This window comes from Mesorhizobium sp. M7A.F.Ca.MR.245.00.0.0 (assembly GCF_003997415.1).
Classification (GTDB): domain Bacteria; phylum Pseudomonadota; class Alphaproteobacteria; order Rhizobiales; family Rhizobiaceae; genus Mesorhizobium.
The window spans coordinates 1-48,217 of record NZ_RZTE01000047.1; the positions used below are offsets into that span (position 1 = coordinate 1).

The window sequence follows — 48,217 nt, forward strand, 5'->3', positions numbered from 1 at the left end:
CCCTTGAGGGGGAGATGGCCGGCAGGCCAGAGGGGGGTGCAGCGCCACACGCTGGTCATCAGCTTGCCCTCTGCAGCCCCTTGAAAAGGAATGTCCGGCCCGACCGGTAGTCATAGTCCGGGTTCTCCCAGGCGATCATCTTGCCGGGGTTGAGCAGGCCTTGCGGATCGGTTTCGCGCTTGAAGGCAAGCTGTACCGCGTCGGTCTGCTTCATGCCGCCCTCTTCCAGCGTGTAGCGATGCGGATTGAAGATCGGGCAGCCATTCGCCTCATGCAGACGCACGATCTCGTCGAGCCGCGCCTCGGTGGTGAACTTGACCAGCGGCAGGCCGAAGCAGGTGATGTTGCCGTCCAGCCGCACGAATTCCAGATGCGAGAACACCTCGCCCCGAAACATCGCATCCATCTTCTCGACCAGCGCCAGCTGGTTGGGAAAGGGGTAGAGCGACTGCAGATAGGTGATCGAAGGGTCGACGCGCAGCGCTCTCAGCGTGGTGTGGTTCCAGGCCAATTCATAGGCCGGCGGCAGGCCCTTTTTCTCGTCCGGCGTTGCGGTTGCGGCATTGTAGATCACCTCGCCACCGGCACGGCCGGTGAAGGCCAGGAAAGCGTCCAGCCCGTGCCGCGCCACCATGACGACGCAAATGCTTTGCCCTTCCCGGAGGAATTTCTGGTGCCGCTTGAAATAGAGCTGCGGCACGGGTGCGGCTATCGGCGTGATCAGCTTGGTCAGGATACCGTCCTGACATGCCAGCGCATTGCCATAGCGGGCGACATCCATGAAAGCGTCGAAGCCGACGATGACATCGATCCATTCATAAGCCGCGGTCAGCGGCATCTCGACCTCCGATATGATGCCGTTGGTGCCGTAAGCGTGGGTCACCTTGTGCAGATCCTCGCCAGTGAGTTCGAGCGCTTTCGGCTCGGCTTCCATCGTCACCACGCGCAGGCGCAGCACGTTGCCGAAATCGCGCAGGCCGCCGAAATTGATCGAGCCGACGCCGCCCGAACCGCCGGCGATGAAGCCGCCGATCGAAGCGGTGTTGTAGGTGGAGGGCGACAGCCGCAGCTCCTGCCCGGAATGCGCCCGCGTCGCCTTGTCGATATCGGCCAGGATCGCCCCCGGTCCGCTCACAACGCGACCTGGCGCGATCGACTTGATCTCGTTCATCTCGGCAAGGTTGAGCACGACGCCGCCGGAGAGCGGCATCGCCTGGCCGTAATTGCCGGTGCCGCTGCCACGCGGTGTCACCGGCACGCCATGGCAATGACACGCGGCAAGCACGCGTATCAGTTCGGTCTCGTTCCTTGGCGTCACGATCAGATCGCCGGTGACATGGTCCAGTTGCTGCTTCAGCACCGGGCTGTACCAGTAGAAGTCACGGCTCTTCTGCTGGACGATGGCCGGGTTGTCGTCGACCTTGAGCCCGTCAAGATCGCGTTTGAGCGCCGAAACGTCCATTATCCCACCATCAGTTCGTCGAGTTCGGCATAGTCGGGCAATTGCCGGTCGATCGCCTTGCCGCCGCGCACCACGATGCGATCCGATTCGGGTCGCGAGAGCAATTCCGTCCAGCTTCGGCCTTTGAACAGGATGAAATCGGCATCGCCGCCGGCGGCAAGCGTGCCGAAGCCATCAAGCCGCATCACCTTGGCCGGCGTCGCGGTGACCGCTTGCGGCCAGTCGGCGACCGGATGGTCCAAATGCAGGATGCGCGTCGCCATGCGGTAGACCTCTAGCATGTCGAGATCGCCATAGGCGTAGAAGGGATCACGCGTGTTGTCGGAAGCGACTGCCACCGGAATGCCCCTCGCCTTCATCTCGTGCAGCAGCGTCACACCGCGCCAGCGCGGCGTGGTTTGGTCGCCGCGCCGGTCCTGCAGATAGAGATTGCACATCGGCAGCGAGACGACGGCGAGCCCGGCCTTCGCCACCTTGTCCAGCGTATCGAGCACATCGAGGTCCGGCTGGCGCGCAAGCGAGCAGCAATGGCCGACGAGGATCTTTCCTTCGAAACCGTTCCAGAGAGCGGCCTCGGCGATCTTCTTCAACGATATGGCGGAGATATCATCGGTCTCGTCGGCATGGAAATCGAGATCGAGGCCATGCTTGATCGCTTGCGCGAAGACATGGTCGAGCAGTTCTTCGAGGTCCGGCACCATATAGGTGACGACACCGAGCACGCCCTTTGCCGCGGCAACCCTTTTTGCCAGTCTGTCGAACCACTTTTTGTCGCGCACGCCTTCGATGCCGAGCAAACAGGCGCCCTGCAATTCGATACGGCCGCGCCATGCTTCGCGCATCGTCTCGAACACTGGCCAGGAGATCTCCTCCTGCGGCGCGACGCTGTCGATGTGGGTGCGAAGCGCCCGGGTGCCATGGGCGTAGGCGCAGCGCAGTGAAAAATCCATCCGCCGCGCCAAATCCTCGGCGCTCCAGCGTGCCACACGATCAGCACCGGCGGCATTCAGCGCGCCCATGAAGGTGCCATCGGGATTTGGTTTCCGCGGCCAGATATGGCCTTTGTCGATATGCGTGTGGCAGTCGACGAAGCATGGGAGGATTATACGGCCGGCGAGGTCGATCGCATCGGCGGATCGGCCATGCACGGTGATGCTGGAAATCTTCCCGTCGGCCACAGCGATGTCGGCAAGCCCGAACCCGTCAGCATCGAAGGGCGCGGAAAGGCCTGGTGCCAGTGAGCGATGAAGGCGAACATTGGCGAGATGGTAAGAGCCGAAGGTTGGTATCAAGCGTTGCCCCCCTCTGTCCTGCCGGACATCTCCCCCTCAAGGGGGGAGATTGGCAGCGTCCGCGCCGGCTCTTTTTTTTCAACGTTGGAGATTGGCGAAGGTCGTGACAACAGCCAATCTCCCCCCTTGAGGGGGAGATGTCCGGCAGGACAGAGGGGGGCGCTTCGCGCCAACCTTTCAGTCATCCTAGCGCTCCTGCTTCAGTGCGCTTTCGTGCCAGCGCCGCAAAATGAGATGCGAAATCAGCGACAGCACGAGGAAGATCAAAATGCCGGTCAGCGAGATCAGGAACAGCGCCGCGAACAGCCGCGGCGCGTTGAGCCGGTAGCCGGCCTCGATGATGCGTGAGGCAAGACCGGACGACTGGCCGGTGGTGCCGGCGACGAACTCGGCCACCACGGCGCCGATCAGCGACAGGCCTCCGGCGATCTTCAGCCCGCCGAGGAAATAGGGCATCGCCGCCGGTAGCCTGAGATAGCGCAGTTGCTGCCAGCGCGTCGCGCCGTTGAGCTTGAACATGTCGCGCAGATTGCGGTCGACGGAGTTGAGGCCAAGCGTGGTGTTGGACAGGATCGGAAAGAAGGCGACGATCCAGGCGCACAGCAGAAGCTTGGTCGTCTGGTCGTTCACATAGATGTTGATCAGCGGAAAGATCGCCACGATCGGCGTCACCTGCAGCACGATGGCGAAGGGGAAGAACGACATCTCCACCCATTTCGATTGTGCGAACAGCACCGCCAGCCCGACCCCGCCGATGACCGCCAGAGCCAGGCTGAGGAAGGTGATGCGCAAGGTCACCAGCAGCGAGGAAAACAGCAAGCCGGCATCGTTGTAGAGTGTCCACAGAACCACGCCCGGGCGTGGCAGGATGTATTGCGGAATCTCGTTCCAGACGCAGATGCGATCCCACAGCCAGATCGCCAGGATCATGATCGCCAGCGGCAGCACCCATCGGCCGATCCGCTCGAACCGCGCCTGGCGCACGCGGCGCGCCTCCTCGGGGTCGAGTTCGAGCGCCCGCTCGTCAATGGCCGTCATGATGCGCGCCTGCTGTTGAATTGATGGCCTTGACCAGCACATCGGAAGCCTGACGGCACAGTGCCGCATAGTCGGGCGAGGTGCGAAACGCCTCATCGCGCGGATAGGAGGCCTCGATGGCAAGTTCGTCGAACACCCGGCCCGGCCGCGCCGCCATGACAACGACGCGGTTGGACAGGAACACGCTTTCAAAGACGCTGTGGGTGACGAAGACGACGGTGAAGCGTTCGTCCTGCCACAGTTCCAGGAGATCATTGTTGAGCTTGAAGCGGGTGATCTCGTCGAGTGCCGCGAACGGTTCGTCCATCAGCAGCACGCGCGGTTTGGTCACCATGGCGCGTGCGATCGAGACGCGCATCTTCATGCCGCCGGACAGTTCGCGCGGCACCGCGTCTTCGAAACCGGTCAGGTGAACCCGCGCCAGCATTTCCGTCACCGCAGGTGCCGCCTTGGCACGGGAAATACCTTTCAGCCGCAGCGGCAGCCAGACATTGTCGAAGACGTTGGCCCAGGGCAGCAGCGTCGGCTCCTGGAAGACGAAGCCGATGTTCGAGCGGTCAGCTGAGCCGCCGCCGCGCCAGTCGAGCACGCCGGAGGTCGGCGTCGACAGGCCGGCGATCAGCCGCAGCGCCGTCGACTTGCCGCAACCCGACGGCCCGAGCAGGCTGAGGAAATCGCCTTCCCTGATGGTCAGGTCGACATCGTTGAGCGCCGTCACGCCGTTGGAGAAAACCTTGCCGACGCCACGCAGCGCCAGAAGCGTCGGGGCCGCACCCGATGCAGCCGGCGCTTGCGCCACCTTTTCCCTTATCATACCGGGACCGGCCTATTTCTTCAGCTCGAGCCCGACGCCTTTGTTGATGAAGGTCAGCGTGTAGGCCTTCTTGATGTCGATGCCGGCTGGCGTGACCTTGGCTTTGACCATCTTGTCGTAGAAATTCTTGATCCGCTCATCGGTCATGGCGCCGATGCCGAGCTTTTCGGTGTCGCCGGAATCGGCAAGGCCGAACTTCTTCATCTGCTCGATCGAGAACGCGATCTGCTCGTCGCTCATATCGGGATTGTCTTTCTTGATCATCTCGTTGGCGGCCTTGTTGTCGCCGTACAGATATTTGTACCAGCCCTTGGCCGAGCCATCGACGAAGCACTGGACCACCTCCGGCTTCTTGTCGATCGTATCCTGCATCACCTCGATCGTCGTCGAATAGGTGTCCCAGCCATAGTCGGCGAGCAGGAACTGGTTCGGCACGAAGCCGCCTTCCTTCTTGACCGCGAACGGCTCCGAGGTGACGTAGCCCTGCTGGATCGACTTCTTGTTGGCGAGGAAGGGAGCGGTGTTGTAGGTGTAGGGCGCGCGCTTGGAAGCGTCGAAGCCGAGTTCGATGACCATCCACTGGAAGAAGGTCTGCACGCCCTCGTCGCCCAATATGTACTGGTCGGCGTTCTTCAGGTCCTCCCATTTGTCGAGCCCTTCGCCGGGGTGGGACATGATGACCTGCGGGTCCTTCTGGAAGTCCGCCGCCACCACGCGCATGGGAATGCCTTGCTGGACGGCATCGAAAGCCGACAGCAGATTGCCGCCCATGTAGAAATCGATCTTGCCGGCCAGCAGCAGCGGTCGGCCGCTGACCTGCGGACCGCCCTGCATGATGGTGACGTCGAGGCCGCAGGCGGCGTAGGTGCCGTCCGCCACGGACTGATAATATCCACCATGCTCCGGCTGGGCCAACCAGTTGGTGCCGAAGGTGACTTTCTCATTCGCAGCAGCACCCAGCGTGCTGGCTGCAAGCAGGGCCACCGCCGCCACCGAGATCTTCTGTTTTCCGTACATCCACACCACCCTCTGTTTGCTCCGGCGCGCCACGCGCCAGGCTCGACACCAAAGATTCAAGAAGCAAGACACATGCCACCGGCGTCTGGCGCCGGGGCCGCCCGCTTGAAAGACGTTGCCAGGCCAAGCGCGGACGGGTCATGCTGTACGAAAGGCATCGTGCCTATTTTTTGAACGGCTGTCCACAATCGCCCGGGCAACATGCACCGCCATCTTGAAGGTGTAATGGGTCCGGCTTTAGGCTGGCGGCACCCAGGAGATTGCCATGTTCAAATTCCTCACCCCGAAGTCGATCAAGCCGCCCTTTGCCCGCTACAGCCACGGCGTCGAGGTACCGCCTGGAAAGCGGCTGGTGCTGTGCTCGGGTCAGGTTGCCATAACCGCGGACGACCAGATTCCCGAAGAGGCCGGCGCGCAGGCCGAACTCTGCTTCCGCAACATCGAAGCGATCCTCGGCGAAGCCGGGCTGGGCCTACGCGACATCATCCGTATCAACGCCTATGTCACCGACCGCGCGCATCTGCGGCCCTATATGGATGTCCGCGACCGGCTGTTTTCCAGCCCCGCGCCGGCCTCGACGCTGATGATCGTCTCCGGCTTTGCCCGACCCGAATTCAAGGTCGAGGTTGAGGCTATCGCGGCCGGGTGATCGACAGACAACCTCCGCCGCGCTAGGTCTGGCCGTTCATCGAAGAGGCATGACATGACTGTTGCGAAGAAACGTGTGTGGTGGGGCGACTACCGGACCACCGAATACGCCTCGATGGATCCGGAGGCGACGATCGCCGTGCTGCCGGTGGCGGCGATCGAGCAGCATGGCCCGCATCTGCCTGTCTCGACCGACACTTCGATCATGAACGGCATGCTCGACACGGTCATCGCCCGCCTGCCCGACGATCTCGACGTCCGCATCCTGCCGGTCCAGGCGGTAGGCAAATCGAACGAACATTTGCATGCGCCGGGCACCCTCACACTGCCGGCAACCACGCTGATCGAAGCCTGGACCGAGCTTGGCCTGTCGATCGCGCGCGCCGGTGTGCGCAAGCTGATCGTGGTCAATTCGCATGGCGGCAACGAGGAGATCATGGGCATCGTCACGCGCGAATTGCGCGTGCGCGAAAAGATGCTGGCGGTAAAAACCAGCTGGCAGCGCTTCGGCCGCCCGGCCGGCATGTACACCGAACTGGAGGACCGCCACGGCATCCATGGCGGCGATGTCGAGACCTCGCTGATGCTGCATTTCCGGCCGGACCTCGTCGACATGGCCAAGGCCGACAATTTCGTTTCCAATGTCGCCAAAGCCGAAAACGAATTTTCGCTCCTGCGCCACACCGGCACCCACGCCTTTGCCTGGATCGCTGGCGATCTCAACCCGAATGGCGTCGTCGGCGATGCCAGCATCGCGACGGCGGAGAAGGGCCGGCTGACGGCAGAATATCAGGCCGACGGGTTCATCAGCCTGCTGCGGGATGTGCGCAAGGCGAAGCTCGCGGACTGGTTGACGTAGCCTCCAAACCAGTGGTCTGGCATCGAAAGGCAAGCGCTGTCCTCTTGAACAAACCAGGCGACGGAGGGCGGATCAGACAATCGCGCTTTTGGACAAGAGATTTCCGCACAAGAGATTTTGACAAACTTTGCCAAAATGGACCATACTGGGCGGGATATGGAGGCCAGTATGGCAACGATGAACGTATCATTGCCCGACCCGATGAAAGATTGGGTTGAGGCGCAAACCGAAACGGGCCGCTACGCCAACGCGAGCGACTATGTGCGCGATTTGATCCGTCGGGATCAGGAGCGCAATGACAAGATTGCCGCCATGCAGCGCTTTGTCGATGATGGCTTGAAGAGTGGCATCGGCGATCGATCCAGGGACGCGCTTTTCACGGAGGCGGTTAAACGCGCTGAAAAGCCATCCGGCAATGGGTAGTGGGATTTCGCCTTTCTTTAGCTGCGGAAGAGGACATCGTCGGTATTGCCGAGCAAGGGGTGCGCCTGTTCGGCGCTGTGCAGGCCAGACAGTATCATGACAAGTTGTTTACGATCTTTGACCTGATCGCTGCCAGTCCCCGAATAGCGCGGGAGCGGCTTGAATTGGCGCCACCGATGCGTATCCATCCCTTCAAAGCCCATCTTGTCGTCTACCGGATCGAAGCCGACGACGACGTGTTCATTGTCCGGGTACGGCACGGGCATGAAGATTGGGCGAATGAAGGCACCCGACAATCGAACAACGATATGGGGGCAGCTAGCTGTCGATCCTCAGCGCGAACGGCGTGCCTTCAAAGGCATCCGCACCGCGGCCGATCGATTCGATCGCCTCGATCATGCGGCCGTTGCGATCAAGCAGCGCATCGGCCACCGCGATCAGTCGCGGATTGGGTGTTGCCGAGGGCGACAGCGCCCGCAGCGTCCTCGCCAATTCGGCCTCGTCGCGTTTCGGCGCCAATGCGGCCGCGATGATATAGGCCGAAGCCGTCGAGCGGCTGATGCCGGCATAGCAATGCACGAGCATCGGCCTTGCACGGTCCCAGCGGCGCGCGAAATCGAGCAGGTTGCGGACATGCTCCTCGCCCGGCATGGTCATGCCGTCCTGCGCCGCCGCGATGTCATGCATGACCAGATGCAGATGATTTTCTTTCGATATCGAGGCCGGCCGGACCACCGCCGTTCCGGCGGCAAGCAGCGACAGCATGCGGTCGGCGCCGCTCCTGGCCACCGTTTCCTCGATCTTTGCCAGCGAGCAGACATGGATCATTGTTTCGAACCCTTCGATTGATGCTCGCGCCGCGACGCCCATTCGGCAAGAACGGTCTCGAGCCGCTGCCATTCCTCCTCACTCCCCGGCAGGCCGGCGCGCAGAACGTCAGGCCGATCGGCAAAATGGCGAAGCAGAATGCCGCGCCCGCCGAGCGCGGCAAACAAATCGGCAGCATGCGGCAGGCGAAGAAAACGGAACAGCGTGGTGCCGCCCATAACGGGAATACCGAAGCGGCCGAACAGCGCATCGAGCCGCGCCGATTCATCAGCCAGCGCCGTCCGCATCGCGTCCTGCCAGCCGATGTCGGCAAGCGCGCGAATGCCGTATTCCAGCGCCGGGCCGGCAACGGCCCATGGCCCGAATTGTGTTTCCAGCCGTTCGACCGTCACAGCATCGGAAAGTGCAAAACCGAGCCGCAGGCCGGCCAGACCAAAGAACTTGCCGAACGAGCGCAGCACGACGACGCCGCCCTGGCCGACATCGCCGCAGAGGCTATGCTCGCGCGGCCCAACATCCATGAACGCCTCGTCGACAACCAGCAGCCCGCCCTTGGCGCGCAATCCGGCAGCCAGAGCCAGCAACCGGTCGCGCTCGATGACACGTCCATCCGGATTGTTCGGATTGACCATGATGGCAAGGTCGGCGTCCGCCAGGTCAGCGAAATCGCCGACCTCGGTCACCGCGTGCCCGGCGATCACTGCTGCGCGGGCATGTTCGGCGTAGGTCGGACCCAGCACCAGCGCCCTTCCGGGGGTAATCAGCGAGGCGACGCGCGGCAACAGGATCTGCGTGCCCGGTGCCGCCACGATGTTGGCTGGCGACGGCGCCCCATAGGCACTGGCAGCGATCTCTGTCAGCTCACGCGTGCGCGCGGCTTCCGGCAACCGCGACAGCGAGGTGGCGGGCAGGTCGAAAAGCGGGTAGGAGTGCGGATTGATACCGGTCGAGAGGTCGACGAATGGCAGCAGGGCGTTGGGGAAAAGCGCCCTCGCGCGGCCAAGACTTCCACCATGGTCCACAACCGCCCCATTAAGAAGCTTCATGTCAGTCCTGATCGCTTTCCTGTCATTGGCCGTCGAATTCGCCCTCGGTTACCCCGATTGGCTGTTTCGCGCCATCGGCCATCCGGTGACGTGGTTCGGCAGGCTGATATCCTTTCTCGACCGCAGGCTCAACCGCGCCACTGATCCCGACGCGCTGCGTCGCAAGCGTGGTGTCCAGGCGCTGCTGGTCATCGTGCTGGTGCCGGCGATAATTGGCCTGGGCGTGCAGATCCTGTTCTGGTTCGTTCCCATGGGCCTGGTCATCACTGCCCTTCTGGCAACGTCGCTTCTGTCGCAGAAGAGCCTCTATGAGCATGTCGAGGCTGTGGCGGACGCGCTCGACACCGGTGGCCTCGCTCTGGCCCGCCTTGCCGTTTCGCGAATCGTCGGCCGCGACCCTGAAACGCTCGACAGGGCCGGCGTCTGCCGCGCCGCGATCGAGAGCCTGGCTGAGAATTTCTCCGACGGCATCGTCGCCCCCGCCTTCTGGACCGGCGTCGGCGGCCTGGCCGGCGGCGCCGCCTACAAGGCCGCCAACACCGCCGATTCGATGATCGGCCACCGCACCCCGCGCCACGAGGCCTTCGGCTGGGCGGCGGCGCGCTTCGACGACTGGATCAATCTGCCGGCGTCGCGGCTGACGGCGCTGCTGATCGTGCTGGCGGCGTTCTTCGTCAAAGGCGCTGATGCGAAAAATGCCTGGCATGCGGTGTGGCGCGACGCGAAAAAACACCGCTCACCCAATGCCGGCTGGCCGGAAGCGGCGATGGCCGGTGCGCTCGGCCTGGCGCTCGCCGGGCCGCGCAGCTACGGCGGCGTGCTCGTGGACGACGTCTTCATGGGCGAAGGTGGGCGGCGCGAGGCCGACAGCGTCGACATAAGGCGAGCGCTGAAACTCTATCGCGTCGCCGACTATCTGCTGATCGCGCTGTTCGGGTTGGTTTCGGTCGTTGTCATCGTGGCGTGATCTACTTCACCCTCCCCCTTGTGGGGAGGGTAAGAAACGCTCAGAACTCGATCCCCTGCTGCGCTTTCACGCCTGCGGAAAAATGGTGCTTGGTTACGCCCATTTCGGTGACGAGGTCGGCCGCCTCGATCAGCGCCGGCTTGGCGTTGCGGCCGGTGACCACGACATGCAGGCCCTCACGCCGCGCCTTCAACGCCGCAACCACTTTGTCGAGGTCGAGATAGTCGTAGCGCAGCGCAATGTTCAGTTCGTCGAGCACCAGAAGGCTGATCGACGGATCGGCCATCAGCTCAAGCACCTTGGCCCACGCGGCTTCGGCGGCGGCGATGTCGCGCTTCAGGTCCTGCGTTTCCCAGGTGAACCCCTCGCCCATCGCGTGCCAGACAACGCGGTCGCCGAAGGCGGCGAAGGCGTCCTTCTCGCCGGTGTGCCACTTGCCCTTGATGAACTGGACGACCCCGACCCGCTTGCCGTAGCCGAGCATGCGCAGCGCCAGGCCAAAGGCGGCGGTGGTCTTTCCCTTGCCCGGTCCGGTGTTGACGATGAGCAAGCCCTTCTCGACCGTCTTGCTCGCCACCTCGGCATCCTGCACAGCCTTGCGCTTGGCCATCTTGGCGCGGTGGCGTTCTTCGTCCCTATTGTCGATGTCGGTCATGTCATTTCACCTTGAGCGGCAGCCCTGCCACCATAAGCAGCACCATGTCGGCGACGGCGGCGACCTGCTGGTTGAGCCGGCCGGCGGCATCGCGAAACCGGCGCGCCAGCGCATTGTCCGGCACTATGCCTTGGCCGACTTCATTTGACACCACGAACCAGGGGCCGCGCGGCCGCGAAAGCACCTCCGCCAATCGCCGGCATTCAAGCTCGAAATCGTGTTCGGCCAGCATATGGTTGGTCAGCCACAGCGTCAGGCAGTCGACAAGCACCGGCCGATCGTCCGGCAAGGCGGCAAGCGTACCGGCGAGATCGAGCGGTGCGTCGATGGTCGTCCAGCCTTCGCCGCGCCGCGATCGGTGCAACGCAATGCGTTCATGCATCTCGTCATCATAGGCTTGCGCCGTGGCGATATAGGTCCAGGGGGGCGGCATGGCGGTCGCCAGAATTTCGGCGTGCGCGCTCTTGCCGGAGCGCGCACCGCCGATGAGGAAGGTCAGTGTCTTGCGATCAGGCAAAGCTGTCGCGCAGGCTGGTCGCGGTGCCGGTGAAACGGCCACGCACCACGCCGACGACCGCGCCGAGCACCAGCCAGAACACCAGATTGGTCACGGTCACCGCCACCACGAACTGGTGATGCAGCCCTTCTGGAATCGCCGTCTCGTAACTGTCCGGCTGCGGTGCACCGACAACATGCGGTGCGACGATCAAAAGGACGGCAAGGATCGCGAGCGGCAGCGACTTGCGAAACGCGATCAGGCCGAGACCGGCAGCGGTTGCCGCCACCGTCGCCCACCACCAGATCTGCCGATGGGTGAGATCGGCGGCCGGCATGGCCGGCAGTTCCGGCGGCAGGCCGAGGCCCGGCGCCAGCGTGAACACGGCAAAGCCGGCCAGGCCCCAGAACACGCCCTGGCGCCAGCCACCGATGCCGCAGGCGAATTCGGAGACCGCGACCAGGATCAAGGCGAAGCCGATGCCGGTGACGATGTTGGCAAGCACGCTGAAGGCGAAACGCTCGAAACCGTCTGCCGGCGCCCAGCCTTCGTCTGCCGGAGCGGCTTCCGCCGCCGGAGCAGTTGTGCTCATGGCATTGCTATCCGTTGCGGCCGGAGCGGCATGGTCATGGTGATGCCCGCCGCCGGCCTGTTCGTAGACTTCCGCCTTCAGGATCAGCGGCACGGTGGCATAGGCCTGCATGCAGGCGAGAACGACGCCGGCCACGAGCCCTGCGATCGCCGCGATGAACACGACGTTGCGAAACAGGTTCATGATGTCAATTCCTCGTCAGTGGCAGGGAAACGCCATCGAATGGCGATAATCGTGAGCCGCATTGTGGACCGCATCGATATGCGAGAAGCCGACAAAGCCCATCACGAAAATGCCGAGCAGCCCGGCGAGCGCGAGCTGCATGAAGCGCGACTGCGAGGAGACGGAGGTGCCGAGGGAGACGGAAGCGGTAGTCATGTCTTGTCCTTTCGCCCTCCACCCGAGGGCATCGAAGTCAGTTTCCTGTCGCCGGCAGGTCTCCTGGCTCACGGATCAGCGTCCTTCCCCACCTTCCCGAAGAAAAAATCCTCAGTGGTTTATGGAGAGGACTACCGCACACAGTTGCGGGGGCAGCCACGGCATTGGGCGAAATTCGCCCTCACCGCATTCCCTCTTGGCTCCAAAATGGAACCGGCGACACCGGTGACTATAGGCAGAATCCTTGCTTCCGGCAAACCAAATTCCGCCGGTGACCATTGCGAATGCGCCATGAAGGTCAAAGTGATTTCGGCAGATAGCGCCACGTCACAAAGCCGCAGACCGCCGCCAGCAGGCCGAGCGTGACGAACACCGAGCCCAGGCCGAAGAAGGCCAGCGCCACCGAATAGACCAGCGGCGGCGTCAGCTCGGAAAAATCGAGATAGGTGCGGTAGACCGCTGCCATCTGCGGTCTTTCATAGGAGCGCACCGAGCGCATGAAGGCGGTCGAGCCGAGGGCGTCGAGCGCAATGGTGAAGAAGGCACCGCAGAGCAGGAAGGCGCCGGTAAGCAGCGGCACGGTTTCGCCGACGAAGCCCGCCGCCAAAAGCGCGGCCGACATGGCGAAATAGGCGAATGTCATGGTCCCGCGGCCACCAAAGCGCTTTCCTGCCTTGCCCCAGAAAATCGCCATGAACAACAGCGCGTTGCCGGCCGAAACCAGCAGGCCGCCGGCCAGCTTGCCCTCACCTGTGATGACCATGAACAGCGGCCCATAGACGAAGAACGTCGTCCAGAAGCAGGAGCGGCCGAAGGCGATCAGCCAAGCCAGCCTGAGCCTGGGCTGCGCCACGAAGCGGCCGATATTGGCGAGCGGATTGACGGGGCGCGTCTTGCCCGGACGGATAGACTGGTTGTCGCCGAGGCGGTAGGTCCAGAACAGCGCCAGCAGGCCAAACGCGAACACCGCGACCGTACCATGCGCGGCATAGATGCCGAAGCGCGTGTAGAGGAAGATGCCGAGCGTCGGCCCACCGGTCCAGGCCAGCATCGACCACGCCATGCGCAGCGATTCGGCCTGCATGAAGTCGGTCTTGCGGATGTGGTCCATGATGTAGAGGTTGAGCGTGATCGACAGCGCGCTGGCGCCCATCACCCGGCACAGCATGCCGGCCAGTTGCCCGGCAAGCGTGTCGGTGACGAAGAACAGCGAGCCGACGGCCAGCAGGCAGGCGCCTGCCGTGTAGACCCAGCGCCGGGCAAAACGGCGGATCAGCATCGGCATGAACAATGTCACCGACAGCCCGAGCATCGCCACCACGGTGTAGAGCATCGACACGATCTGTTCGTTGTGCAGGATCTCGTAGGCCTGGATCGGGATGACGCTCGACACCGTGGCGCGGGCGAAGGATTCGACCGCATAGAGCGACGCGAAGGTGCGCGCGTCCGCGGCCTTGAGAGCCGGCAGCCAGATCGGATGGCGCACATGGGTGGACATTGCTTTCCCCGAAGCAGATTCACCGGGTCAAATCTGACGTGGCGATCCCAGCGCCAATAAGAGGAAACCGACGCGCATCCGGCAAAAGCGAAGCCGGCCAAAGGCTTCCCTGCACTGGCCCAATGCCGCGGCTGATCCGGGTTGTCGGCAGAGTTGCCGGTCTTCTTTTGTCCCAGGCAACCGTGATAGTCCTCCAGCGGGGCTGAATCAGAATGCGAGACCATGAGCATCCAAACGCCGACCGCACCCGTTCCGGATCGACCAAAGCGCATCGTCGCCATCGACATCGTGCGCGGCATCGCGCTGATCGCCATGGCGAGCTACCATTTCACCTGGGATCTGGAGTTCTTCGGCTACACCGATCCCGGCCTGACCGCCTTCGGCTGGTGGAAGATCTACGCGCGCGGCATCGCCTCGACCTTCCTGTTCCTGGTCGGCGTCAGCCTGTACCTCGCCCATGGCCGACAAATCCGCTGGAACGGCTTCTGGAAGCGATTCGCCATGGTCGCGGGCGCCGCGATCGCGATATCGGTCGTCACCCGGATCGCCACGCCGGATGGATTCATCTTCTTCGGCATCTTGCACGAGATCGCGCTGGCCAGCCTGCTCGGCCTCGCCTTCCTGCGCCTGCCGGCTTTGTTGACGCTGGTCGTCGCCGGGCTCGTCATCACGGCGCCTGTCTATCTGCGCCTCGAGGCGTTCGATCACCCATGGCTGTGGTGGGTAGGCCTGTCGGCGAACAATCCACGCTCCAACGACTACGTTCCGTTGTTTCCATGGTTCGGCGCCGTGCTTGCGGGCATCGCGGTGACGAAACTCGCCGCCGGTGCCGGCTTGCTTGCCCGGCTTGCCGAATTGGCGCCCGGTCGCTGGGCCAACCCGCTGGTCTTTATCGGCCGGCACAGTCTGGCGTTCTACCTGATCCACCAGCCATTGCTGATCGGCTGCATGTGGCTGTTCTCGCAGATCATGCCGGCACAGGTCGAAACCCCGCAGGTGAATTTCCTCAAAACCTGCCAGCTGTCCTGCGAGCAGTCGCGCGACACCGAGTTCTGTACGAGCTACTGTGTCTGCATGCTCGATACGCTCGAGGGCGAGGCCACGCTTGATCGGCTCTACAACAACGACCAGACTGCGGAATGGAAGACGCATCTGTCCGATCTCGCCGGCATGTGTACCGCCAAGACCGACAGCAAGTTGATGGAGGAAGGGGTCAGATGACCGAGAACCAGCCGAAGCCGGGGCTCATACCGTGGCCGCCGCTGATCTACACCGCCGCCATCGCCATCAGCATCGCGCTGGGCCTGCTCTATCCCCTGCCCTGGATCGGTGACCTCCTGGGCGATATTCTTTTCGCCACCGGCTGGGTGGCGCTGTTTGCCGTCGCCGCGCTCTGGGTCACCGCGATCCGCACCATGGTCCGCGCCAAGACCACGCTGAACCCGAACGCTGTGCCCGATCACCTGGTCACCACGGGTCCCTTCGGCATCACCCGCAATCCGATGTACCTGGCCAACACGCTGCTGTTGATCGGCGTCGCCTTTGTCTCGGGCATCGTGTGGTTCCTGCCGCTGGCGTTCATCGCCGCCTATGCCACGCAGAAGATGGCGATCGAAGGCGAGGAAAAGGTGCTGGCGGCGAAATTCGGCAAGAAATACCGCGACTACGCGAAACGCGTGCGCCGCTGGATTTGAGCTGGCGCCCCTGGTTTCCATCGCGCCGAATTTTGACAGGTGCACACTTCGGCGATTAGCCTAAGTCTTGCGAACTTCGTCATCCTAGGGCGAAGCAGGAGCGCAGCTCCGTCGCGGAGACCCTAGGATCCATGCCGTGACCTCGGTCGAGGAGTGCAGCGGAGCAAAATTCTGCGCCGTCGCGGCGCATTGAAGTCATGGCATGGATCCTAGGGTCTGCGCCGCGTCGCTACGCTCCTTGCTCCGCCCTAGGATGACGAAGGAATGGACGTTTCCGCTAATTCCGAACGCTAACGCCCGATAGAATCCAGTCCGCTCAGGTATTCACGCCAAGCTCAACCAGCCGCTCCACACAAGATTCCTCGGCCTGGTCGAGTTCAGCCAGCGTCTCCTCGAGATCGCGGCGCTTCTGCCGGAGATCCTCGCGCTTTTCCTCGATGCGCTTGATCATCAGGTTGAGCTGGCCGACTTCGCCGGGCGGCTCCTTGTACATCTGGATGATTTCGCGGATTTCGTTGATCGAGAAGCCAAGCCTCTTGCCGCGCATGATCTGACGGATGAGGTGCCGGTCGGAGGGGCGAAACAGCCGCGTGCGGCCACGCCGCACCGGCTGCACCAGCCCTTCGTCCTCGTAAAAGCGAAGCGTCCGCGTCGACACGTCGAACTCGCGGGTCAACTCGGTGATCGAATAATATTCTCGCATTGCCACTCCCGCACGCCGAAACCAAGGGGCGATCGCCATGCCGGCGTCACCCTTATGTCCCGAACCAAAACCCGTGCCATGCCGGCATCGACATGGCGCCCCGCGCAAGCCTCGCACGGCATTTACGTAAAAGTCAATTAAGCCAAAAGGCGTGCCTTCAGGGCACACCGAACCACCACGTGGCAATGCCGAGAAATGCAAAGAAGCCGACGACGTCGGTAACCGTGGTGACAAAAACTGCCGAAGCGACCGCCGGATCGACCTTGAAACGATCGAGCAGCAGCGGGATCAGGATGCCGGCCAGGGCGGCCACGAACATGTTGATGATCATCGCCGCCGCGATGATGCCGCCCAGATTGGGGTCACGGAACCAGGCTGCCGCAACGATGCCGATCAGGATGGCGAAGACGATGCCGTTGATGAAGCCGACACCCATCTCGCGGCGAATGATGCGGCCGGCATTGTAGATGTCGAGATCCCTGGTCGCCAACGCCCGCACGGTGACGGTCATGGTTTGCGAGCCGGCATTGCCGCCCATGCCGGCGACGATCGGCATCAGCACCGCCAGTGCGACGATATGTTCGATCGTGCGGTCGAAAAGGCTGATCACCGACGCCGCCAGGAACGCGGTCAGAAGGTTGATCAGCAACCACGGAACGCGTGAGCGCGAGGTCGAAAAGATGCTGTCGGAAAGCTCCTCGTCGCCGACGCCGCCCATGCGCATCAAGTCTTCTTCGGCCTCCTGCTGTATGACGTCGACAACATCGTCGATGGTCAGAACGCCAACCAGCCGTTCGTTCTCGTCGACGACTGCGGCCGACAAAAGATCGTACTGCTCGAATTCCCGTGCAGCCTCTTCCTGGTCCATGGTGGCCGGAATGGCGTGCCGCGTCTCGTGCATCACTTCCTCGACCTTGACCGAACGCTTGGTGCGCAGGATCTGGTCGAGGTCGATGGCGCCGAGCAGCTTAAAGCTCGGATCGATGACGAAGATCTGGCTGAAGCGCTCGGGCAGATTCTGGTCGTCGCGCATGTAGTCGATGGTCTGGCCGATCGTCCAGAACGGCGGCACCGCGACGAACTCGGTCTGCATGCGGCGGCCGGCCGTCTCTTCGGGATAGTCGAGCGAGCGGCGCAGTCTGATCCGCTCGGTGAACGGCAGCTGCGACAGGATCTCGTCCTGATCCTCCTTCTCGAGGTCTTCGAGAATGTAGACGGCGTCGTCGGAATCGAGCTCCTGTACCGCCTGCGCGATCTGCGCATTGGGCAGACTGTCGACGATCTCCATACGGATCGCCTCGTCGACCTCGGTCAGCGAGGAGAAGTCGAAATCGGCGCCCAGGAGCTCGACCAGTGCGTGGCGCTGTTCGGGATGCAGCGCCTCAAGCAGGTCGCCGAGTTCCGACTGGTGCAGGTCGTCAACTTCATGCTTGAGGGTCAGCGTGTCGCGGTCGGCGATCGCCGCGCCAATCCGCGCCAGGAAGGACGAAAGCACGGCGCCGTCCTCGCCATAGATGTCGGCGTGGTTGTCCTCGGCGGCCCTGGCGCCAATCGTCCGTTCGTGCTCGCCTTCCACCAGCGCCTCCCGCCACAAGAATCCCGGAAAAGGTGCAAATCAGGTCTAGAGCATCGGACCCAAAGGGGAAACCGGTTTCGGGGAATCCGACGCTCAAAAAGAAAGTGGCGTAAAGCGCGGGAATACCAAACGAAATGCGCCCGGCCCGCAGCGGGCGGAGCTTGCACAATCGGGATATGGGAAGGAAAATGGTGCGGTCGAGAAGACTCGAACTTCCACGGGTTGCCCCACAGCGACCTCAACGCTGCGCGTCTACCAATTCCGCCACGACCGCACGTGGTAGAGCCGGAACCGACCGGCTCGCGGCGTGTAGCAAATCGTTTCCGGCGAAACAAGTGCACGGCAAGCAATAATGTCAGGCGATTGGCATAATGCTCCACAGGGTCCGAACGCAGCGCCGGAACTGGACGTTTGCGCCTGATATCGCCATATGGAAGGCAAGTTGATGTCACCCAAAGGTGCGAGGCGGTTTTGGGACGCGACATGCATAAGCGAAAAGACGATACGCCATGCCCGAACGCAGCCAGATCGCCACGTCGTTCCTGCCGCTCCCCGGTTCAGCACCGGTCGAATGGCTGATCGAGCCCGGCCTTACCGCCTATCCCGAAGCACTTGCCTTCATGGAGGCGCGCGCCGAGGCGATCCGCAGCGGCGCTGCCGGCGAAATGGTCTGGCTGGTCGAACACCCGCCGCTCTACACGGCCGGCACCAGCGCTCGCGGCGAGGATCTGATCGACGCCAGCCGCTTCCCGGTATTTGCGGCCGGCCGCGGCGGCGAATACACCTATCATGGGCCGGGCCAGCGGGTCGCCTATGTCATGCTTGATCTGAAGCGGCGGCGTGAGGACGTCCGCGCCTTCGTCGCGGCGCTCGAACAGTGGATCATCGGCACGCTCGCTGCCTTCAACGTGCATGGCGAGCGCCGCGAGGACCGGGTCGGCGTCTGGGTGGTGCGGCCGGATCGCCCTGCCCTGCCGGACGGCGCGCCGGCGGAGGACAAGATCGCGGCCATAGGCATCCGGCTGCGGCGTTGGGTGAGCTTTCACGGCATCGCCATCAATGTCGAACCAGATCTCGACCATTTCAGCGGCATCGTGCCTTGCGGCGTGCAGGACCACGGCGTCACCAGCCTCGTCGATCTCGGCCTTCCCCTGACCATGGCCGATCTTGACCTGGCGCTGAAATCCGCCTTCGAGGATGTGTTCGGTCCCGCCACGGTCTTGCCTGTCGAAGCCGAGCGCAAGGCCGGCTGATTCTTCCGGACCCGGTACGGCTCAAATCAGTTGGGCGGAGGCCCACAATACGCCATAGCCATGGATGGCGAACACTGCCAGCAACGCCGCCGCCATGGCGAGCCGGTCGATGGTGCGGATCGGCTTCAGCTCGTAACGCGGCTTGACCCCGCTGCTCATCGTCAGCAGGCTGAGGATCGAAAACACCGCTCCCGTCGCGAGCAGGAAATTGGAGGAAAAGCCGGCCTGCCAACCGACAGCCAGGAAAGCCGAGAGCAGGAAGAAGGAAGCCAGCGCCAGTGCGACCGGTCCCGGACAGATCTGGCGCAGCACCTGACCGCCGTCGAATTTCCACACCGGCACCAGATTGGCGATGTTGAACAGTGCGGCGAAGCCCGCCAGGGTCGCCAGCAGGGCCGCCGCCAGCCGGTGGCCTTCCGCGCCGGCAAAGGTGCTGGCAGCGATCACAACCGGCACCAGGAATGCGGAGAAGCCGGCGCCCATCAGCGCCACGAAGGCGACTTCGAAACGGCTGTCATAGGGCCGCCCGCCAATGGCGATGCCGCCGAGCAGCGGAATGAAGATCATCCGTGCCCGGTTGTGGCCCATAAGCCGGAACGCCGCCATATGGCCAAGCTCATGCAGGGCGACCACCGATGTGAGGATCGCGGCCAGTGCCAGGCCGCCGAAGTGAAGGCCGAAGAATGGCCACAGGATCAGCGCCGAAAGCCCGGCGAAACCGACCTGGCTCAACGGATGCTCGAACCAGCCGCCCTTGCGATACTCCCCGGTCAGCGCCCAGCGCTGCAGCTTGGAGAGTTCGCGGCGCAGGGCGAAATAGCGGAACACAAGGAAGGCGACGCCGCGATAGCGATCCGTCTGGCTGAGCGTCACCCGCGTGCTGGTGCCTTCGGAAACGAGTTCAACGGTTTCGGAAAAGTCCTTCCAGAACGAAGCGTCGAGCGCCGTGTCCTCGATGACACGCATCGAGAAGCTGATACCTTCGACGACGTCATCAAACCGCGACTTGCGTTCGATCGGCTTGCCGTCGCGACCTTCCCACGACAGCGTCCTGCGGGCCACGCCCTCGCCGTCCGGCGCCTCGGCGGAAAGAATCTCACCGGACCAGCCGGCATCGCTGCCGAGCGGCCACAGCGCCTGCCAGAGGCGCTGACGGTCCATCGCCACCAGACGGGTCAGACGGACCGTGCGCAAACCAAGCGGCACGGTCATCAACAGAAAGATCAGCCCGAGATTGCTAGCCACCAGAATGGCCGTGACTATGGGCGACACTTGGACGTTGCTCCCTGTCTTGCCGAGGTACCCTAACGTTACGGCGGCAAGAAAAGCTTAACGGCGGAACGGCCTTCCACCGCATAGGAACAGCGGCGGCGAACGCCGCCAAATCACATGGCTCCGATCCAGATCGCCATGGAAACAAGGAAGGTGCTCATGCAAACCAGTGAGATGACATCCTGAACCAGATCGGTCATAACTCTCTCCTGTTGTTGATATGTTCGCATTTTGTTCTAATTTTGTTTCAAAGTCAACGGGCACGATCCGCCCGCGCCCGGAATTTCCGGGCGATCAAATCGGCAGGGTTAAGAAAGGGTTGAGGGGCGAGCGACGGTGCTACGTGGGCTGACCGAAGCCTTTGCGATTAGCCATCGCATCGTCATCCTAGGGCGGAGCAAGGAGCGGAGCGACGCGCGCAGACCCTAGGATCCATGCCGTGACCCAGGGGCGATGCTACGGTGCAGAATTATCGCTCTGATAGAGGTCGCATATCCTCGACCCCTGCATTTGTCTCGAAAGTAACGGCATGGATCCTAGGGTCTACGCTCCGCTCCGCGGAGCTTCGCCCTAGGATGACGACATCAGAGACTAAAGCGGCACCACTTTGCCGTCGGCCAGCGTGACGCGCCGGTCCATGCGCGATGCTAGCTCGTGATTGTGTGTGGCGATCAGCGCCGCGAGGCCCGATTGCTTGACCAGCGCCGCCAGCGCCTCGAACACATAAGACGCGGTGACCGGATCGAGATTGCCGGTCGGCTCGTCGGCCAGCAGCACCAGCGGCGCATTGGCGACCGCACGCGCGATGGCGACGCGCTGCTGTTCGCCGCCGGAGAGTTCGGACGGCCGGTGCGACGCGCGCTTGCCGATCTGCATGTAATCGAGCAGCTGCGCCGCGCGCTCGGCCGCGTCCTTGCGGCTGAGCCCCTTGATGAGCTGCGGCATCATGATGTTTTCCAGCGCCGAGAATTCCGGCAGCAGGTGATGGAACTGGTAGACGAAGCCGACATCGTTGCGGCGGATCGCCGTGCGCTCGTCATCGGAGAGCCGCCCGCAGGCACGGCCGGCCAGGATGACGTCGCCGGCGTCGGGACGCTCCAGCAAGCCGGCAGTGTGCAGCAGGGTCGACTTACCGGTGCCCGACGGCGCTACCAGCGCCACCATCTCGCCGCGCTTCAGCGAGAAATCGGCGCCGTTCAGGATGGTGAGCTTGCGCGGCCCCTGGACATAGTGCCGCTCGACGCTCTTCAGCTCGATAATGACCTCGGCCACTACTCGTACCTCAAGGCTTCGACCGGATCGAGGCGCGCGGCGCGCCATGCCGGAAACACCGTTGCCAGGAAGGACAGTCCGAGCGCCATCAGGACGACATAGGTCGTCTCGCGCGGATCCATCTTCGCCGGCAACTGGCTGAGGAAATAAAGCTCCGGATTGAACAGCACCTTGCCGGTCATCCATGAGAAGAACTGGCGGATGGATTCGATGTTGGTGCAGATCAGCACGCCGAGCAGCACACCAGCAAGCGTGCCGGTCACGCCGATCGCCGCCCCCGTCATCAGGAAGATGCGCAGGATGGCGCCCCTCGACGCCCCCATGGTGCGCAGGATGGCGATGTCGTGCCCCTTGTCCTTCACCAGCATGATCAGGCCGGAGATGATGTTCAGCGCCGCCACCAGCACGATCAGCGTCAGGATCATGAACATGACGTTGCGCTCGACCTGCAGCGCGGAGAAGAAGGTCTCGTTGCGCTGGCGCCAGTCGACCATGTCGATCGGCCGCTGCGCCGCCGCCTCCACCTTCGGTTTCAGCGCATCGACATCGTCTGGATTGTCGACATAGATCTCGATCGTCTGCGCCCGCCCGTCCATGTTGAAATAGAGCTGCGCTTCGGAAAACGGCATGTAGACGATGGAGGTGTCATATTCGGACATGCCGACTTCGAAGATCGCCGCGATCTTGTAACCCTTCATGCGCGGCGTGGTGCCGATCGGCGTCACGTCGCCGTCGGGCGAAATCAAGGTGATGGTATCGCCAAGCGTCAGGCCGAGATTCTCCGCCATGCGCTTGCCGATGGCAACGCCGTCGCCAGAGTCGAAATCGGCGATCGAGCCCTGCTTGATGTTGTTGGCAACGATGGCGATCTTGCTCAGATCCTCGCCGCGGATGCCGCGCACCAGCGCTCCGGTTCCACCGCCGACATTGCCTTGCGCGAGCACCTGGCCGTCGATCAGCGGGATGGCGTATTTGACGCCTGACACACCGTTGATGCGGCTGGCGACCTGCGCATAGTCCTCCAGTGGCGAATCGAGCGGCTGCACGATCAGGTGGCCGTTGACGCCGAGGATGCGCGTCAATAGCTCCGCCCTGAAACCGTTCATCACCGCCATGACCACGATCAGCGTGGCGACGCCCAGCATGATGCCGAGGAACGAGATCGAGGCGATCACCGAGATCACCGTCTCCTTGCGCCGCGAACGCAGATAGCGCCAGGCGACCATGCGCTCGAAGATGGAAAAGGGTCCGGCGCCGACCGGTCTTGCCGCCACCGCCTCGTTCATGCGGCGACACCGAAGCGCTTCTTCACGTCTGCGATCGGCAGCGTCTCGCGCTCGCCGGTCTTGCGATTCTTGATCTCGATCTCGCCGGCTGCGACACCACGCGGCCCGACGATCACTTGCCAGGGCAGGCCGATCAGGTCGGCGGTGGCGAACTTGCCGCCGGGCCTCTGGTCGGTGTCGTCGTAGAGCACGTCCTTGCCGGCGGCGACGAAAGCGGCATGCAGCTCGTCGCAGACGCGGTCGCACTCGGCGTCGCCCGCTTTCATGTTGATCAGCCCGATGTCGAACGGAGCCACCGCCTCCGGCCAGATGATGCCGTTGTCGTCATGGCTGGCTTCGATGATCGCCGCGACCAGGCGCGACGGACCGATGCCGTAGGAGCCGCCGGATACGAAATGATCCTTGCCGTCGGGCCCGGTCACCTTGGCGCCCATCGGCTTCGAATATTTGTCGCCGAAATGGAAGATGTGGCCGACCTCGATGCCGCGCGCCGAAACCTTGTCGCTCTCGCCGATCTTCTCCCACGCCGCCTCGTCGTGCATCTCGTCGGTGGCTGCGTAGGGTGTCGTCCAAGTCTCGACGATATCGCCGATCTCGGCGGCATTGGCGAAGTCGGTCTTCTCTCCGGGCACATCGAGCGAAAGATAGTCGCGGTGGCAATAGACCTGGCTCTCGCCGGTGTCGGCCAGGATGATGAATTCATGGCTGAGATCGCCGCCGATCGGCCCGGTGTCGGCCCGCATCGGTATCGCCTGCAGCCCCATGCGCGTAAAAGTCCGGAGATAGGACACGAACATCCTGTTGTAGGCCGCCCTGGCGCCCTCGAAGTCGAGGTCGAAGGAATAGGCGTCCTTCATCAGGAACTCGCGCGAACGCATGACGCCGAAACGCGGCCGCACTTCGTCGCGGAACTTCCACTGGATGTGGTAGAGATTGAGCGGCAGGTCCTTGTAGGACTTCACATAGGCGCGGACGATCTCGGTGACCACTTCCTCATTGGTCGGGCCGTAGAGCATGTCGCGGTCCTGCCGGTCCTTGATGCGCAGCATCTCCTTGCCATAGTCGTCATAGCGGCCGCTTTCGCGCCACAGATCGGCCGACTGGATGGTCGGCATCAGGATTTCCAGCGCACCGGCGCGGTTCTGCTCCTCGCGAATGATGCGGCAGACCTTGTCCAGCACCCGCTTGCCGAGCGGCAGCCACGAGAAACTGCCCTGCCCCTGCTGGCGGATCATGCCGGCGCGCAGCATCAGCCGGTGCGAGACGATCTCGGCCTCGCGCGGGTTTTCTTTGAGGATCGGCAGGAAATAGCGCGACAAACGCATGGACAGGTCCGTGAGTGAGGAGGGCCGCGCCAGAATCGGCGCGACTTTGGCTTGCTTGACCCGGCTTCATAGCCATTTCAAGGCGGAATGGGAACCCGGACGCTTCGGCCCGAAAAGCGGCAATCGATTTCAGAAAGCATGGGATAGCCGGGATCAGAAGCGTCGCACCGTCCTTCGCCCGCCCAGAAGACCCACGGCGCTGCAAGGCCTCCCGGTCATCGCGCGCGTCTTGATGATCGTTCGCCAAGCAACGCCTGCCACACTATTGTGCAGTGCAGCACGAGAATGCCCGTTTCAAGGCAAAATTCTTCGTGACATTTTCATTCGCCTTAGGCTAATGTACCTCGATAACCGAGAGGGTAGAAAAAAATCTGCTCTCCTACGCGGTCAAAGTCTTGGGAGGATGCGATCTAGGCGCGGTTACTCGCTGCCGCCGGAAACCGGAAACAGATCGGACGCGTTTAAATTGCAAGGCCTCGTGCCTTGCATTTTTTTTGTGCAATCATCTGCTTAGCGCAACGCGTTGCCAAACCACCTTACCCAGCGTCAGCGCTCGTCCGGCCGCAAAACGGCACGGCATTCCTGTCTGGAACCAAGCTGTTCCGAAGGATGAAAACGCCTTTGCCAGACAAATCTTCTTGGGCCGGGGCCGGCTATTTGGCTAAGGTTTGGCTGAATTCCGGCACGATGTGCGGGATGTCGTTGAGGCTGTATCCAAGCCCGTGCGTCAGGCCATAGAAAATGCCCATCAGGATCGCGGTGGCGATGGTGGTGCGGATCACGGCGCGCAGCATGTGGGGACCGCGCGGCGCGCTCGGAACCGTGCCCAGCGTCACGTCACGATCGTCGTCCTGCGTCCTCACGCTGAACGGCAGCACGGCGAACAGCACCACCCACCAGGTCGCGAAAAACAGGGCGGTGAACGAAACCCAGCTCATGATTGCTCCAGTTCGATCAGCGTTCCGAAAAAATCCTTCGGATGCAGGAACAGCACCGGCTTGCCGTGCGCGCCGATCTTCGGATTGCCGTCGCCCAGCACGCGGGCACCGGCGGCCTTGAGCTGATCGCGCGCGGCCAGGATGTCGTCGACCTCATAGCAAAGGTGATGCATGCCGCCGGAGGGGTTCTTCTCCAGGAAGGCGGCGATCGGCGACCCCTCGCCCAAAGGCTCCAGAAGTTCCACCTTGGTGTTGCCGACATTGACGAACACCACCGTGACGCCATGCTCCGGCAGCGCCTGCGGCGCCGTCACTTCGGCACCCAGCGTGTTGCGATAGGCGGCGACGGCGGCCGCCAGATCCGGCACGGCAAGCGCGACATGGTTGAGACGTCCGAGCATTGGCACTCCCAAGTAGGGGAGTAGGGGAAAAGACAGATATGTCAGCTGTTTGCTCTTCCTACTCCCCTACTCCCGTACTCCCTCTCGTCATCTTGTGACGAATACAGTCACCAGCGGCTTCTTACCCCAGGCTTCGTTGGCGGCGCCGCGCACGGCGCGCCGCACTGCTTCCTGCACCAGGTCGAGGTCTTTTCGGCGCTGACGGGGGATGGAGTCCACCGCGCCGATTGCCGCATCGATCATCAGATCTTCCAGCGACTCGCCACGGCCATCGGCCTCGGCGACGCCGATGGCGACCAGGTCGGGGTCGCCGGCAAGCTCATATTTGTCGTCCAGGACGACATTGACCGCCACATGGCCGGCAAAGGACAGTTTGCGCCGGTCGCGAATGCCCATCGCCTGATCGGTGCCGATCAGTCTGCCATCCTTGTAGATACGGCCGAACGGCACCTGATCCATGATGGTGGCTGGGCCGGGAGCAAGCCTGAGCATGTCGCCGTCGCGCACCTGCGCCACCTGGCCGATGCCCGATGTCGACATCAGCGAGCCCTGCGCCACCAGATGCGCCGCCTCGCCATGCACGGGAACGCCGATCTGCGGGCGCACCCATTCATACATCTTGCGCAATTCGCTGCGCCGCGGATGGCCGGAGACATGCACCAGTGCATCGCCGTCCTCGATGATCTTGACGCCGAGGTCGATGAGGCGGTTCTTGATCTCGAGGATCGCCTTCTCGTTTCCGGGAATGGTACGCGAGGAAAACACCACCGTGTCGCCTGCCGTCAGCGACACCGACTTCATCTCTTCGCGCGACAGCTTGGCCAGTGCGGCCAGCGGCTCGCCCTGGCTGCCGGTGCAGATGATGACCAGGTTCTCGCGCGGGATGAAACCAAAATCCTCCTCGGCGATGAACTCCGGCAGACCTTCCATGTAGCCGAGTTCGCCGGCCACATCGATGACCCGCTTCAGCGAACGGCCAAGCACCAGGCACTGGCGTCCGGCATCGCGCGCCGCTTTGGCGATCGAGACGATGCGTCCGACATTGGAGGAGAATGTGGTGACGGCGACACGGCCCTTGGCAGCCTGGATGACGCCCTTGAGGCCCTCGCCCACAGCCACTTCGGAAGGCGACTCACCTTCGCGCAGCGCATTGGTCGAATCGCAGATCAGCGCCAGAACGCCCTTGTCGCCATAGGCGCGGAAACGCGCCTCGTCGGTCTTCGGCCCGATCGTCGGCTCCGGATCGATCTTCCAGTCACCTGTATGGATGACGGTGCCGGCCGGCGAGGTAATGGCCAGCGACATCGGCTCGGGAATCGAGTGCGCGACCGGAATGGCTTCGATCTCGAACGGGCCGACGGTGAATTTCTCGCCCGCCCGGTAGATCGTCACCGGTATTTTCGGCGCGCCCTGCTCGCCTTGCCGCTTGGCCTCCAGCAGGCCGGCGCTGAACGGCGTCATCCAGACCGGCGCCTTCAGCTTCGGCCATGTGTCGAGCAGCGCGCCATAATGGTCTTCATGCGCATGCGTGATGATGATGCCGCGCAGATTGGCGAGGTTCTCCTCGATGAAGCGCGTGTCGGGCAGCACAAGGTCGACGCCCGGCAGGCTGGCATCGGGGAAGGTCACCCCGACATCGATGACGATCCATTCGCGCGCATTGGGCGGCCCGTAGCCGTAAAGAGCGAAGTTCATGCCGATCTCGCCGACGCCGCCGAGCGGCACGAAGACGAGTTCGGCGTTTTCCGCTTTCGCCATGATTTTTCCCTTCCTGGCCCTCAGGCCAAGCCTAAAAAGCAATTCCGGGAAAAGTGTGTAACGGTTTTCCCACCGGAGTTGCGCAAAAACAAACAGTTAGAACCGTTCATGAACGGCCCTATGCCCTGGCCGAAGCGACCGCGCCGAAATGCACATCGCCGGCGGCGATCGTCCGAACCGAACCTTCATCGTCGCGGATCACGAAACGGCAGTCCTCGTCAATGGTCTCAAACACCCCACGCACCACATTACCGTCAATTCTGACAGCAACTTCGCCGCCGAGCCCCGCAGCACGATCAAGCCAGCGTCGCCTGACGGCGGCAAGTCCGCGCCCCTCGTCCCACAATCGGGCATTCTCGCTCCATGCATCCGACAGCGCCAGGAACAGCGTTTCCGCATCGCATGCCGCGCCCAGCGCGCTGAGTGATGTTGCGGGATAGGGCAAATCCTCGGGGTATGCCACCACATTGACGCCGATGCCGACCGCCACCGCGAAACGGCCGCCTTCCAGGATTGCCGATTCCAGCAGGATGCCGGCCAGCTTGGCGCCGGAGGCGAGCACGTCGTTCGGCCATTTCAGTTCGAAACGGTTCTTTCCTTCGCTGCCGCCGTCGAGGCCGATGGCGATCCGGCCCTTCGGCACCACGGCGTCGAGCGCATCGGCCAGCGCCAGTCCGGCGACGAAGCCCAGCGTCGCGGCAAGGCGAAGCTCCGCCTTGGTGATGACGAGCAGCGTCGCCGCGAGGTTGCCTTCGGGGGTCGCCCAGACGCGGCCGCGCCGGCCACGCCCGCTTTCCTGCTTCTTGGAAACGACCCACAATCTGCCGGGGTCGCCTGCCCTTGCGTGGTCCAGTGCCAGCCCATTGGTGGAGCCGACGCTCTCATGCGCCTCGAGCCGGAACCCTTCCGACGCCGAGGTTGGAGCCAGCCGAAATGCCATGCCGACTAGAAAAACGTCTTGGCGGCGGCTTCGGCATAGGTGCCGATCGGCCCGCCGATCAGCACGTAGAACAGCACGAAGGCGCCGGAGACGCCGAGCACGACACGCAATTCCGTCGCCATCGGCACGAAGCCGCCGACCGGTTCGTCAAACCACATGATCTTGATGATGCGCAGGTAGTAATAGGCGCCCACCACCGAGGCCAGCACGCCGATGATCGCCAGCGCATAGAGATTGGCGTTGATGGCGGCGAGGAAGACGTACCATTTCCCCCAGAACCCGGCGAGCGGCGGAATGCCGGCCAGCGAGAACATCAGGATGGTCAGGATCGTCGCCATGATAGGATTGGTCGACGACAGGCCGGCCAGGTCGCTGATCTGCTCGACATTGCCTTCCTTGCGCCGCATGGCGAGGATGAAGGCGAAGGTGCCGAGCGTCATCACCAGATAGATCAACATGTAGATGGCAACGCCGCGCACGCCGGCCTGGCTGTTGGCGGCAAGGCCGACCAGCGCGTAGCCCATATGGCCGATCGAGGAATAGGCCATCAGCCGCTTGATGTTGGTCTGGCCGATGGCGGCGAAAGCACCAAGCGCCATCGAGGCGATCGAGATGAAGACGATGATCTGCTGCCAGTCTGCGGCGATCGGCTTGAACGCACCCATGGTGACGCGCACCATAAGCGCCATCGCCGCCATCTTGGGTGCTGCCGCCAAAAAGGCCGTCACCGGTGTCGGCGCGCCCTCATAGACATCTGGCGTCCACATGTGGAACGGCACCGCCGAGATCTTGAAGGCCAGGCCGGCCAGCACGAAGACGAGGCCGAAAACGAGGCCAAGCTGGCGCTCGCCGCTGCCGAGCGCAGAAGCGATCTCCTGGAAGCCGGTGTTGCCGGTGTAGCCATAGACCAGGCTGATGCCATAGAGCAGCATGCCCGAGGACAGCGCGCCGAGGACGAAATATTTGAGGCCAGCCTCAGTCGAACGCAGATTGTCGCGGTTGATCGCGCACAGCACGTAGATCGCCAGCGATTGCAGTTCGAGGCCGAGATAGAGCCCGATCATGCCATTGGCGGAGATCATCAGCATCATGCCGAGCGTGCACAGCAGGATCAGCACCGGATATTCGAACTTGTCGAAGCGTTCAGCCTTGGCAAAGCGCATCGACATCACCAGCGTCACCGCCGAGCCGACCAGCGCCAGCACCTTCATGAAGCGGGCGAAGGAATCCTGGATGAAGGCATTGCCGTAAGCGCTGCCCTGCCCGGTCCGGAAGATCAGCCAGGCGCCTGCGATCGCCAGCACGGCCACCGCAAGGCCGGTTACCGTGTTGGCCGTGTTGGCGCGCGAATAGGCTCCGACCATCAGCAGCGCCAGCGCGCCGACGGCAAGGATCAGCTCTGGCGTCGAGAGCGACAGGCTGGAGAGAAGGTCCGGCGTCATGGTTCGCAAAACCTCTGGTCAGTTCGCCGCCGCGGTCTGCGCGGCGCCGATGGATGCAGTGACATTGGTGACGAGCGACTTGACCGATTCGGCCGTCGCGTCGAAGACCGGGGCGGGATAGACGCCGAAGAAGATGACCAGAACGACCAGCGGGTAGATGATCACCTTCTCGCGCAGCGACAGGTCGAGCAGGCCCTTCAGGCTGTCCTTGGTCAGCGCACCGAAGATCACCCGGCGGTAGAGCCAGAGCGCGTAGGCGGCCGACAGGATGACGCCGGTGGCGGCGAAGAACGCCACCCAGGTGTTGACCCGGAACACGCCGAGCATGGTCAGGAACTCGCCGACGAAGCCGCTGGTACCGGGCAGGCCGACATTGGCCATGGTGAAGATCAGGAACACCGTGGCGTATTTCGGCATGTTGTTGACCAGGCCGCCATAGGCCGCGATCTCACGTGTGTGCATGCGGTCGTAGATGACGCCGACGCACAGGAACAGCGCGCCGGAGACGAGGCCGTGGCTGAGCATCTGGAAGATCGCGCCCTGCACGCCTTCCTGGTTCATGGCGAAGATGCCCATGGTGACGAAGCCCATATGAGCAACCGACGAATAGGCGATCAGCTTCTTCATGTCTTCCTGCATCAGCGCCACCAGCGAGGTGTAGATGATGGCGACGACGGACAGCGCGAACACCAGCGGCGCGAACATTTCCGACGCCAGCGGGAACATCGGCAAGGAGAACCGCAGGAAACCGTACCCGCCCATCTTCAACAGGATGCCGGCCAGGATGACGGAGCCCGCCGTCGGCGCCTCGACGTGCGCGTCGGGCAGCCAGGTGTGCACCGGCCACATCGGCATCTTCACCGCGAAGGAGGCGAAGAAGGCAAGCCATAGCCATGTCTGCATGTTGGCCGGGAAGTTGTGGGTCAGCAGCGTCGGGATGTCGGTTGTGCCGGACTGGAAGAACATCGCCATGATGGCGAGCAGCATCAGCACCGAGCCGGCGAGCGTGTAGAGGAAGAACTTGAACGAGGCGTAGACGCGCCGCTTGCCGCCCCAGACGCCGATGATGATGAACATCGGGATCAGGCCGGCTTCGAAGAAGACGTAGAACAGCACGATGTCCAGCGCGCAGAACACGCCGATCATCAGCGTTTCGAGCAGCAGGAAGGCGATCATGTAGGCCTTCACGCGCTTCTCGATCGATTCCCACGACGCCAGGATGCAGAGCGGCATCAGGAACGTCGTCAAGATGACGAACAGCATCGAGATGCCGTCGACGCCCATATGGTAGGAAATGCCGGAGTCGAGCCAGGCGACCTTCTCGACGAACTGGAAGCCGGACTGCGAATTGTCGAATCCGGTCCAGATGAACAGCGAGATGATGAACGTGAAAGTCGTCGTCAACAGCGCGATGGCGCGGATGTTGCGGCGTGCATTTTCGCTGTCGTCATTGATGAACAGGATAAGCAGCACACCAACCAGCGGCAGGAAGGTGACCAGCGAGAGGATTGGCCAGGCGGTCATCAGAGCATCATCCAGGTGACGAGTGCGGCAACGCCGATCAGCATGGCGAAGGCGTAGTGGTAGAGATAGCCGGTCTGCAGCTTGACGACGCGGTCGGTGACATCGACGACGCGCGCCGCAATGCCATCCGGGCCAAGGCCGTCGATGATGGTGCCGTCGCCGGTCTTCCACAGGAAATGGCCGAGGCGCTTGGCGGGCCGCACGAACAGGAAGTCGTAGAGCTCGTCGAAATACCACTTGTTGAGCAGGAAGGCGTAGAGCCCGCGATGCTGCGCGGCGAGGTTGACCGGCATTTCCGGCGAGCGGATGTAGAATTTCCAGGCCAGCGCGAAGCCGATCAGCATGGCGATGAAGGGCGACAGTTCGACCCACAGCGGCAATTCGTGGATGTCGTGCAGGATGTGATTGTCAGGCAATGTGAACAGCGATGCCTTCCAGAACTCGGCATAGCCCTCGCCGATGAAGGCACCGTGGAAGATGACGCCGGCAAACAGCGCGCCCGCGGCCAGGATGAACAGCGGCACCAGCATCACCGGCGGCGATTCATGGACATGGTGCATCACCTCATGGCTCGCCCGCGGCTTGCCGTGGAAGGTCATGAAGATCAGCCGCCAGGAGTAGAAGGAGGTGAAGCAGGCGGCGACGACCAGAGCCACGAAGGCCATGCCGGCAACCGCATTGTGGCCGGCAAAGGCGCTTTCGATGATGGCGTCCTTGGAGAAGAAGCCGGCGGTACCGATGACCGTCACCGGGATGCCGACGCCGGTCAGCGCCAGCGTGCCGATCACCATCATCCAGTAGGTGGTCGGGATCAGCTTCCTGAGGCCGCCCATCTTGCGCATATCCTGCTCGTCGGACACGGCATGGATGACCGAGCCCGAGCCGAGGAACAGCAGCGCCTTGAAGAAGGCATGCGTGAACAGGTGGAAGATCGCCGCGCCATAGGCGCCGACGCCGAGTGCCACGAACATGTAGCCGAGCTGCGAGCAGGTCGAGTAGGCGATGACGCGCTTGATGTCGTTCTGGACGAGACCAACGGTGGCCGCGAAAAAGGCCGTGAAGGCACCGATGAAGGTCACCACAGTCAGCGCCGAATGCGACAGTTCGAACAGCGGAGACAGCCGTGCCAGCATGAACACGCCGGCCGTCACCATGGTGGCGGCATGGATCAGCGCGGAAACCGGTGTCGGGCCTTCCATGGCATCCGGCAGCCAGGTGTGCAGCGGCACTTGCGCCGACTTGCCCATGGCGCCCATGAACAGGAGCAGGCAGACGATCGTCATGGCCGCCTGCTTGTCCAGCGCATAGCCGAGGAAGGTCAGCACCGCGGCGCCGTGCGGGGCGCCTTCGGCCGGAATGAACGTTGCCGCATTGGCGAAGATGGTGCCGAGATTGACCGAGCCGAACAGCACGAACAGGCCGAAAATGCCGAGCGCGAAGCCGAAATCGCCGACGCGGTTGACGACGAAGGCCTTGATTGCCGCGGCATTGGCCGACGGCTTCTTGTACCAGAAGCCGATCAGCAGATAGGAGGCGAGGCCCACCCCTTCCCAGCCGAAGAACATCTGCACCAGATTGTCTGATGTCACCAGCATCAGCATGGCGAAGGTGAACAGCGACAGATAGGCGAAGAAGCGCGGCCGGTTCGGATCGTGGTGCATGTAGCCGATCGAATAGATGTGAACCAGCGCCGAGACGGTGTTGACCACCACCAGCATGACCACCGTCAGCGTGTCGATCCGGAGCGCCCAGGACGCTTCCAGCCCACCCGACTGTATCCAGCGCAGCACCGGCACGGTGAACACCTCGCCATGGCCGAAACCGACGGTGAAGAAAGCGACCCACGACAGCACCGCCGCGATCACCAGGAAACCGGAGGTGATGTATTCGGACGCCTTGGCGCCGAGCGACGTGCCGAACAGGCCGACGATCAGGAAGCCGAGCAGGGGAAGGAAGACGATGGCCTGATACATGGTGGTTCCGTCAACCCTTCATCATGTTCACGTCTTCGACCGCGATCGAGCCGCGGTTGCGGAAGAAGACGACGAGAATGGCAAGTCCGATGGCGGCTTCGGCCGCCGCGACCGTCAGCACGAACAGCGCGAACACCTGGCCGACCAGATCGCCCAGTGCCGCCGAAAAGGCGACGAAATTGATGTTGACCGCCAGCAGGATCAGTTCGACCGACATCAGGATGACGATGACGTTCTTGCGGTTCAGGAAGATGCCGAACACGCCGAGCGTGAACAGAACAGCCGATACGGTCAGATAATGCGCGATGCCGACAACCATCTCAGAGTCCCTCGCCTGTCTTGACCTTGCGGATTTCCATACCGGTCGCCGGCGTGCGGCCGACCTGGGCTGCGATCGACTGCCGCTTGACGCCTGGTTTATGGCGCAGCGTCAGCACAATGGCGCCGATCATGGCGACCAGCAGCACGAGGCCCGAAATCTGGAAATAGTAGAGGTAGTCCGTATAGAGGATGTCGCCGAGTGCGGCCGTGTTTGTTCGCGTGGCGAGATCCGGAATGGGCTTGGAGACCGTCGAGGCGAGCTGCGGCGCGAAAGTGTAGCCGCCGAGCACGACGATCAGCTCCGCCGCCAGGATCAGCCCGACCAGCGCGCCGATCGGCGCATATTGCAGAGCGCCTTCCTTCATCTCGGCGAAATCGACGTCGAGCATCATGACGACGAACAGGAACAGCACCATCACCGCGCCGACATAGACGACGAGCAGGATCATCGCCAGGAACTCGGCCCCGGTCAGCATGAACAGGCCGGCGGCGTTGAAAAAGGTCAGGATCAGGAACAGCACCGAATGCACGGGGTTGCGCGACGAAATGACCATGAACGCCGACGCCACCGCGACAAAGGCGAAGAGGTAGAAAAAGGCCGCCTCTAGTCCACTCAACATTGGGGATCCCCCGGGTTCCTGTACGAACAGGACGCTCGTCCTGTTTGTTGTCTCTGGCCTGGTTCCGCCTCCGGTTCCAAAGCCGCGTTGTCCTAGCCCATGTTCCGATCGGGTTGAAAGGCCCGATCGAAAGAAACATGGGCCCACTCTGTATTCCGGAGCATGATCTGGTCCGAAAAGTCCGCAACTTTTCGGGATCATCCTCTGGACGAGGCCCCTGCCCCGCCCATGCGTCAAATATCAGCGGTAGGGCGAGTCCAGCGAGATGTTGCGCGCCAGTTCGCGCTCCCACCGGTCGCCATTCGCCAACAGCTTGTCCTTGTCATAGTAGAGTTCCTCGCGCGTCTCCGTCGCGAATTCGAAATTCGGCCCCTCGACGATGGCGTCGACCGGGCAGGCTTCCTGGCAGAAGCCGCAATAGATGCACTTCACCATGTCGATGTCGTAGCGAACCGTACGGCGCGTGCCGTCGTTGCGGCGGGGGCCGGCCTCGATGGTGATGGCTTGCGCCGGGCAGATCGCCTCACACAATTTGCAGGCGATGCAGCGTTCCTCGCCATTGGGATAGCGGCGCAGCGCATGCTCGCCCCGGAAGCGCGGGCTGGTCGGCCCCTTCTCGTGCGGATAGTTGATCGTCTCCTTCGGCGCGAAGAACTGGCGCATCGACAGGAAGAAGGCGCTGACGAAATCCTGCAGCAGCAGCGATTTGGCGGCTTGGGAAAGAGCGGACATCACGCAAACCCCGTGATCTTGAGGAAGGCCGCTGTGGCGACCACCATGAACAGCGAGATCGGCAGGAACACTTTCCAGCCAAGCCGCATCAATTGGTCGTAGCGGTAGCGCGGCACGAAGGCCTTCACCATGGAGATGCCGAAGAACACGAAACAGACTTTCAGCACGAACCAGATGACACCCGGCACCCAGGTGAACGGCGCGAAGTCGAACGGAGGCAGCCAGCCGCCGAGGAACAGGATGGTGGCCAGCGCGCACATCAGCACGATGGCGACATACTCGCCGAGGAAGAACAAAAGGAACGGCGTCGACGAATATTCGACCATGTGGCCGGCGACCAGTTCCGATTCGGCTTCCACCAGATCGAAGGGCGGCCGGTTCGTCTCGGCCAGCGCCGAGATGAAGAAGATGATGAACATCGGGAACAGCGCCAGCCAGTTCCAGTCGAGGAAGGTGTTGGGCAGGCCAAGCCGCGTACCAATTCCATCATGCTGCGACAGCACGATATCGGTGAGGTTGAGCGAGCCGGCGGTGAGCAGAACGGTGACGATGACGAAGCCGATCGAGACCTCGTAGGACACCATCTGAGCGGCCGAACGCAGCGCGCCGAGGAACGGATATTTCGAGTTGGAGGCCCAGCCGCCCATGATCACGCCATAGACCTCAAGCGAGGAGATGGCGAAGACATAGAGGATGCCGACATTGACGTTGGCGATCGCCCAGCCCTGATTGACCGGAATGACCGCCCAGGCCGAGATCGCCAGCACGGCCGAGACCAGCGGCGCCAGCAGGAACACGCCCTTGTTGGCGCCGGACGGGATGACCGGCTCCTTGAAGACGAATTTCAGCAGATCGGCGAAAGCTTGCAGCGTGCCCCAGGGGCCGACGACGTTCGGGCCACGGCGCAGTTGCACCGCCGCCCAGATCTTGCGGTCGGCGTAGAGGATGTAGGCAACGAAAATCAGCAGGATAACGATCAGCACGACCGATTTCAGCAGAATGATCAGCGCCGGCAGCACGTAGAAGGAGAAGAAAGTGTCCATGCTTATTCCGCCGCCTGCTTGAAGCCGCTCTTGGCCAGTGCCGAGCATTCCGCCATCACGGCCGATGCCCGCGCGATCGGGTTGGTCAGGTAGAAATCCGTCACCGGCGAGGTGAAGGTACCCTTGTTCAGCCGCCCGCCGAGCTTCGCCACCCCGGCGATGTCCTCGGCATTGCCCGCCGCGACCTGGTCGATACGGGCCAGATGCGGGTATTCGCCATAGAGCTTGGCGCGCAGCTGCGGCAGCGAATCGAACGGCAGTTTCTTGCCCAGCACATCCGACAGCGCCCGCAGGATCGCCCAGTCCTCGCGCGCTTCGCCCGGCGCGAAGCCGGCGCGGTTGGTCTGCTGCACACGCCCTTCGGTGTTGACATAGGTGGCCGACTTTTCCGTGTAGGCGGCCGCCGGCAGGATGACATTGGCGCGGTGCGCGCCTTGGTCGCCATGCGTGCCGATATAGACGACGAAGGCGCCGCCGGTCTTGGCCATGTCGATCTCGTCGGCGCCGAGCAGGAACAAGAGCTCCATTTCGCCCAGCATGCCGGCAACGTTTCTGCCGCCCTCGCCCGGCACGAAGCCGAGGTCGAGGCCGCCGACACGTCCGGCCGCGTTGTGCAGCACGGCAAAGCCGTTCCAGTCGGCGCGGGCAGCGTTTACGGCGGCGGCGAGCTTGGCCGCCTGTCCGAGCACGGCCGCGCCATCGGCACGCGCCAGCGCGCCCTGGCCAACGATGATCAGAGGGCGTGTCGCCTTCTTCAGCACTTGGAAGAACTTGCCGTTGCCGTCGGCCAAATCCTTCAGCGAATCCGGTCCGGCGCCCAGCTGTTCGTAGTCGTAGCGGGTATCGCCGACATCGCCGATGACGGCGACCGGCAGGTTGCCGATCCGCCAGCGCTTGCGGATCCGGGCGTTGAGCACCGAAGCTTCATAGCGCGGGTTGGCGCCGATGATCAGCACCGCGTCGGCCTGTTCGATGCCTTCGATGGTCGGGTTGAAGATATAGCTCGCCCGGCCGAGCGCCGGGTCGAGTGCGGCGCCGTCCTGGCGGCAATCGGTATTCTTCGAGCCGAGCGAAGCCATCAGCAGCTTGAGCGCATAGGTTTCCTCGACGGCGGCAAGATCGCCCGCGATAGCGCCGATCTTTTCGGGCGCCGTCTTCGATACCGCGTCCTTGATCGCGGCGAAGGCCTCGGCCCAGCTGGCGGCAACCAGCCTGCCGTCCTTGCGCACATAGGGGCGGTCGAGACGCTGCGTGCGCAGGCCGTCCCAGATAAATCGGGTCTTGTCGGAGATCCACTCCTCGTTCACCGCCTCGTTGACGCGCGGCAGGATGCGCATCACTTCGCGGCCCCGGCTATCGACACGGATCGCCGAGCCGACCGCATCCATCACATCGATGGATTCGGTCTTGGTCAGCTCCCACGGCCGCGCCTGGAAGGCGAACGGTTTCGAGGTCAGCGCGCCGACCGGGCAAAGGTCGATGACATTGCCCTGCAGCTCCGACGTCATCGCCTGTTCGAGATAGGTGGTGATCTCGGCATCCTCGCCGCGGCCGATCAGGCCCAGTTCGGAAATGCCGGCGACTTCGGTGGTGAAGCGGACGCAGCGCGTGCAGTGGATGCAGCGGTTCATCACCGTCTTCACCAGCGGTCCGATGTATTTGTCTTCGACCGCGCGCTTGTTCTCGTGATAGCGCGAGGAATCGACGCCGAACGCCATCGCCTGGTCCTGCAGGTCGCATTCGCCGCCCTGGTCGCAGATCGGGCAATCCAGCGGATGGTTGATCAGCAGGAACTCCATCACGCCTTCCCTGGCCTTCTTGACCATCGGCGTGTTGGTGAAGATTTCCGGCGCCTCGCCATTCGGGCCGGGACGCAGGTCGCGCACGTTCATGGCGCAGGACGCCTGCGGCTTGGGCGGCCCGCCCTTCACCTCGATCAGGCACATGCGGCAATTGCCGGCGATCGACAGCCGCTCATGGAAGCAGAAGCGCGGCACTTCCGCGCCAGCGTCTTCCGCCGCCTGCAGCAGCGTGTAGTGGTCGGGTACAGTGATCTCTTTCCCGTCGACCTTGAGCTTTGCCATTCGCCTCAAACCCCTGCGGAGTTCCCGCAATCTCTTTTTCCGGACGCGGTCGAGACCACGTCGGGCACTTCATTCACTTCTTGACGGCGAGCGCCGCCGCTTGGGTTTTCCAATCGTCGCGGCCGATGCGGCCGCCGAGCGACAGATAGTCCTCGACCCAGGCAACCTCTTGCGGCGTCCATGCCGCGATCTGGGCATACGTCCAGATACCGAGGCCGTTGAGAACCTTTTCCAGCTTCGGCCCGATGCCCGAGATGGCCTTGAGATCTGCCGGAATGGCCGGCTTCTCCATGGCGTTGGGCTGCCTGAAATCATCGGGCATCAGCGCATCGCCGGCGCCGCTTGTCGCCGGAGCGGCGTTTGCGGCCGGCACGGCAGTGGCGGCTTCCTTGGCGGCAATATCGGTGACCTCCCGGGCGAAGGACTGCGCCTCGGCGATCATGGTTTTCGCCGTCGCCCGTGCCTTGGTGGAGGAAGGACTTGGATCTTCGAACTGCGCGACGCGCGCCTCGAAATCATCGACGATCGGCTGCAGCAGCCGCTGCGAGGCTTCTGCCGCACCTGAAAGCGCGCCCAGCCAGACGCCGAAAGCATGGTTGGCGAGCCCGACGCCAAGCGCCGACATCGCCGCTGCACCCGCCACAGGATGCACGAAAAGGTTGACGGCGCTAGCCATCTCCTTCGGCATCATCCTGGTCAAGTCCTGGTTCATCTTCTCGATCTGGTCCAAATTGGGCATCAGCGGGTTCGAATACGGCGCCATAGAGTTCTCCTGGTCGTTTCTTCGTTCGCCCCGCCCTTCGCTGCGGACTTCCGCCCGCGTAAACATTCTTCTATTCCGCCGCCACCATCACAGGCTCGGCCCGGTGCGCATTGCGCGAAAACTCGTCGATGCGCCGCTCCACTTCGCCGCGGAAATGCCGCATCAGTCCCTGGATCGGCCATGCCGCCGCGTCGCCAAGCGCGCAGATCGTATGGCCCTCGATCTGCTTGGTGACGTCGAGCAGCATATCGATCTCGCGCTTCTGCGCCTCGCCGCGCACCAGCCGTTCCATCACCCGCCACATCCAGCCGGTGCCTTCGCGGCATGGCGTGCACTGGCCGCAGCTCTCGTGCTTGTAGAAGTAGGAAAGCCGCGCGATCGCCTTCACGACATCGGTCGACTTGTCCATGACGATGACAGCCGCGGTTCCAAGGCCGGATTTGAGGTCGCGCAGCGCGTCGAAATCCATCGGCGTGTCGATGATCTGCTCCGCCGGCACCAGCGGCACAGAGGCGCCGCCCGGTATGACCGCCAAGAGATTGTCCCAGCCACCGCGAATGCCGCCGCAATGCGTCTCGATGAGTTCGCGGAACGGAATCGACATCGCCTCTTCGACCGTGCACGGATTGTTGACGTGGCCGGAGATGCAAAACAGCTTGGTGCCGACATTGTTGGGCCGGCCGAAGGACGAGAACCAGGCCGCACCGCGGCGCAGGATGGTCGGCGCGACCGCGATCGATTCGACATTGTTGACCGTGGTCGGGCAGCCATAGAGGCCGACATTGGCCGGGAATGGCGGCTTCAGCCGGGGCTGGCCCTTCTTGCCTTCGAGGCTTTCGAGGAGTGCTGTCTCCTCGCCGCAGATATAGGCTCCGGCGCCGTGGTGCATGTAGATGTCGAAATCGTAGCCGGACGTGTTGTTCTTGCCGATCAGCTTGGCCTCATAGGCTTCCTCGATCGCGCGCTGCAGCGCCTCGCGCTCGCGGATGAACTCGCCGCGCACATATATGTAGGCGGCAATCGCGCCCATGGCGAAGCCGGCAAGCAGCGCGCCCTCGACCAGCGTGTGCGGGTCGTTGCGCAGGATGTCGCGGTCCTTGCAGGTGCCGGGCTCGGATTCGTCGGCGTTGATGACGAGATAGCTCGGCCGGCCATCGCTCTGCTTGGGCATGAATGACCATTTGAGGCCCGTCGGGAAGCCGGCGCCGCCGCGGCCGCGCAGGCCCGACGCCTTCATCTCGTTGACGATCCACTCGCGCCCCTTGGCAACGATGCCGGGCGTGTTGTCCCAAGCGCCGCGCGCCATCGCGCCGGCCAACGACTTGTCAAACAGGCCGTAGATATTGGTGAAGATGCGGTCTTTGTCCTGAAGCATTTTTCGTCCCTCAGACCGGCTTCTTGCCGAAGACGCGGATGTATTCGGCGACGCCACCCTTGGCGAGCGCCTTGGCCTGCTTGACCCAGTCGTCGCGATCGATGCGGCCCTGGAAAGAGAGATAGCCATCCACCCACTCGCGTTCGGCCTTCTTCCACGACGCGACCTGCGCGAAGGTGAAAATGCCCAGCGTATGCAGGATGCCCTCGATCTTGGGGCCGACGCCGGAGATCAGCTTGAGGTCGTCGACCTGTGCCGGTTTATCGATTCCGGCCGGACGGTTTTTGTCCCCGAGCGACGGTTTGGCCGGCTTGGCCGCCGGCACCTTGACCTCAGGCGCCTTGAAGGCGGATGCCGGCTCGGCCTTGGTTATCGGACCGCTGCGCTGCTTGGAAACCTGCTCGACCTTGGAGTCCGCCTTGTTGGCGTTGGCGGCCGAATGCAGCGGCGCGGCAACGCTCGCCGCCTTTTCAACCGCCGGCGCGACCTTGGTTTTTGAAGGCGTCTTCAATACCGGGCTGGTTTCAGGGGCGTCGGTCTTCGGCTTGCTGGTGTTGGACGGTGCGACAGGGGCCGCGGCCGGCCCCGGCACAGGCGCCGCGATGATCGCGTCGGGCGCCGCCCTGGCGGCCTTGGCGGCCTCCCTGGCCTCCCTTTCGCGGGTCGACTTGAGGATCGCCTTTTCGCTCTTCAGCGTGGTGAGGCCGGAGGCCGGCTCGGAGCCGGTGCGGCCGTTCTGCGGCCCCGGTTCCACCGAAGCACCCTTGCCGGCGTCATAGAGATCGATGATTTCAGCCAGGCGTTCCGGCGTCAGATCCTCGAACGTGTCCTTGAAGATCATGACCATCGGCGCGTTGACGCAGGCGCCAAGGCATTCGACCTCTTCCCAGGACAAGGTGCCCTTGTCGTTGGCGTGGAACTGGTCGTGATGGATTTTGGAGCGGCAGACATCCATCAGCGCTTCCGAACCGCGCAGCATGCAGGGCGTGGTGCCGCAGACCTGGATATGCGCACGCGTGCCGACCGGATTCAACTGGTACTGCGTGTAGAAGGTCGCGACTTCGAGCCCGCGGATACGCGGCATGCCGAGCATGTCGGAAATCGTCTCGATGGCCGCCTTCGTCACCCAGCCTTCCTGCTCCTGCGCTATCATCAGCAAGGGAATGATGGCCGACTGCTCACGGCCCTTCGGGTACTTCTTGATCCATTGCTTCGCCGCAGCCGCGTTCGCCCGGTTGAAGGCGAAGGATGCTGGCTGGACGCTGGCTTCTGCGAGACGGCGGACTGACATTTAGCGATCGACCTCACCAAACACGATGTCGAGGGAGCCGAGAACGGCGGTGACGTCGGCCAGCATGTGGCCGCGGCAGAGGAAATCCATCGCCTGCAGATGCGCGAAACCCGGCGCGCGCAGCTTGCAGCGGTAGGGCTTGTTGGAGCCGTCGGAAACCAGATAGACGCCGAATTCGCCCTTCGGCGCCTCGACCGCGGCGTAAACCTCGCCGGCCGGCACGCGATAACCCTCGGTGTAGAGCTTGAAGTGATGGATCAGCGCTTCCATCGAGCGCTTCATCGCCTGGCGCTTGGGCGGCACCACCTTGCCGTCGAGGTTCGACACCGGCCCGGTGCTTTCCTTGCCGAGCAGGAGATCGACGCACTGGCGCATGATCTTCGCAGACTGGCGCATTTCTTCCATGCGTACGAGGTAGCGGTCGAAGCAATCGCCGTTCTTGCCGATCGGAATATCGAAATCCATTTCCGAATAGCATTCATAGGGCTGCGACTTGCGCAGGTCCCAGGCAGCGCCCGAACCGCGCACCATCACGCCCGAAAAACCCCAGGCCCAGGCATCCTCCAGCGAGACGATGCCGATGTCGACATTGCGCTGCTTGAAGATGCGGTTGCCGGTCAGCAGCTGATCGAGGTCGTCGATCGACTTCAGGAACGGGTCGATCCACTTGCCGATGTCCTCGACCAATTTCTGCGGCAGATCCTGGTGGACGCCACCGGGGCGAAAGTAAGCGGCATGCATGCGCGAACCCGAGGCGCGCTCATAGAACACCATCAGCTTTTCGCGCTCGACGAAGCCCCACAGCGGCGGCGTCAGCGCGCCGACGTCCATCGCCTGCGTCGTCACATTGAGGATGTGCGACATGATGCGGCCGATTTCGCAGTAGAGAACGCGGATCAGCTGGCCGCGCTTCGGCACTTCGATGCCGAGCAGGCGCTCGGCGGCAAGCGCGAAGGCGTGCTCCTGGTTCATCGGCGCGCAATAGTCGAGCCGGTCGAGATAGGGAATCGCCTGCAGGTAGGTTTTGGCCTCGATCAGCTTTTCGGTGCCGCGATGCAAGAGCCCGATATGCGGATCGACGCGATCGACGACTTCGCCGTCCAGCTCCAGTACAAGGCGCAAAACGCCGTGCGCCGCAGGGTGTTGCGGGCCGAAATTGATGTTGAAGTTGCGGACCGAGGTTTCAGCCATTTACTGCTTTGCCTTCTCGTCACCCGGCAGCACGTAATCCGTACCTTCCCACGGGGACAAAAAATCGAAATTGCGAAATTCCTGCTTGAGTTCGACCGGCTCGTAGATAACGCGCTTGGCTTCGTCGTCGTAACGCACCTCGACGAAGCCGGTCAGCGGGAAATCCTTGCGCAGCGGGTGGCCTTCGAAACCATAGTCGGTCAACAGGCGGCGCAGATCGGGATGGCCCGAGAACAGCACGCCATAGAGATCGTAGGTCTCGCGCTCGAACCAGTCGGCACCGGGAAAGACGCCGGTGATCGACGGCACCATGGTTTCCTCGTCGGCCTGCACCTTGACGCGGATGCGCACATTCTGCTTCGGCGACAACAGATGATAGACGACGTCGAAACGCTTGGGCCGCGACGGATAGTCGGCGCCGCAGACGTCGATGATCGAGATGAACTGGCAGCGCGCATCGTCGCGCAGGAAGGTCATGACCTCGACCAGATCGCGCGGCTCGACGCGGATGGTGAGTTCGCCATAGGCGATATCAGCCTCGTTCACGCGGCCGATCAGCTTCTCGCCGAGATAGTTCGACAGTTCGCTCAGGGATGCGGTCATGGATTTACCGTTCGATCGTGCCGGTGCGGCGGATCTTCTTCTGCAAGAGAAGAATGCCGTAGAGCAGCGCTTCGGCGCTCGGCGGGCAGCCGGGCACATAGATATCGACGGGCACGATGCGGTCGCAGCCGCGCACCACCGAATAGGAGTAGTGGTAGTAGCCGCCGCCATTGGCGCAGGAGCCCATCGAGATGACGTAGCGCGGTTCCGGCATCTGGTCGTAGACCTTGCGCAGCGCCGGCGCCATCTTGTTGGTCAGCGTGCCGGCGACGATCATGATGTCGGACTGGCGCGGGGACGCGCGCGGCGCGACGCCGAACCGCTCCGAATCATAGCGCGGCATCGAGGTGTGGATCATCTCGACCGCGCAGCAAGCGAGGCCGAACGTCATGAACATCAGCGACCCGCTGCGCGCCCAGGTGATGAGCGCCTCGGTCGAAGTGACCAAAAAGCCCTTGTCGGCCAACTCGTTGTTGATCTCGAGGAAGAAGGGATCGTCCTCCCCCACCGGCCTGCCGGTGTTGGGATCGATAATACCCTTGGGCTTCGGCGCGACGAGGGTGCCTGAACTGTCGTTCAATCCCATTCCAGCGCTCCTTTTTTCCATTCATAGGCAAAGCCGATGGTCAGCACCGCCAAAAACACCATCATCGACCAGAAACCGAGCATGCCGATCTTCGAAAACGACACCGCCCAAGGAAACAGGAAGGCCACTTCCAGGTCGAAGATGATGAACAGGATCGACACCAGGTAGAAACGGATGTCGAACTTCATGCGGGCGTCGTCGAACGAGTTGAAACCGCACTCATAGGCGGAAAGCTTTTCGGGATCGGGATTGCGGTAGGCCACCAGGAAGGGCGCGGCCAGCAGCGCCAGGCCGACAACCAGCGCCACGCCTATGAACAGGACGATGGGCAGGTATGAGCTCAAGAGTGCGTTCATGCTCGGCTTTCCGTTGGCGCCAATCCAGTTTGATTACAGCACCGGACCCTAATGCGGAAGCGTGACAGTTTAACCGCTGAACCGTTTTAAGGGCCTATGCTGCAACGCGGCGAGGGTTAGCGCAGCACTTCCAGCGAAGCAAGTCAAACCTTGTTCAAAACACCGACCTGGACGGCATATCGCGGCAAACTGGTCCGATCCGCTCCTGTTTGATTTCCTTCGCTTTTTACTCCACTTTTCTCTCCTGACATGGATGCCGCCAAAACCCTGCTAGCATGGGTTGGAATCAGCCATTCGACCCTCGGTCAAAACACTTCAAAGTGATGCCTGCATGAAGGAAAAGATCTCGCTCCCCACGGCCCGTCGCATCGCGCTTGCCGCCCAGGGGTTTCTCGATCCCCGCCCGACCGGCACGCCCGACCGCCGGCATTTTGCCCGCACCCTCTCCCGCACCGGCCTGCTGCAGATCGATTCCGTCAGCGCGGTGGTGCGCGCTCATTATATGCCACTCTATTCGCGCCTTGGCCCCTACCCGTTCTCGCTGCTCGACAATGCCGCGGTGACACGCAAGCGCACGGTTTTCGAATACTGGGCGCATGAGGCTTCCTTCCTGCCGGTGGAGACGTACCCGCTGATGCGCTGGCGCATGCAGCGCGCCGAGCGCGGCGAGGAAATGTATCTGGGGCTCGCCAAATGGGGCCGCGAACATGCCGCCTATATCGAGGAGATCCACCGCCAGGTCGCCGAGCGCGGCCCGATCGCCGCTTCCGCGCTCGAAGGCCAGAAAGGCTCGGGCGGCTGGTGGGGCTGGAGCCACGCCAAGCATGCCTTCGAATGGCTGTTCTGGGCCGGACGCATCACCACGGCGCACCGTCGCGGGTTCGAGCGCTTCTATGATCTGCCCGAGCGCGTGCTGCCGCAGGCGGTCCTCGACCTCCCAGTGCCCACGCCTGAGGACGCGCACCGCGAATTGCTGCGCATTTCCGCCCGCGCCCACGGCGTGGCGACTTCAGGCGATTTGCGCGATTATTTCCGCCTGTCGCCGGCCGATATGAAAGGCCGATTGGAGGAACTGGTTGAAACGGGCGAGTTGCTGCCGATGCGCGTCGAAGGCTGGGACAAGCTGGCCTATCTTCATAAAGACGCGCGTCTGCCGCGCAAGATCGACGCCCGCGCCCTGCTGGCGCCGTTCGATCCTGTCGTCTTCGAACGCTCGCGCACAGAGCGGCTGTTCGACTTCCACTACCGCATCGAGATCTACACGCCGGCCGACAAGCGGCAATACGGCTACTATGTCCTGCCGTTCCTGCTCGGCGACAGGATCGTGGCACGCGTCGACCTCAAGGCCGACCGTCCGGCCAGCATACTGCGGGTCCATGCGGCCTATGCCGAGCCGGGTGCGCCGCCTGAAACCGCTGCAGAACTGTTCGAGGAATTGAAGCAGATGCAGGGCTGGCTTGGTCTTGAGCGCATGGAAGTGACCCCGGCCGGGGATTTGGGTCCGGCGCTGGCCGACATCGCCATGTCGTAAGCTCGCGTTGACACCGCCGCCCGCAAAAGCCTAAATCCGGTTCAGATGGTCTCTTGCCCGCAACGGCAAGAGCTAAGAGGGAATGCGGTGCGGGGCAAAATCCCAAATCCGCGGCTGTCCCCGCAACTGTAAGCGAAGAGCCAAGGCCGAAAGCCACTGGGAGTTCCCGGGAAGGCGGCTACCCAAGGCGATGACCCGCGAGCCAGGAGACCTGCCGTCTGCGACTTTAGAATCCGATCGCCCGGCGGGTTTCCGGGCAAGGAGCCCGATCTTTGGACCACGACAGCAGTTTTTCGGCTGGCACAGCGGATATTTCGTCCGGCCATGATGATGCCTTGGCCGGCGTCACCATCATCGTCTGCGCCTCCTGTCGCGATGAGACCGGCTCCGACGCTCATCCCCGCGCCGGCGAATTGCTGGCGGAGGATACGCGCCGCGCCGCATCCGGCGACGACATCCGCATCCGCAGCGTCGAATGCCTTGGCAATTGCAAGCGGCGCCTCAGCGCCGCCATCCTGCGCGACGGCTGCTGGAGCTATGTCTTTGGCGACCTGACCGAGACCAGCGGCGCCGACCTCGTCACGGGCGCCAAGCTTTTCGCCACCTCGACCGACGGTCTCATTCCCTGGCGTGGCCGCCCCGATAGCCTGAAGCGCGGCCTCGTTGCCCGCATCCCTCCCCTCGACCTGCTGAAGGACTGACCATGACTGCCCCAGATTCGCCTGCGAACCTCTCCCGCGTTCCCTGCACCGTCGTCACCGGCTTCCTCGGCGCCGGCAAGACGACGCTGGTCCGCCATCTCCTGGAAAACGCCGGCGGCAAGCGCATTGCCATCATCGTCAACGAATTCGGCGACATCGGCATCGACGGCGAGATTTTGAAGGGCTGCGGCATCGACACCTGTCCGGAGGAAAACATCGTCGAACTGGCCAATGGCTGCATCTGCTGCACCGTTGCCGACGACTTCGTCCCGGCGCTTGACAAGATCCTGTCGCTGACGCCGAGGGTCGACCATATCCTGATCGAGACTTCGGGCCTGGCGCTGCCCAAGCCGCTGGTCCAGGCCTTTCAATGGCCGAGCGTGAAGAGCCGCGTCACAGTCGACGGCGTCATCGCCGTGGTCGACGGGCCGGCATTGGCCGAAGGCCGCGTCGCCAACGACATGGACGCACTTCAGGCGCAGCGCGCCGGGGACGAGACGCTCGACCACGACGACCCGGTGGAAGAACTGTTCGAGGATCAGATCGCCTGCGCCGACCTGATCATCCTGTCGAAAAGCGACCTGATGGACGCCGCCGGCACCGCCCGCGCCAACGCCATCATCAACGAACACTCCGCCCGCGCCGTGAAGATCGTGCCGGCGTCGCATGGCAAGGTCGATCCCTCGGTGCTGCTCGGGCTCGGTCTCGCCGTCGAGGACGACATCGAAAACCGCAAATCCCATCATGACGGCGCGTTCGACCACGAGCATGACGACTTCGACACCTTCATCGTCGACATTGCCTCGATCGCCAATCCGGACGAGCTGGCAAAGCGCGTCGCCATCGTCGCAGAAGAAGAGAACGTGCTGCGCGTAAAAGGCTTCGTCGAAGTCGGCGGCAAGCCGATGCGGCTCTTGCTGCAGGCCGTCGGGCCGCGCGTCAATCATTACTATGACCGCGCCTGGACCGCGCAGGACGACCGCCGCTCGCGTCTCGTCGTCATCGGCCTGAAAGGGCTGAACCGCCCGGCGATCGAGCGTATACTCGCCGGCTGATTTCGGACACGGGTCGCGATGCACATCCTCACCACGACATCCACCTCGCTCGACGACCTCGCCGAGCCGGTCGATCTGCGGCAGACGCCGGCGGATATCGTGGCGCTGTCCTTCACCGACAGCGACCTCGCCGGACTGGCGGCAGCCTGGAAGGCCGATGCCGGCCGCCTGCCCTCGATGCGGCTGGCCGCACTTCGTGACCTGCGCCATCCCATGTCCGTCGACCTCTGGATCGACAGCGTCGCCCGCCACGCCAAGATCATCCTCGTGCGCATCCTCGGCGGCTACGACTGGTGGCGCTACGGCTGCGACCAGCTCGCCTCGACCGCCCGCGAACGCGGCATAAAACTGGCGCTGCTGCCCGGCGAATGCCGCGACGAGGACCTGCGCCTGATCGAAGCCTCGACGCTGCCGCGCGAGGAGTTGGACGGCCTGCTCGACTATTTCCGCGAGGGCGGCCCGGCGAATATGAGCGCGCTGGTGCGGAGGCTGGCACGGCTGGCGGGACAGGATGCGCCTTTCATCGAACCGGTCGCCGTGCCCAAAGCTGGCTACTACGAACCCGGCCGCGGCGTCGTCCCCCTCCCCCTCGAGG

Annotated in this window: 47 protein-coding genes, 1 tRNA gene, 2 pseudogenes and 2 riboswitches; of the genes and pseudogenes, 12 read left to right on the forward strand and 38 right to left on the reverse strand. The window is 63.1% G+C overall.

Features of this window, described 5'->3' with window-relative positions:
- Window positions 1–58: 58 nt before the first annotated feature.
- From EOB80_RS29550 to EOB80_RS29570, 5 genes are all read right to left on the reverse strand, one after another.
- A complete protein-coding gene (locus EOB80_RS29550; protein ID WP_127331432.1) occupies window positions 59–1,462 on the reverse strand; it encodes an FAD-binding oxidoreductase in 1,404 nt (467 codons plus the stop codon).
- Complete coding sequence (locus EOB80_RS29555; protein ID WP_127331434.1) at window positions 1,462–2,754, reverse strand: cytosine deaminase; 1,293 nt, start codon at window positions 2,752–2,754, stop codon at window positions 1,462–1,464. Before EOB80_RS29555 ends, EOB80_RS29550 begins: the two co-directional genes overlap by 1 nt.
- A gap of 186 nt (window positions 2,755–2,940) precedes the next feature.
- The gene (locus EOB80_RS29560) at window positions 2,941–3,792 is read right to left on the reverse strand and encodes an ABC transporter permease (protein WP_127268481.1); all 852 of its coding nucleotides are present in this window, start codon (window positions 3,790–3,792) and stop codon (window positions 2,941–2,943) included.
- Complete coding sequence (locus tag EOB80_RS29565) at window positions 3,779–4,606, reverse strand: ABC transporter ATP-binding protein (protein WP_127331436.1); 828 nt, start codon at window positions 4,604–4,606, stop codon at window positions 3,779–3,781. The genes EOB80_RS29560 and EOB80_RS29565 overlap by 14 nt, the downstream gene beginning before the upstream one ends.
- Window positions 4,607–4,618: 12 nt before the next feature.
- Window positions 4,619–5,623, reverse strand: coding sequence for an ABC transporter substrate-binding protein (locus EOB80_RS29570; RefSeq protein WP_127331438.1), 1,005 nt, complete (start codon window positions 5,621–5,623; stop codon window positions 4,619–4,621).
- A gap of 265 nt (window positions 5,624–5,888) precedes the next feature.
- Between EOB80_RS29570 and EOB80_RS29575 the strand changes: the two genes are divergently transcribed.
- From EOB80_RS29575 to EOB80_RS29590, 4 genes and pseudogenes are all read left to right on the forward strand, one after another.
- Entirely contained in the window at window positions 5,889–6,272 is a 384-nt protein-coding gene (locus EOB80_RS29575; RefSeq protein ID WP_127331440.1) for a RidA family protein, read from the forward strand.
- 54 nt (window positions 6,273–6,326) lie between these two features.
- Window positions 6,327–7,130: a creatininase family protein gene (locus tag EOB80_RS29580; protein ID WP_127331442.1), complete on the forward strand. Its 804-nt coding sequence runs from the start codon at window positions 6,327–6,329 to the stop codon at window positions 7,128–7,130.
- A gap of 168 nt (window positions 7,131–7,298) precedes the next feature.
- Window positions 7,299–7,553: a type II toxin-antitoxin system ParD family antitoxin gene (locus EOB80_RS29585; RefSeq protein WP_127331444.1), complete on the forward strand. Its 255-nt coding sequence runs from the start codon at window positions 7,299–7,301 to the stop codon at window positions 7,551–7,553.
- A pseudogene (locus tag EOB80_RS29590) lies at window positions 7,553–7,837 on the forward strand (type II toxin-antitoxin system RelE/ParE family toxin); the annotation flags it as partial. The gene EOB80_RS29585 and the pseudogene EOB80_RS29590, both read left to right, overlap by 1 nt.
- A 34-nt stretch (window positions 7,838–7,871) precedes the next feature.
- Here the strand turns inward: EOB80_RS29590 and EOB80_RS29595 are convergent.
- Both EOB80_RS29595 and cobD read right to left on the reverse strand, forming a co-directional pair.
- Window positions 7,872–8,381, reverse strand: a complete 510-nt coding sequence (locus EOB80_RS29595; protein WP_127272559.1) for a tyrosine phosphatase family protein — start codon at window positions 8,379–8,381, stop codon at window positions 7,872–7,874.
- Window positions 8,378–9,427 (reverse strand): threonine-phosphate decarboxylase CobD, encoded by a 1,050-nt coding sequence (cobD, locus tag EOB80_RS29600; RefSeq protein WP_127331446.1) that lies wholly within the window; start codon window positions 9,425–9,427, stop codon window positions 8,378–8,380. The genes EOB80_RS29595 and cobD overlap by 4 nt, the downstream gene beginning before the upstream one ends.
- Here cobD and cbiB point away from each other — a divergent pair.
- Window positions 9,426–10,394 (forward strand): adenosylcobinamide-phosphate synthase CbiB, encoded by a 969-nt coding sequence (cbiB, locus tag EOB80_RS29605; RefSeq protein WP_127331448.1) that lies wholly within the window; start codon window positions 9,426–9,428, stop codon window positions 10,392–10,394. The genes cobD and cbiB overlap by 2 nt on opposite strands.
- Before the next feature lie 40 nt (window positions 10,395–10,434).
- Here the strand turns inward: cbiB and cobO are convergent, their stop codons facing one another.
- The 5 genes from cobO to EOB80_RS29630 all read right to left on the reverse strand — a co-directional run bounded on the left by cobO (window position 10,435) and on the right by EOB80_RS29630 (window position 14,013).
- Window positions 10,435–11,049, reverse strand: coding sequence for a cob(I)yrinic acid a,c-diamide adenosyltransferase (gene cobO / locus EOB80_RS29610; protein WP_127331450.1), 615 nt, complete (start codon window positions 11,047–11,049; stop codon window positions 10,435–10,437).
- Between the two features lies 1 nt (window position 11,050).
- A complete protein-coding gene (gene cobU, locus EOB80_RS29615) occupies window positions 11,051–11,566 on the reverse strand; it encodes a bifunctional adenosylcobinamide kinase/adenosylcobinamide-phosphate guanylyltransferase (RefSeq protein ID WP_127331452.1) in 516 nt (171 codons plus the stop codon).
- Window positions 11,559–12,320, reverse strand: a complete 762-nt coding sequence (locus tag EOB80_RS29620; RefSeq protein ID WP_127331454.1) for a CbtA family protein — start codon at window positions 12,318–12,320, stop codon at window positions 11,559–11,561. The genes cobU and EOB80_RS29620 overlap by 8 nt, the downstream gene beginning before the upstream one ends.
- Before the next feature lie 15 nt (window positions 12,321–12,335).
- Window positions 12,336–12,515: a CbtB domain-containing protein gene (locus tag EOB80_RS29625; protein ID WP_127331456.1), complete on the reverse strand. Its 180-nt coding sequence runs from the start codon at window positions 12,513–12,515 to the stop codon at window positions 12,336–12,338.
- A gap of 35 nt (window positions 12,516–12,550) precedes the next feature.
- Window positions 12,551–12,748, reverse strand: a riboswitch (cobalamin riboswitch).
- Window positions 12,749–12,813: 65 nt separating this feature from the next.
- Window positions 12,814–14,013, reverse strand: a complete 1,200-nt coding sequence (locus EOB80_RS29630; protein ID WP_127331458.1) for an MFS transporter — start codon at window positions 14,011–14,013, stop codon at window positions 12,814–12,816.
- Window positions 14,014–14,235: 222 nt separating this feature from the next.
- Here EOB80_RS29630 and EOB80_RS29635 point away from each other — a divergent pair, with 222 nt between their 5' ends.
- Together EOB80_RS29635 and EOB80_RS29640 are read left to right on the forward strand one after the other, a co-directional pair.
- Window positions 14,236–15,234, forward strand: a complete 999-nt coding sequence (locus EOB80_RS29635; protein ID WP_127331460.1) for a DUF1624 domain-containing protein — start codon at window positions 14,236–14,238, stop codon at window positions 15,232–15,234.
- Window positions 15,231–15,707, forward strand: a complete 477-nt coding sequence (locus tag EOB80_RS29640; protein ID WP_127267999.1) for an isoprenylcysteine carboxylmethyltransferase family protein — start codon at window positions 15,231–15,233, stop codon at window positions 15,705–15,707. Before EOB80_RS29635 ends, EOB80_RS29640 begins: the two co-directional genes overlap by 4 nt.
- 316 nt (window positions 15,708–16,023) lie before the next feature.
- On the opposite strand, the gene EOB80_RS29645 is transcribed toward EOB80_RS29640, so the two are convergent.
- The 3 genes from EOB80_RS29645 to EOB80_RS29655 all read right to left on the reverse strand — a co-directional run bounded on the left by EOB80_RS29645 (window position 16,024) and on the right by EOB80_RS29655 (window position 18,260).
- A complete protein-coding gene (locus tag EOB80_RS29645) occupies window positions 16,024–16,410 on the reverse strand; it encodes a MerR family DNA-binding transcriptional regulator (RefSeq protein WP_023685221.1) in 387 nt (128 codons plus the stop codon).
- 157 nt (window positions 16,411–16,567) lie between these two features.
- Window positions 16,568–17,986, reverse strand: a complete 1,419-nt coding sequence (gene mgtE / locus EOB80_RS29650) for a magnesium transporter (RefSeq protein WP_127331462.1) — start codon at window positions 17,984–17,986, stop codon at window positions 16,568–16,570.
- Window positions 17,987–18,175: 189 nt separating this feature from the next.
- A tRNA-Leu gene (locus EOB80_RS29655) sits at window positions 18,176–18,260 on the reverse strand.
- Between the two features lie 235 nt (window positions 18,261–18,495).
- Between EOB80_RS29655 and lipB the strand changes: the two genes are divergently transcribed.
- On the forward strand, window positions 18,496–19,239 hold the full coding sequence (lipB, locus tag EOB80_RS29660; protein ID WP_127331464.1) for a lipoyl(octanoyl) transferase LipB: 744 nt from the start codon (window positions 18,496–18,498) through the stop codon (window positions 19,237–19,239).
- Between the two features lie 21 nt (window positions 19,240–19,260).
- Here lipB and EOB80_RS29665 read toward each other — a convergent pair whose 3' ends face one another.
- The 23 genes from EOB80_RS29665 to EOB80_RS29775 form a co-directional block, all read right to left on the reverse strand.
- On the reverse strand, window positions 19,261–20,511 hold the full coding sequence (locus EOB80_RS29665; protein ID WP_127331466.1) for a site-2 protease family protein: 1,251 nt from the start codon (window positions 20,509–20,511) through the stop codon (window positions 19,261–19,263).
- A gap of 591 nt (window positions 20,512–21,102) precedes the next feature.
- A complete protein-coding gene (locus tag EOB80_RS29670; protein WP_206516856.1) occupies window positions 21,103–21,831 on the reverse strand; it encodes an ABC transporter ATP-binding protein in 729 nt (242 codons plus the stop codon).
- Window positions 21,783–23,069: a lipoprotein-releasing ABC transporter permease subunit gene (locus EOB80_RS29675; protein ID WP_127331468.1), complete on the reverse strand. Its 1,287-nt coding sequence runs from the start codon at window positions 23,067–23,069 to the stop codon at window positions 21,783–21,785. Before EOB80_RS29675 ends, EOB80_RS29670 begins: the two co-directional genes overlap by 49 nt.
- A complete protein-coding gene (gene proS / locus EOB80_RS29680) occupies window positions 23,066–24,394 on the reverse strand; it encodes a proline--tRNA ligase (protein ID WP_127331470.1) in 1,329 nt (442 codons plus the stop codon). Before proS ends, EOB80_RS29675 begins: the two co-directional genes overlap by 4 nt.
- Window positions 24,395–25,047: 653 nt before the next feature.
- Window positions 25,048–25,332 (reverse strand): DUF1467 family protein, encoded by a 285-nt coding sequence (locus tag EOB80_RS29685; protein WP_127267197.1) that lies wholly within the window; start codon window positions 25,330–25,332, stop codon window positions 25,048–25,050.
- The gene (mce, locus tag EOB80_RS29690; RefSeq protein ID WP_063168232.1) at window positions 25,329–25,733 is read right to left on the reverse strand and encodes a methylmalonyl-CoA epimerase; all 405 of its coding nucleotides are present in this window, start codon (window positions 25,731–25,733) and stop codon (window positions 25,329–25,331) included. The genes EOB80_RS29685 and mce overlap by 4 nt, the downstream gene beginning before the upstream one ends.
- 87 nt (window positions 25,734–25,820) lie before the next feature.
- Window positions 25,821–27,491: a ribonuclease J gene (locus EOB80_RS29695; protein WP_127331472.1), complete on the reverse strand. Its 1,671-nt coding sequence runs from the start codon at window positions 27,489–27,491 to the stop codon at window positions 25,821–25,823.
- 118 nt (window positions 27,492–27,609) lie between these two features.
- A complete protein-coding gene (locus EOB80_RS29700; RefSeq protein WP_127272307.1) occupies window positions 27,610–28,431 on the reverse strand; it encodes a biotin--[acetyl-CoA-carboxylase] ligase in 822 nt (273 codons plus the stop codon).
- A 5-nt stretch (window positions 28,432–28,436) separates the two neighbouring features.
- On the reverse strand, window positions 28,437–29,873 hold the full coding sequence (nuoN, locus tag EOB80_RS29705; RefSeq protein ID WP_127331474.1) for an NADH-quinone oxidoreductase subunit NuoN: 1,437 nt from the start codon (window positions 29,871–29,873) through the stop codon (window positions 28,437–28,439).
- An 18-nt stretch (window positions 29,874–29,891) separates the two neighbouring features.
- Window positions 29,892–31,397 carry an NADH-quinone oxidoreductase subunit M gene (locus tag EOB80_RS29710; RefSeq protein WP_127331476.1) on the reverse strand — a complete coding sequence of 502 codons (1,506 nt, stop codon included), beginning with the start codon at window positions 31,395–31,397 and terminating at the stop codon, window positions 29,892–29,894.
- Entirely contained in the window at window positions 31,397–33,370 is a 1,974-nt protein-coding gene (nuoL, locus tag EOB80_RS29715) for an NADH-quinone oxidoreductase subunit L (protein WP_127331478.1), read from the reverse strand. Before nuoL ends, EOB80_RS29710 begins: the two co-directional genes overlap by 1 nt.
- 10 nt (window positions 33,371–33,380) lie before the next feature.
- A complete protein-coding gene (gene nuoK / locus EOB80_RS29720) occupies window positions 33,381–33,689 on the reverse strand; it encodes an NADH-quinone oxidoreductase subunit NuoK (protein ID WP_010910101.1) in 309 nt (102 codons plus the stop codon).
- Window position 33,690: 1 nt separating this feature from the next.
- Window positions 33,691–34,311 carry an NADH-quinone oxidoreductase subunit J gene (locus EOB80_RS29725; RefSeq protein WP_127267204.1) on the reverse strand — a complete coding sequence of 207 codons (621 nt, stop codon included), beginning with the start codon at window positions 34,309–34,311 and terminating at the stop codon, window positions 33,691–33,693.
- A gap of 240 nt (window positions 34,312–34,551) precedes the next feature.
- Window positions 34,552–35,043, reverse strand: coding sequence for an NADH-quinone oxidoreductase subunit NuoI (gene nuoI / locus EOB80_RS29730; protein ID WP_023812382.1), 492 nt, complete (start codon window positions 35,041–35,043; stop codon window positions 34,552–34,554).
- A complete protein-coding gene (gene nuoH / locus EOB80_RS29735) occupies window positions 35,043–36,086 on the reverse strand; it encodes an NADH-quinone oxidoreductase subunit NuoH (RefSeq protein WP_027034808.1) in 1,044 nt (347 codons plus the stop codon). The genes nuoI and nuoH overlap by 1 nt, the downstream gene beginning before the upstream one ends.
- A gap of 2 nt (window positions 36,087–36,088) precedes the next feature.
- Window positions 36,089–38,170 carry an NADH-quinone oxidoreductase subunit NuoG gene (gene nuoG / locus EOB80_RS29740; protein WP_127331480.1) on the reverse strand — a complete coding sequence of 694 codons (2,082 nt, stop codon included), beginning with the start codon at window positions 38,168–38,170 and terminating at the stop codon, window positions 36,089–36,091.
- Between the two features lie 73 nt (window positions 38,171–38,243).
- Window positions 38,244–38,933: an NADH-ubiquinone dehydrogenase gene (locus EOB80_RS29745; RefSeq protein WP_127331482.1), complete on the reverse strand. Its 690-nt coding sequence runs from the start codon at window positions 38,931–38,933 to the stop codon at window positions 38,244–38,246.
- A 70-nt stretch (window positions 38,934–39,003) separates the two neighbouring features.
- The gene (gene nuoF / locus EOB80_RS29750) at window positions 39,004–40,308 is read right to left on the reverse strand and encodes an NADH-quinone oxidoreductase subunit NuoF (RefSeq protein ID WP_127268495.1); all 1,305 of its coding nucleotides are present in this window, start codon (window positions 40,306–40,308) and stop codon (window positions 39,004–39,006) included.
- Between the two features lie 10 nt (window positions 40,309–40,318).
- Window positions 40,319–41,599, reverse strand: coding sequence for an NADH-quinone oxidoreductase subunit E (locus EOB80_RS29755; protein ID WP_127331484.1), 1,281 nt, complete (start codon window positions 41,597–41,599; stop codon window positions 40,319–40,321).
- Entirely contained in the window at window positions 41,600–42,790 is a 1,191-nt protein-coding gene (locus tag EOB80_RS29760; RefSeq protein ID WP_127331486.1) for an NADH-quinone oxidoreductase subunit D, read from the reverse strand.
- Window positions 42,791–43,393 carry an NADH-quinone oxidoreductase subunit C gene (locus EOB80_RS29765; RefSeq protein ID WP_127331488.1) on the reverse strand — a complete coding sequence of 201 codons (603 nt, stop codon included), beginning with the start codon at window positions 43,391–43,393 and terminating at the stop codon, window positions 42,791–42,793. It abuts the gene before it with no gap.
- 4 nt (window positions 43,394–43,397) lie between these two features.
- The gene (locus EOB80_RS29770) at window positions 43,398–43,979 is read right to left on the reverse strand and encodes an NADH-quinone oxidoreductase subunit B (protein WP_013531090.1); all 582 of its coding nucleotides are present in this window, start codon (window positions 43,977–43,979) and stop codon (window positions 43,398–43,400) included.
- Window positions 43,970–44,335 carry an NADH-quinone oxidoreductase subunit A gene (locus EOB80_RS29775; protein WP_010910112.1) on the reverse strand — a complete coding sequence of 122 codons (366 nt, stop codon included), beginning with the start codon at window positions 44,333–44,335 and terminating at the stop codon, window positions 43,970–43,972. Before EOB80_RS29775 ends, EOB80_RS29770 begins: the two co-directional genes overlap by 10 nt.
- Window positions 44,336–44,666: 331 nt before the next feature.
- On the opposite strand from EOB80_RS29775, the gene EOB80_RS29780 reads away from it, so the two are divergent.
- From EOB80_RS29780 to EOB80_RS29795, 4 genes and pseudogenes are all read left to right on the forward strand, one after another.
- Window positions 44,667–45,866 carry a winged helix-turn-helix domain-containing protein gene (locus tag EOB80_RS29780; protein WP_127331490.1) on the forward strand — a complete coding sequence of 400 codons (1,200 nt, stop codon included), beginning with the start codon at window positions 44,667–44,669 and terminating at the stop codon, window positions 45,864–45,866.
- Between the two features lie 29 nt (window positions 45,867–45,895).
- A riboswitch (cobalamin riboswitch) is annotated at window positions 45,896–46,100 on the forward strand.
- Between the two features lie 38 nt (window positions 46,101–46,138).
- Complete coding sequence (locus EOB80_RS29785) at window positions 46,139–46,567, forward strand: DUF1636 family protein (RefSeq protein ID WP_127322371.1); 429 nt, start codon at window positions 46,139–46,141, stop codon at window positions 46,565–46,567.
- 2 nt (window positions 46,568–46,569) lie between these two features.
- Window positions 46,570–47,622 (forward strand): cobalamin biosynthesis protein CobW, encoded by a 1,053-nt coding sequence (cobW, locus tag EOB80_RS29790; RefSeq protein WP_127331492.1) that lies wholly within the window; start codon window positions 46,570–46,572, stop codon window positions 47,620–47,622.
- A gap of 18 nt (window positions 47,623–47,640) precedes the next feature.
- Window positions 47,641–48,217: pseudogene (locus tag EOB80_RS29795) on the forward strand (cobaltochelatase subunit CobN); the annotation flags it as partial.

Bases quoted from the DNA above. Each gene is read 5' to 3' on its own strand.
- EOB80_RS29765 (WP_127331488.1), bottom strand. From the start codon at position 43,393: ATGACCGCATCCCTGAGCGAACTGTCGAACTATCTCGGCGAGAAGCTG.
- nuoK (WP_010910101.1), bottom strand. From the start codon at position 33,689: ATGGTTGTCGGCATCGCGCATTATCTGACCGTATCGGCTGTTCTGTTC.
- EOB80_RS29580 (WP_127331442.1), top strand. From the start codon at position 6,327: ATGACTGTTGCGAAGAAACGTGTGTGGTGGGGCGACTACCGGACCACC.
- EOB80_RS29675 (WP_127331468.1), bottom strand. From the start codon at position 23,069: ATGAACGAGGCGGTGGCGGCAAGACCGGTCGGCGCCGGACCCTTTTCC.
- EOB80_RS29780 (WP_127331490.1), top strand. From the start codon at position 44,667: ATGAAGGAAAAGATCTCGCTCCCCACGGCCCGTCGCATCGCGCTTGCC.
- nuoL (WP_127331478.1), bottom strand. From the start codon at position 33,370: ATGTATCAGGCCATCGTCTTCCTTCCCCTGCTCGGCTTCCTGATCGTC.
- EOB80_RS29645 (WP_023685221.1), bottom strand. From the start codon at position 16,410: ATGCGAGAATATTATTCGATCACCGAGTTGACCCGCGAGTTCGACGTG.
- EOB80_RS29630 (WP_127331458.1), bottom strand. From the start codon at position 14,013: ATGTCCACCCATGTGCGCCATCCGATCTGGCTGCCGGCTCTCAAGGCC.
- EOB80_RS29770 (WP_013531090.1), bottom strand. From the start codon at position 43,979: ATGGGATTGAACGACAGTTCAGGCACCCTCGTCGCGCCGAAGCCCAAG.
- EOB80_RS29640 (WP_127267999.1), top strand. From the start codon at position 15,231: ATGACCGAGAACCAGCCGAAGCCGGGGCTCATACCGTGGCCGCCGCTG.
- EOB80_RS29575 (WP_127331440.1), top strand. From the start codon at position 5,889: ATGTTCAAATTCCTCACCCCGAAGTCGATCAAGCCGCCCTTTGCCCGC.
- proS (WP_127331470.1), bottom strand. From the start codon at position 24,394: ATGCGTTTGTCGCGCTATTTCCTGCCGATCCTCAAAGAAAACCCGCGC.
- nuoG (WP_127331480.1), bottom strand. From the start codon at position 38,170: ATGGCAAAGCTCAAGGTCGACGGGAAAGAGATCACTGTACCCGACCAC.
- lipB (WP_127331464.1), top strand. From the start codon at position 18,496: ATGCCCGAACGCAGCCAGATCGCCACGTCGTTCCTGCCGCTCCCCGGT.
- EOB80_RS29565 (WP_127331436.1), bottom strand. From the start codon at position 4,606: ATGATAAGGGAAAAGGTGGCGCAAGCGCCGGCTGCATCGGGTGCGGCC.
- nuoF (WP_127268495.1), bottom strand. From the start codon at position 40,308: ATGCTTCAGGACAAAGACCGCATCTTCACCAATATCTACGGCCTGTTT.
- EOB80_RS29685 (WP_127267197.1), bottom strand. From the start codon at position 25,332: ATGAGCTGGGTTTCGTTCACCGCCCTGTTTTTCGCGACCTGGTGGGTG.
- EOB80_RS29570 (WP_127331438.1), bottom strand. From the start codon at position 5,623: ATGTACGGAAAACAGAAGATCTCGGTGGCGGCGGTGGCCCTGCTTGCA.
- nuoI (WP_023812382.1), bottom strand. From the start codon at position 35,043: ATGTCCGCTCTTTCCCAAGCCGCCAAATCGCTGCTGCTGCAGGATTTC.
- EOB80_RS29560 (WP_127268481.1), bottom strand. From the start codon at position 3,792: ATGACGGCCATTGACGAGCGGGCGCTCGAACTCGACCCCGAGGAGGCG.
- EOB80_RS29620 (WP_127331454.1), bottom strand. From the start codon at position 12,320: ATGAACCTGTTTCGCAACGTCGTGTTCATCGCGGCGATCGCAGGGCTC.
- EOB80_RS29700 (WP_127272307.1), bottom strand. From the start codon at position 28,431: ATGGCATTTCGGCTGGCTCCAACCTCGGCGTCGGAAGGGTTCCGGCTC.
- EOB80_RS29585 (WP_127331444.1), top strand. From the start codon at position 7,299: ATGGCAACGATGAACGTATCATTGCCCGACCCGATGAAAGATTGGGTT.
- cobD (WP_127331446.1), bottom strand. From the start codon at position 9,427: ATGAAGCTTCTTAATGGGGCGGTTGTGGACCATGGTGGAAGTCTTGGC.
- EOB80_RS29625 (WP_127331456.1), bottom strand. From the start codon at position 12,515: ATGACTACCGCTTCCGTCTCCCTCGGCACCTCCGTCTCCTCGCAGTCG.
- EOB80_RS29635 (WP_127331460.1), top strand. From the start codon at position 14,236: ATGAGCATCCAAACGCCGACCGCACCCGTTCCGGATCGACCAAAGCGC.
- EOB80_RS29775 (WP_010910112.1), bottom strand. From the start codon at position 44,335: ATGAACGCACTCTTGAGCTCATACCTGCCCATCGTCCTGTTCATAGGC.
- EOB80_RS29745 (WP_127331482.1), bottom strand. From the start codon at position 38,933: ATGGCGCCGTATTCGAACCCGCTGATGCCCAATTTGGACCAGATCGAG.
- nuoN (WP_127331474.1), bottom strand. From the start codon at position 29,873: ATGACGCCGGACCTTCTCTCCAGCCTGTCGCTCTCGACGCCAGAGCTG.
- EOB80_RS29710 (WP_127331476.1), bottom strand. From the start codon at position 31,397: ATGACCGCCTGGCCAATCCTCTCGCTGGTCACCTTCCTGCCGCTGGTT.
- EOB80_RS29760 (WP_127331486.1), bottom strand. From the start codon at position 42,790: ATGGCTGAAACCTCGGTCCGCAACTTCAACATCAATTTCGGCCCGCAA.
- mce (WP_063168232.1), bottom strand. From the start codon at position 25,733: ATGCTCGGACGTCTCAACCATGTCGCGCTTGCCGTGCCGGATCTGGCG.
- EOB80_RS29695 (WP_127331472.1), bottom strand. From the start codon at position 27,491: ATGGCGAAAGCGGAAAACGCCGAACTCGTCTTCGTGCCGCTCGGCGGC.
- EOB80_RS29725 (WP_127267204.1), bottom strand. From the start codon at position 34,311: ATGTTGAGTGGACTAGAGGCGGCCTTTTTCTACCTCTTCGCCTTTGTC.
- EOB80_RS29550 (WP_127331432.1), bottom strand. From the start codon at position 1,462: ATGGACGTTTCGGCGCTCAAACGCGATCTTGACGGGCTCAAGGTCGAC.
- cobW (WP_127331492.1), top strand. From the start codon at position 46,570: ATGACTGCCCCAGATTCGCCTGCGAACCTCTCCCGCGTTCCCTGCACC.
- EOB80_RS29595 (WP_127272559.1), bottom strand. From the start codon at position 8,381: ATGATCCATGTCTGCTCGCTGGCAAAGATCGAGGAAACGGTGGCCAGG.
- nuoH (WP_027034808.1), bottom strand. From the start codon at position 36,086: ATGGACACTTTCTTCTCCTTCTACGTGCTGCCGGCGCTGATCATTCTG.
- EOB80_RS29755 (WP_127331484.1), bottom strand. From the start codon at position 41,599: ATGTCAGTCCGCCGTCTCGCAGAAGCCAGCGTCCAGCCAGCATCCTTC.
- cbiB (WP_127331448.1), top strand. From the start codon at position 9,426: ATGTCAGTCCTGATCGCTTTCCTGTCATTGGCCGTCGAATTCGCCCTC.
- EOB80_RS29670 (WP_206516856.1), bottom strand. From the start codon at position 21,831: ATGGCGCGCCGCGCGCCTCGATCCGGTCGAAGCCTTGAGGTACGAGTA.
- cobO (WP_127331450.1), bottom strand. From the start codon at position 11,049: ATGACCGACATCGACAATAGGGACGAAGAACGCCACCGCGCCAAGATG.